This window comes from Pedobacter kyonggii (assembly GCF_004310665.1).
GTDB lineage: Bacteria > Bacteroidota > Bacteroidia > Sphingobacteriales > Sphingobacteriaceae > Pedobacter > Pedobacter kyonggii.
Genome location: NZ_SIXF01000002.1, coordinates 173,015 through 230,685, shown reverse-complemented (window position 1 = coordinate 230,685; position 57,671 = coordinate 173,015). Strand labels below are relative to the sequence as shown.

Annotated in this window: 47 protein-coding genes (2 of these 47 running past the window's edge); 25 read left to right on the top strand and 22 right to left on the bottom strand. The window is 38.8% G+C overall.

Going from position 1 to position 57,671, the window contains the following annotated elements:
* Window positions 1–29, top strand: partial view of a transposase family protein gene (locus EYS08_RS26575; protein ID WP_131028618.1) — the final stretch only. Its footprint begins 118 nt before the window's first position; the window shows 29 of its 147 coding nt (coding positions 119–147); its start codon lies beyond the left edge, outside the window; the stop codon is at window positions 27–29.
* 291 nt (window positions 30–320) lie between these two features.
* Here the strand turns inward: EYS08_RS26575 and EYS08_RS03535 are convergent, their stop codons facing one another.
* Window positions 321–1,514 carry a family 16 glycoside hydrolase gene (locus EYS08_RS03535; protein ID WP_208745778.1) on the bottom strand — a complete coding sequence of 398 codons (1,194 nt, stop codon included), beginning with the start codon at window positions 1,512–1,514 and terminating at the stop codon, window positions 321–323.
* 273 nt (window positions 1,515–1,787) lie between these two features.
* Entirely contained in the window at window positions 1,788–2,135 is a 348-nt protein-coding gene (locus EYS08_RS03530) for an NADPH-dependent FMN reductase (protein ID WP_131028470.1), read from the bottom strand.
* Between the two features lie 86 nt (window positions 2,136–2,221).
* Here EYS08_RS03530 and EYS08_RS03525 point away from each other — a divergent pair, with 86 nt between their 5' ends.
* Window positions 2,222–2,662 carry a hypothetical protein gene (locus tag EYS08_RS03525; RefSeq protein WP_394343102.1) on the top strand — a complete coding sequence of 147 codons (441 nt, stop codon included), beginning with the start codon at window positions 2,222–2,224 and terminating at the stop codon, window positions 2,660–2,662.
* Window positions 2,663–3,377: 715 nt separating this feature from the next.
* On the opposite strand, the gene EYS08_RS03520 is transcribed toward EYS08_RS03525, so the two are convergent.
* Window positions 3,378–5,243 (bottom strand): LuxR C-terminal-related transcriptional regulator, encoded by a 1,866-nt coding sequence (locus EYS08_RS03520; RefSeq protein ID WP_131028468.1) that lies wholly within the window; start codon window positions 5,241–5,243, stop codon window positions 3,378–3,380.
* Between the two features lie 201 nt (window positions 5,244–5,444).
* Between EYS08_RS03520 and EYS08_RS03515 the strand changes: the two genes are divergently transcribed.
* The 6 genes from EYS08_RS03515 to EYS08_RS03490 all read left to right on the top strand — a co-directional run bounded on the left by EYS08_RS03515 (window position 5,445) and on the right by EYS08_RS03490 (window position 8,584).
* On the top strand, window positions 5,445–5,777 hold the full coding sequence (locus EYS08_RS03515; RefSeq protein ID WP_131028467.1) for a DUF4870 domain-containing protein: 333 nt from the start codon (window positions 5,445–5,447) through the stop codon (window positions 5,775–5,777).
* A gap of 19 nt (window positions 5,778–5,796) precedes the next feature.
* Window positions 5,797–6,297 (top strand): type VI secretion system tube protein TssD, encoded by a 501-nt coding sequence (gene tssD, locus EYS08_RS03510; protein WP_131028466.1) that lies wholly within the window; start codon window positions 5,797–5,799, stop codon window positions 6,295–6,297.
* 86 nt (window positions 6,298–6,383) lie between these two features.
* A complete protein-coding gene (locus tag EYS08_RS03505; RefSeq protein WP_131028465.1) occupies window positions 6,384–6,827 on the top strand; it encodes a hypothetical protein in 444 nt (147 codons plus the stop codon).
* A gap of 18 nt (window positions 6,828–6,845) precedes the next feature.
* Window positions 6,846–7,274, top strand: coding sequence for a hypothetical protein (locus tag EYS08_RS03500; RefSeq protein WP_131028464.1), 429 nt, complete (start codon window positions 6,846–6,848; stop codon window positions 7,272–7,274).
* A gap of 101 nt (window positions 7,275–7,375) precedes the next feature.
* Entirely contained in the window at window positions 7,376–8,032 is a 657-nt protein-coding gene (locus EYS08_RS03495; RefSeq protein ID WP_131028463.1) for a suppressor of fused domain protein, read from the top strand.
* A 24-nt stretch (window positions 8,033–8,056) separates the two neighbouring features.
* The gene (locus tag EYS08_RS03490) at window positions 8,057–8,584 is read left to right on the top strand and encodes a hypothetical protein (protein WP_131028462.1); all 528 of its coding nucleotides are present in this window, start codon (window positions 8,057–8,059) and stop codon (window positions 8,582–8,584) included.
* A 33-nt stretch (window positions 8,585–8,617) separates the two neighbouring features.
* On the opposite strand, the gene EYS08_RS03485 is transcribed toward EYS08_RS03490, so the two are convergent.
* Complete coding sequence (locus EYS08_RS03485) at window positions 8,618–10,462, bottom strand: helix-turn-helix transcriptional regulator (protein WP_131028461.1); 1,845 nt, start codon at window positions 10,460–10,462, stop codon at window positions 8,618–8,620.
* A 229-nt stretch (window positions 10,463–10,691) separates the two neighbouring features.
* Here EYS08_RS03485 and EYS08_RS03480 point away from each other — a divergent pair, with 229 nt between their 5' ends.
* The 7 genes from EYS08_RS03480 to EYS08_RS03450 all read left to right on the top strand — a co-directional run bounded on the left by EYS08_RS03480 (window position 10,692) and on the right by EYS08_RS03450 (window position 15,784).
* Window positions 10,692–11,021, top strand: a complete 330-nt coding sequence (locus EYS08_RS03480; RefSeq protein ID WP_131028460.1) for a DUF4870 domain-containing protein — start codon at window positions 10,692–10,694, stop codon at window positions 11,019–11,021.
* Between the two features lie 10 nt (window positions 11,022–11,031).
* Window positions 11,032–11,559, top strand: a complete 528-nt coding sequence (locus EYS08_RS03475; RefSeq protein ID WP_131028459.1) for a hypothetical protein — start codon at window positions 11,032–11,034, stop codon at window positions 11,557–11,559.
* A 37-nt stretch (window positions 11,560–11,596) separates the two neighbouring features.
* Window positions 11,597–12,163, top strand: a complete 567-nt coding sequence (locus EYS08_RS03470; RefSeq protein WP_131028458.1) for a hypothetical protein — start codon at window positions 11,597–11,599, stop codon at window positions 12,161–12,163.
* Window positions 12,164–12,183: 20 nt separating this feature from the next.
* Window positions 12,184–12,528, top strand: coding sequence for a hypothetical protein (locus EYS08_RS03465; RefSeq protein ID WP_131028457.1), 345 nt, complete (start codon window positions 12,184–12,186; stop codon window positions 12,526–12,528).
* Between the two features lie 404 nt (window positions 12,529–12,932).
* Window positions 12,933–13,853, top strand: a complete 921-nt coding sequence (locus EYS08_RS03460) for a hypothetical protein (protein ID WP_131028456.1) — start codon at window positions 12,933–12,935, stop codon at window positions 13,851–13,853.
* Window positions 13,854–13,907: 54 nt separating this feature from the next.
* Entirely contained in the window at window positions 13,908–14,897 is a 990-nt protein-coding gene (locus tag EYS08_RS03455) for a hypothetical protein (RefSeq protein WP_131028455.1), read from the top strand.
* Window positions 14,897–15,784 carry a hypothetical protein gene (locus EYS08_RS03450; RefSeq protein ID WP_131028454.1) on the top strand — a complete coding sequence of 296 codons (888 nt, stop codon included), beginning with the start codon at window positions 14,897–14,899 and terminating at the stop codon, window positions 15,782–15,784. Before EYS08_RS03455 ends, EYS08_RS03450 begins: the two co-directional genes overlap by 1 nt.
* A 383-nt stretch (window positions 15,785–16,167) precedes the next feature.
* Here EYS08_RS03450 and EYS08_RS03445 read toward each other — a convergent pair whose 3' ends face one another.
* Entirely contained in the window at window positions 16,168–16,851 is a 684-nt protein-coding gene (locus EYS08_RS03445) for an arylesterase (protein ID WP_131028453.1), read from the bottom strand.
* Window positions 16,852–16,954: 103 nt separating this feature from the next.
* Here EYS08_RS03445 and EYS08_RS03440 point away from each other — a divergent pair, with 103 nt between their 5' ends.
* The 4 genes from EYS08_RS03440 to EYS08_RS03425 all read left to right on the top strand — a co-directional run bounded on the left by EYS08_RS03440 (window position 16,955) and on the right by EYS08_RS03425 (window position 22,217).
* Window positions 16,955–17,644, top strand: coding sequence for an ABC transporter ATP-binding protein (locus tag EYS08_RS03440; protein ID WP_131028452.1), 690 nt, complete (start codon window positions 16,955–16,957; stop codon window positions 17,642–17,644).
* On the top strand, window positions 17,637–20,171 hold the full coding sequence (locus tag EYS08_RS03435; protein ID WP_131028451.1) for an ABC transporter permease: 2,535 nt from the start codon (window positions 17,637–17,639) through the stop codon (window positions 20,169–20,171). Before EYS08_RS03440 ends, EYS08_RS03435 begins: the two co-directional genes overlap by 8 nt.
* Before the next feature lie 441 nt (window positions 20,172–20,612).
* Window positions 20,613–20,795: a hypothetical protein gene (locus EYS08_RS03430; RefSeq protein ID WP_121282208.1), complete on the top strand. Its 183-nt coding sequence runs from the start codon at window positions 20,613–20,615 to the stop codon at window positions 20,793–20,795.
* Between the two features lie 132 nt (window positions 20,796–20,927).
* On the top strand, window positions 20,928–22,217 hold the full coding sequence (locus tag EYS08_RS03425; RefSeq protein ID WP_131028450.1) for a gluconate:H+ symporter: 1,290 nt from the start codon (window positions 20,928–20,930) through the stop codon (window positions 22,215–22,217).
* A 425-nt stretch (window positions 22,218–22,642) separates the two neighbouring features.
* Here EYS08_RS03425 and EYS08_RS03420 read toward each other — a convergent pair whose 3' ends face one another.
* Genes EYS08_RS03420 through EYS08_RS03410 form a run of 3 tightly spaced genes read right to left on the bottom strand, consistent with a single transcriptional unit; the run spans window position 22,643 to window position 27,482 of the window.
* Complete coding sequence (locus EYS08_RS03420) at window positions 22,643–25,090, bottom strand: TonB-dependent receptor (RefSeq protein ID WP_131028449.1); 2,448 nt, start codon at window positions 25,088–25,090, stop codon at window positions 22,643–22,645.
* Between the two features lie 29 nt (window positions 25,091–25,119).
* Window positions 25,120–27,063, bottom strand: coding sequence for a M56 family metallopeptidase (locus EYS08_RS03415; RefSeq protein ID WP_131028448.1), 1,944 nt, complete (start codon window positions 27,061–27,063; stop codon window positions 25,120–25,122).
* Window positions 27,064–27,092: 29 nt separating this feature from the next.
* Window positions 27,093–27,482, bottom strand: a complete 390-nt coding sequence (locus tag EYS08_RS03410; RefSeq protein ID WP_029275844.1) for a BlaI/MecI/CopY family transcriptional regulator — start codon at window positions 27,480–27,482, stop codon at window positions 27,093–27,095.
* 340 nt (window positions 27,483–27,822) lie between these two features.
* Here EYS08_RS03410 and EYS08_RS03405 point away from each other — a divergent pair, with 340 nt between their 5' ends.
* The 3 genes from EYS08_RS03405 to EYS08_RS03395 all read left to right on the top strand — a co-directional run bounded on the left by EYS08_RS03405 (window position 27,823) and on the right by EYS08_RS03395 (window position 31,354).
* On the top strand, window positions 27,823–28,500 hold the full coding sequence (locus EYS08_RS03405; RefSeq protein ID WP_131028447.1) for a hypothetical protein: 678 nt from the start codon (window positions 27,823–27,825) through the stop codon (window positions 28,498–28,500).
* Window positions 28,501–29,197: 697 nt separating this feature from the next.
* Entirely contained in the window at window positions 29,198–30,259 is a 1,062-nt protein-coding gene (locus EYS08_RS03400; RefSeq protein ID WP_131028446.1) for a response regulator, read from the top strand.
* Between the two features lie 468 nt (window positions 30,260–30,727).
* Complete coding sequence (locus EYS08_RS03395) at window positions 30,728–31,354, top strand: hypothetical protein (RefSeq protein ID WP_131028445.1); 627 nt, start codon at window positions 30,728–30,730, stop codon at window positions 31,352–31,354.
* A 283-nt stretch (window positions 31,355–31,637) separates the two neighbouring features.
* Here EYS08_RS03395 and EYS08_RS03390 read toward each other — a convergent pair whose 3' ends face one another.
* Complete coding sequence (locus EYS08_RS03390; RefSeq protein ID WP_131028444.1) at window positions 31,638–32,492, bottom strand: NAD(P)-dependent oxidoreductase; 855 nt, start codon at window positions 32,490–32,492, stop codon at window positions 31,638–31,640.
* Between the two features lie 170 nt (window positions 32,493–32,662).
* Here EYS08_RS03390 and EYS08_RS03385 point away from each other — a divergent pair, with 170 nt between their 5' ends.
* The gene (locus EYS08_RS03385; protein ID WP_131028443.1) at window positions 32,663–33,766 is read left to right on the top strand and encodes a DNA alkylation repair protein; all 1,104 of its coding nucleotides are present in this window, start codon (window positions 32,663–32,665) and stop codon (window positions 33,764–33,766) included.
* Here the strand turns inward: EYS08_RS03385 and EYS08_RS03380 are convergent.
* The 7 genes from EYS08_RS03380 to EYS08_RS03350 form a co-directional block, all read right to left on the bottom strand.
* Window positions 33,755–34,213, bottom strand: coding sequence for an NUDIX domain-containing protein (locus EYS08_RS03380; RefSeq protein ID WP_131028442.1), 459 nt, complete (start codon window positions 34,211–34,213; stop codon window positions 33,755–33,757). The genes EYS08_RS03385 and EYS08_RS03380 overlap by 12 nt on opposite strands.
* 230 nt (window positions 34,214–34,443) lie before the next feature.
* Window positions 34,444–34,635 (bottom strand): hypothetical protein, encoded by a 192-nt coding sequence (locus EYS08_RS03375; RefSeq protein ID WP_029275841.1) that lies wholly within the window; start codon window positions 34,633–34,635, stop codon window positions 34,444–34,446.
* Between the two features lie 72 nt (window positions 34,636–34,707).
* Window positions 34,708–36,792: a glycoside hydrolase domain-containing protein gene (locus tag EYS08_RS03370; RefSeq protein ID WP_131028441.1), complete on the bottom strand. Its 2,085-nt coding sequence runs from the start codon at window positions 36,790–36,792 to the stop codon at window positions 34,708–34,710.
* Window positions 36,793–37,232: 440 nt separating this feature from the next.
* Window positions 37,233–37,751 (bottom strand): DUF2911 domain-containing protein, encoded by a 519-nt coding sequence (locus EYS08_RS03365; protein WP_131028440.1) that lies wholly within the window; start codon window positions 37,749–37,751, stop codon window positions 37,233–37,235.
* Between the two features lie 145 nt (window positions 37,752–37,896).
* The gene (locus EYS08_RS03360) at window positions 37,897–38,520 is read right to left on the bottom strand and encodes a class I SAM-dependent methyltransferase (protein ID WP_131028439.1); all 624 of its coding nucleotides are present in this window, start codon (window positions 38,518–38,520) and stop codon (window positions 37,897–37,899) included.
* Between the two features lie 90 nt (window positions 38,521–38,610).
* Window positions 38,611–40,305 (bottom strand): sodium:solute symporter, encoded by a 1,695-nt coding sequence (locus tag EYS08_RS03355; RefSeq protein ID WP_131028438.1) that lies wholly within the window; start codon window positions 40,303–40,305, stop codon window positions 38,611–38,613.
* A 100-nt stretch (window positions 40,306–40,405) separates the two neighbouring features.
* Entirely contained in the window at window positions 40,406–42,874 is a 2,469-nt protein-coding gene (locus tag EYS08_RS03350) for a PIG-L family deacetylase (protein ID WP_131028437.1), read from the bottom strand.
* Between the two features lie 383 nt (window positions 42,875–43,257).
* Between EYS08_RS03350 and EYS08_RS03345 the strand changes: the two genes are divergently transcribed.
* A complete protein-coding gene (locus EYS08_RS03345; protein WP_131028436.1) occupies window positions 43,258–44,595 on the top strand; it encodes a sigma-54-dependent transcriptional regulator in 1,338 nt (445 codons plus the stop codon).
* A 186-nt stretch (window positions 44,596–44,781) separates the two neighbouring features.
* Here EYS08_RS03345 and EYS08_RS03340 read toward each other — a convergent pair whose 3' ends face one another.
* The gene (locus EYS08_RS03340) at window positions 44,782–45,234 is read right to left on the bottom strand and encodes a substrate-binding domain-containing protein (protein ID WP_131028435.1); all 453 of its coding nucleotides are present in this window, start codon (window positions 45,232–45,234) and stop codon (window positions 44,782–44,784) included.
* A 46-nt stretch (window positions 45,235–45,280) separates the two neighbouring features.
* Here EYS08_RS03340 and EYS08_RS03335 point away from each other — a divergent pair, with 46 nt between their 5' ends.
* Window positions 45,281–46,915, top strand: coding sequence for an ABC transporter substrate-binding protein (locus EYS08_RS03335; RefSeq protein ID WP_131028434.1), 1,635 nt, complete (start codon window positions 45,281–45,283; stop codon window positions 46,913–46,915).
* A 302-nt stretch (window positions 46,916–47,217) separates the two neighbouring features.
* On the opposite strand, the gene EYS08_RS03330 is transcribed toward EYS08_RS03335, so the two are convergent.
* The 5 genes from EYS08_RS03330 to EYS08_RS03310 all read right to left on the bottom strand — a co-directional run.
* Entirely contained in the window at window positions 47,218–49,302 is a 2,085-nt protein-coding gene (locus EYS08_RS03330) for a S9 family peptidase (RefSeq protein WP_131028433.1), read from the bottom strand.
* A gap of 85 nt (window positions 49,303–49,387) precedes the next feature.
* The gene (locus tag EYS08_RS03325; RefSeq protein WP_131028432.1) at window positions 49,388–50,821 is read right to left on the bottom strand and encodes a SusD/RagB family nutrient-binding outer membrane lipoprotein; all 1,434 of its coding nucleotides are present in this window, start codon (window positions 50,819–50,821) and stop codon (window positions 49,388–49,390) included.
* Window positions 50,822–50,832: 11 nt separating this feature from the next.
* Window positions 50,833–53,967: a SusC/RagA family TonB-linked outer membrane protein gene (locus tag EYS08_RS03320; RefSeq protein WP_165456357.1), complete on the bottom strand. Its 3,135-nt coding sequence runs from the start codon at window positions 53,965–53,967 to the stop codon at window positions 50,833–50,835.
* Between the two features lie 319 nt (window positions 53,968–54,286).
* Window positions 54,287–56,737 (bottom strand): TonB-dependent receptor domain-containing protein, encoded by a 2,451-nt coding sequence (locus EYS08_RS03315; protein ID WP_131028431.1) that lies wholly within the window; start codon window positions 56,735–56,737, stop codon window positions 54,287–54,289.
* A gap of 617 nt (window positions 56,738–57,354) precedes the next feature.
* Window positions 57,355–57,671, bottom strand: partial view of an acyl-CoA desaturase gene (locus tag EYS08_RS03310; protein ID WP_131028430.1) — the 3' portion only. Its footprint extends 412 nt past the window's final position; only the last 317 of its 729 coding nucleotides appear in the window; its start codon lies off the right edge, out of view; it ends in the stop codon at window positions 57,355–57,357.

Sequence of the window (57,671 nt, the reverse complement as noted above, 5' to 3'; positions counted from 1 at the left end):
TCGTTTTGAGGGCACGAAAGTTTTATTGATATAAGCTGGCTTTCAATAAAACCTTCGCTGTCGAGCTCATAACCTTTAGCCATGATTCTTTGCAGCAACCTGAGGCGCGCATTGACGGCAAAAGGCAGAAACAGCTCAGTATATACAGCTACAATCGCCAAGTGCTGATCTGATCAACGTTCTGGTCAAAGAAAGCACTTTTGGCGAAATACCCACTTTGATAGGCTAATCGGATTTTATCTGGTTAGCCTTTCGCGAACGAGGTGGACACATATGGAATAATCCCCAAGCATCTTTGTGGTCTGGTAGCGTCTAGATTTTTAGCGCTTGATGCCGTCAGTATCACCCAACCTTGCAATAATTCCCCAGCCATAGAAATAATTTGCAAGTGCTATCATTATTTCGTTTTTGCCTTTACGTAGAGGAAGTTTAATGATGGCGTTTTCTATGGTGCATCTTCCTTCTGGACTTTTTTGCACTGGCGTACCAAAGTAATTTTTATCAACGTATATAATTTGACCGTTCAAGAAGAGCCATACTTCGTCATTAAAACCAAAATTTAGAATTTTTTCCTGATCCTTATCGGATTCGATTGTAGTTTTAAGCCATGTAAGTCGCCGGGCATCATTTTCTTTCAGTCCATATATTCTGGTAAGGTTAACAATTCCACGCGCTTCAGCTTTTATCGGTGACCATTTTGTGTTACTATCTGGCAACTCCGAAGTAGTTAGCTTTCCATACATACTTGGCAAAGAGAATTTTATTTCACGTCCAAAAGGAAAATCTTTCACGGGCGCTACCATCCAATCTCTCAAGTATCTAGTATCGCCAGTCGTTACAATATAACCAGATTCGGGACTTAAACCCTCAGTAGCATTTGGCTTGACTGTAAAATTGGCATATATAACATTTCCTGAAAGTGAAATGCCGCCAGAGTTACGTCCACCTTCCAATTCGGGAACGATGAGCGCAGGTTTGGTCATATCATTTATATAGACCCTCATCTGTTTGCCGGATATAACCAATTTTACATGATTCCATTTATTTTGATATATCGTGGCACCTGCCTGATACTCGTCGGTTAAGTCCCAGATGCTCATGCCGTCCATTAAGGCAGCATACTGCAATGTTGTTCTGGTTTCCGGTTTTACAGCTCCAAAAGAACGGATATAAAAGTTCTCGCCATTTTTATGGTCTTCGGACATGCGGAAATTAATTCCCGGAAATCCCATGCCGCTAAGTTCTACATCAAATTCAATTGTACCATTACTGAAATTGTGATTTTTTAAAAACACCTGAAATGCACTTCCATTTTTTCCTTTTATAACCTTCGTATTTTTGTAGGTTGTAAATTCAGTTGTAGCGGTGTCACTTTTCCAATATTCAGCCTTCATTGGTATTTGAATTTCACTACTTGATTCTGATTTTGCAGCCTTTATTGATTGGGCATAAATTTGGAATGAACACAAGATTCCGGATAAAAATAGAATTGATAATTTCATATTACTCTTCATGATAAAAAGGTCGGGGTTAAAAGCTAACCAATTCAATGCCAGTATTCAAATACTCGATTCTTACTAATAAGTCCACTTTCTAATGCTAGAATGTGTTCATTTTCGGGCACTGATGTGCGATTTCGTACGGCGATTCACGGATTGGATGTATATTTCAGTTGTATCTAGACATTCTGGCACTACACAAAACATGCATGAATTCGCATAGTTCTGGTGAGTGATTCGGTGAGTAAGAAGATGAATAATTATCTAAAACTATTAAAGCAACTGAGATCAGTACGGATTTGCTAGGTGGATTTTGAAGTTTTCGATTTTTGTATTCAATTCAGTCAATGATTCCTGATTTATAACGCCATTATGGACATCAAAATTCTCATAAAACTTCGGCAATGAAAAGACTTCTTTAATACCAGCTCCAAATTGTGAAAAAAACTTCGACGCTTCTGCCATTACATTTCCACCGCCAAACCCACCCGGAGAAGTAGTCATCAGAAACATCAGTTTGTTTTGAAAAACTTTCACATTAATCCGGGAAGCCCAGTCGAAAGTATTTTTGAATGCTACACTATAAGAGCGATTGTTTTCTGCTAGTGAACATATGATAATATCACAATCCTCAATATTTAGATATTATTGAAAAAATTTTGCTGGTTACAAGAGTGCGAACGATCCAGAACGAAGTTGTTTCCATTCCAAACTCTACTGTAATGAACAACCATACCATAAATTTTAGTATTGAAGCGCAGGAAAAGGGACTCATTATCCATACCACAGTAACTATTGGTTATGATGTGCCCTGGAGGCAAGTGCACGAACTGCTCATTAATGCTGCACTTGCTACTGAGCTTGTTGATGCCGAACCAAAGCCATATGTGCTCCAAACCAGCCTTGACGATTATTATGTAAGCTATAAATTAAATGCCTTTACTAAATCGCCAAACCGGCAGGCCGTAATCTATTCTGCTTTGCATGCAAACATACAGGATCAGTTTAACCAGGCAGGAGTAGAAATTATGTCGCCACATTATAAAGCGCTCAGAGATGGAAATGCCACGACCATTCCGGCAGATTACTTGCCTAAAGATTATCAGGCACCATTATTTAGGACAGAAAATATCAATAACCCCAACGCACTACCAAAGAAATAAATTTTAAGTGCCTCCGAGTATAGCGGAAATATATTATCGCAAAAAAAAGCCCTATTATTAGTGGCTTTTTTTTGTTTACACAGTAGCCAAAGCCCTCCTCATTTCCGAAAAGCAGACTCGTAACTTTGTTCTTAAAAAATTAAGAAATCAATAAAAAAGAAGAAGAAAAACAATTATTGGAGTCGATATCGGCGTATCGGCATTTTTTTTGTAGCGAAACAAGTATGAAAAGGAATGATATAATCAGTGCGCTCTTAGGTATGTTGATTATGGCCATCACTTATTGGCTGCTGTTTTACAGGCTCTCCTCTCCTAAAGAGCATAAAAAAGTTATAATATCCTCCTCAACACCACGATTAAAAATTTAGATTAATTACTCCTTACTGATTTTTATTTGGTGAAGTCTTAAATTTTATTGTAGGCATGAATGGCTTTTGGCAAAAACTATAAATACCCGCTGATCACACAGAAATGATGGTACTTTTGAAGAAGAAGAACTCTGCTTTTTAGCCACAGATGCACACAGATAAACACAGATTTTTATATCTGTATACCTCCTGTTTATCTCCTGAAGATTGGAACCATCGGTGGTTAAATTATATCTATCTATGCCAGGAACTTAAATAATGACATTGCACATGCTGCTTTAAGGATTATTTATATACCATATATTTCCGATTCTCAGGGCGAAACAGCTATATTGCCTAAAGCACCATTAATGACCTAACTGTTGCAGAAACATATTAAGATCGTCGTCTTTTCCCAATCCCAGTTTTTGTTTAATCCGGTAGCGGCTCATGCGCACGCTCTTGGGTTCGATGCCCAAACGGATGGAAATCTCTTTATTGGTCAAACCCATCAACATATATGAACAGTATTTTAAATCGAGCCGGCTTAGTGTATGGTTTGCCTTCTCTTGCAGGCGTTCAAAAAAAGCAGGATTGGCGTCAAAAAAATCTGTTTTATATTCTTCAAACTCTTTATCCATCTTTTTCTGTTGATTCACAATCCGTTTAATCTGTTCATCAAGCGAAAGATGGCTCTCACTGTTTACCTTGTCTGATATGAGTTCCAGCAGCTCATTTTTTTCCTCAATCTGCAAATTACCGGCTAAAACCTCTTTTTCCAACCGTTCCTGCCGTTCTTTAAGTAAAGCTTGCTCGGCATTTAACTGCAAAGCTTCGGCTTCTTTTAATTGTGCTTTTAGTTCTGCAGCATCCTTTTGCTGATCGATCAATTCCTGTTTCCTGACCGAGGCTTTGAGTTTGTAGTTATAGGAGATTAACAGGAAAAGTAAGGCTACTATCCCCGTAAGCCCCGAAATGATATAGAAAACATTTAATTTTTTCGTGTAAGCACTTTGTTGATGGAGATATGCGATTTCCTGTTCTTTTTTTTCATACTGATATTGTGCCTCAATCCTAACGGTGTTATTTATCTTCTCTTCGTCGAAAGCTTTTTTATAATTTGCCACATATTCTTTGAGATAATTTAGCGCTGCTGCCTTATCTCCTTTTTTCTCGGCGATATTAGACAGTCCCTGAAATATCCTGGACTTTGTGAGCGGCATTTTAACCACTCCATCTTCTATTTTGCCCAAACCGGTTAATAATATTTTTTCAGCCTGGTCATAATTGCCATCCCGCAAGTAATATTCACTTTTTAACCCATAACAATTTAATAAAATCTCCTGTAAATTCGTTTTTGTGGCAATTTCAATCGCCGCATCCACATATTTTTCGGCGCTATCGCGATAGCTTACCGGAAAGTACTGGAAATAGGTATTGGCAGTATTTAGCGCTACTGCGGCAGTATTGCTGTATACGAGCAAACGTCCTTCTTGTTTTTTAGAGAGCCAAAGCGATTTTTTGTAAACCTTTAAAGTCGAATCCAGCAGGTTACGTTTTGTGGTATCCAGCTTAAAGCGGTCAAAAAAGGTTTGTCCTATGGTAAAATAAGCGTTATTCAACAGATCCACTTGCTGGCTTTTTACTGCCGTTAGATAGCATAGATCGGCATATTTTTGTTGTTTAGATGGGTTGTTCCCATATCCATAAAAGCTGGCCAGGTAATGGTATATGGTACTCTCATATTCGTAAGCATTTTCTCCCTTAAAAAAATCGAGCGCTTTTAAGAGTTTGGTAGTAGATTTATCATTCTCATCATTAACAAGGTCTAACCAGCCATTTCTAAACCATACAAAACCTAAGGTAACCCTATCTTTTGTTTTCTTTGCATAGTACATCGCACTATCAAGGCTTTGATAAGCGTTTTTCATGTCTTTTTTCCAAACATATAAATGTACCAGGGTGGCATAGGTTATCGCTTTACTTTTCCCATCCTTTAGCCCCGCACTAACCTGAAGGGCCTGATCGACCAATTGGAAAGATAATGGAAGGTTTTTTTCAAAATTGGCTTTCGCCAGCTTGCACAATATATTTACACGCAGCTCCTTGGTTGTACCCTTTTGTGCAAGTAAATGGTTTAACGAATCGATATAGATTTTTTGGGCCCCTGCACTTTTAAAAAAAAGGAAAAGACAGATAAAGAGACTAGATAAAGTTTTCAGTGGTAGCTGCATATTCAAAAATAGAAAAGAAACACTTTTATAAAAGCAGAAGTACAACAAATAAATGGGATATAGCTGTTTAAACGGCTTTTGTAGTCTCCTTGTAGACGCTATTTTAAAAACTGGTAGTCGCTGTGTAGCCTGCAATTTCTTGGCTAACGGTTTAAACGCCCATAACTTTGAGTTATTCACTTCACCAAAAAATTTAATCACATGAAACAAAAAACAATGGCTATTGTGGCCTACATTACACTAATCGGTTGGATCATTTCTTATTTGGAGTTTAAAAAATCAACAGAAAAAAGTAAACTGGTTAACTATCACCTTGGGCAATCCCTCGGACTGATCATCACGTCTATTCTTTTAAGCATTCTGAGCAGTGTTATTTTAGCGATTATTCCATCTTTAGGTGCTATTTTTTATCTCATTTTATTAATCCCATTTGTATTGTTATTGCTTGGCATCATAGCGGCCAACAACGAGCTGGAAAAACCTGTTCCACTCATCGGAAAAATATTCGAAGGAAAATTCAATTTCGCTTCTTAAGCACTACAAATCAAAACCTATGAAAACGAAATGTTATCACCAGACTATACTCTTATTATTATTGGTGCTATTCTGCTTTAATGTTAAAGCCCAGGATGAGCCACAGGTACAGCTAGAATTAAAACTAACGGATAAAACTGCTAACACGAGCCACAATTATAAGCTTTATGGCATAAACTATTCCTTGAGCAATCCATTTTACCTTCAGGATGAAAGCAAACTAATTAATAACGGCAGCTGCAGCCTCATGATGGAACTGGCACAGGATGCAGATAGTTTCTTACTGAAGTGGGTTGGAGGAAGTATAAAAAATGTATCAGGAGAAATTTCGGTCATCCCGATTGATGGCATAAAAAAACCGCGCAAAATTACTTTTACGGATGGACAGATTGCGGGCTCGTCTGAAAGTTTTTATACTACAGTTGGTGCCAATTCGCCAGTACAGCTAAGCATTTATGTAAAAACACTTGTTGTTGATGGCACTACCATATTTACACTGCCTAAACCTGCTAACCAATAACTAAGTCTTGTTACGATTATTTATTCTAAAGTACCGATAACAGCTTTGACTTTTTAGCTGAAAGAAAACAATCATTCTCAACCAACATGAAAATAACATCAATCACAACAATGGCTTTGATCAGCTTATTCTTTTTTGCAGGTTGCAAAAAGGGCCAGGTAGTTGATCCGAACGATGCCACAGTAACCAAACTGAAGGGCAAATGGGCGGCCACCTCAGAAGTAGAAAAAGTTTACGAAAAAGAGAGCAACAAGCTCGTTTCCGAAAAAACAACTCCTTATAAGGCCAACCAAAGAGAAATTGAATATAAAGGAAATGAAGTCGTTTATTATTTCAACGGAACTCCTGAAGTTACTTATACCTATGCAATTATAGGTGCCGAAATACGATTAAGAGACGGCAATAACGGTGTCTATTATCAATTAAAGTTTTATTCAGATACCCAGCATGCCCACAGCGAAGAAAGTTTTTTCACCAGCAAAAACGTTAAAATGAGAAGTACTTACGAAACCATTTACGTCAAAAAATAAATTCCAAAACTTAAAATCATGAAAAATTATATATTGGTTTTCTTAGTGGCCATAACTGCGCTCACGGGATGCAAAAAAGATAAAATAGGCGACAACGACTTAAATAATCAAAAAATACAGGGCAAATGGGATGTAATAAGCTCCAGGTCTGTTACTTTTAACAATGGCAAAAAAGTTGAAGACGAGGAGAAGTTTGCGAGTGGCACAACTGTTTTTGAATTTGCAGGCAACACCCTAAATTATATCCAGAAAAACGGTTCTAAAGAAAGTTATTCGTTTACTATAGAAGGTGATGAAGTGATCATAAGAGAAGATGGCAACAGTGCTATTTTCTTCAAGTTAAAATTCAATTCCGATACGCAATTGGAATTATCGCAGAGCGAAACGGAAACCGACAACAATGTTACCTACGAAGAATCTTTTACCTATGTAATGAACAAACTGTAAAATCAGCATTGAATAAATACGACAGCTATTGATTAATTGCGCTAAATAAATGGCAAAATCTTTGAGCTGGCTTAACAAAATAACATTCAATAAAAACGATAATGAACCCGGAAATCTACAAACGGCAATTTACCACAGAAGATACACCTGGATGGCAGGCAATAGATGATCAATTGGAGAAGATATATGGCAGTATGGAAGCACGCCATTACCCACCGTTGTGCGGAATCCATTATGCAGCCGGAGGAACAGACCCAATAGATGGTGCCAGTATTTATGATAGCAACCACCAAACTTTTCATCGGCACATGATAAGTTATGGCATGAGCGAGCTGTATTATAACGAGGAGAAAGCTGGTGGCGAATTTAGCAAATGGGGCTTTGAGTTTACATTTAGACTGGCGCCCTTCAAAGATGATGAGAATGATCCTATCTGGGCCATACAGGTAATGAACAATCTGGCACGGTACGTATTTTCGAGCGGCAAATGGTTTGAAGAAAATCATTTTATCCCAGCTAATGGGCCAATAAGACTAAATACAGAAACAGAAATAACAGGCTTTGTTTTTGCCTTAGATCCCGAACTTGGAAAAATAGAAACCCCTCATGGCGAAGTAAGCTTTTTACAGTTGGTGGGCATTACCAATGCAGAAGTAGAAGATTTGAAAAAAAGCCCTACAATAGGTGCTGTACAAGAAATGATCGAAAAACTAAAAAAAGATAATCCACTGTTAATTACAGATTTGAACCGAAAGTAATTTATAAATCCTGTGTAAACCGTTATGATACTAAGAAACATCTTTTTACTTGTACTGATTTTGATTGTTTCCTCTTGCCACTCTGAAAAAGCAGCTCATTTAAAAACAGTCCTGGAACAAAAGGGACGGGTCGTTTTCAATATAATGCTGGGCAAAAACGGCCCCAATGAGCAAAAACTGAAGTGCCTGATTAATAGCGATTTTAAATGCGCCCGGCAGGCAATAACCGAAGAGGAACGGGCATTCGATAAAATCATCAGTGAAATAAATGCACTGGAAACGGGAGGGATTAAATACGGCAACGAACTAAAACTGGCAACAAGCAACTATTATAAGGCTGTTAAAGAATTCGAAATTTTTGACCGCTTAATTATTGACCAGCAACAGATCAGTCAAAATAAAACAAATACTGAAAAAATACGGGATGCTGCAATACGTCAACAAGGGCAATTATCAAGAGACAAGCTGGAAATGCGCAAAATAATCAATAAAAAAGAACAGGTTTTAGCCGAAGTACAAAAACAGTTCAATTTGCTTAACCATTTGCACTAACCTGTTTTTCGTCCTAATAAACACTTAGAAAGCTTAAGCCATTTTCTGCAAAAATAAATTTAAATCCTCTTCTTTGTCAAGCCCCAGTTTTTGTTTAACGCGGTAGCGGCTCATGCGCACACTTTTGGCTTCAATATGCATCAGCTGAGCAATTTTTTTGGTATCCATTTTCAAATGGAGGTAAGCACAAAGCTTTAAGTCAAGTGAGGTGAGTTTTTGTTGTGCCCGTTGATTTAACAGAGCGAAAAATTCTGGATGTACCTGTTGGATTTGAAATTTTGCTTCCTCAAAATCGTTATCCAAAAGCAGTTCTTCATTCCAGATCTTATTGATATTGAGCTGATGGTTGTCGCTGAGCTTTTCTTTGATCTGAAAAAGCATTTCTTTTTTATGTTCCAATTGTAATTGATTGGCCATTACTTCTTTCTGCAATTGCTGCTGCTGGCTTTCCAATAACAATTGCTCTACCTTTAACCTTGCCTGCTCTTCTTTTTCGAGTTTCATCTGCAATTCAGCATCCTGTTTTTCCAGATGCAACTGTTTTTCGCGCTGCAGTGAATACCTAAGCCTGAAATGATAGGAACGGAACATAAATATCAGGCCAAGCAAAGAAGCGATTGCAATACCAATGTACAGGTACTTTTGCTGCTGCGCATATTTTTCACTTTGCTTCAATAGCTGAACTTCATTGTTTTTTTTTTCAGCTTCGTACTGTACTTCTAGTTTTTGAGCATTTAAAGTTCGTTTTTCATCAAAAAGTTTGCTATTGTATTCTGTTGCTTTTTTCTGAAACTCAAGTGCTTTTTCATAGTTTCCCCGCTGCTCGTAAAAATTCGACAGGGAGGATACAACATTGATTAATGTATAATAGTAAGGTACCTTCTTGGCTTTCAATACGTTGTAAGCCTCCTGCAAATAACCTTCTGCCATCACAAAATTTTTGTCCCTTTTGGCATATTCGCTTAAAATACCCAAACTGCTTGCCCTTATTTCCTCTCCGTTTATTGCTCCTTTCATTACTTCATTGGCCATACTGGCATAGCGGATGGCATTGGCTTTTGCCTCGCGGTCGGTATCAGAGAAATACCTCAGATAATAATCGGCACTATTAATACAGGAAATACCATAGGTTTTTCGGGCAACATATTTAGGGTACTGCTGATAAAGGCTTTGTACTTTGTTTAAATAATAGATAATACTATCACGCAACATTTCATTTTTAGTGCCTGTATAGTTATAGTCGGCAGCAACCGATAAAGCAATATAACAATTGCTCAACAGGTTATAATCATTGGTTTTTAAGGCATTTTCGGTAGCCGCTTGCGCGTATTTGTTCACATTTTTCACGTCATCCCAACGTGAGTTCAGCATATATAACTGATAATATATTTTAGCACTGAGGTAGGGATCATATTTTTGCCCTAAGGATTTGAGCGCCAATTGGCAGTATTTGGTAATCTGCTCTGTATTATCAATGGCATTATAAAACAAAGCTTGCGCATAATAGGCATAGGCAAGTGCAATGGGCTGACGCGACTGTTGCGCAAGAATTAAAGTGGTATCGCTTATTTTTTTTGATAATGCAAATTGTTTGGTGGTCGAATACACATTAACCATTGCAGTATAGGCCTTTGCAGCCTCGGTAAGATTCTTAAACCTTAAAGCCAAATCTGCACTTTGCTGCGCTTTAGCAATGGCACCTTTATAATCGCCATTAATCCGACTTCTTTCTGCCAGCTGCGTAAGCAAAGCTGGTTTATCCTTTTCGCCTAAATTATCGAGTGCGGTACTATCCAATAAGCTTTGCGCCTTAGCTGTATAACAACCTATAACAATCCAAATTAAGAGTGATATGTTTTTAAAAACCAGGTACTTCATATCGTAAAATTAACATAAAGATTGGAGCTTGGGTAAAATTGTAGACAAAAGCTAAAAACAATAAAAAACATAAAACACTAATTATCAATAATTTAAAAATACCTGTAGATGTATTGTAGACGTTTTTGAAAAACACAGTAGATGTTCTGTAGGCGGCAAACTCTTTTAAGGAACGATGATTAACCCCAAATTTGACCTAAATAATTTTTCAATCTAAAAATCAGACATCATGAACAACAAAACTCTTTCAATCATTTCCTATATCACCATTATCGGATGGCTTGTAGCTTATTTCAGTGGAAAAGACAAAGCTGATGCTTTACTTAAATACCACTTAAGGCAGTCGCTTGGATTGGCCATTGTGAATATTATTTTTAGCGTGGTTCTTACCATTATTGCCAGTATGGTACCCAGTTTATCATTTTTAGGCTTAATCGGATATGTATTTATCGTTTTATGGATTATGGGTATTATCAATGCGGCCAATGGTGCATTAAAACCTGTTCCACTTATTGGTAAAATGTTCGAAGACAAGTCTTCATTTGTTGGTAAATACTAAAAAGAAGTTTATGCGCCTCAACATCAAAAATGTCATGCTAATGGTGATGGTCTCGGCCATCACTGCATGCAACCTTAGGGTAAATACCCCGGAAGAGTATTTTGATCAGGCGGCCTTAAATGCCAATGATATATCGCGTTTTGGCACTTACTATTTTGAAGGCTATCAAGAATATCTTAAAAACGTATCTGGTCCGGGTAAAGTTACCAATTGCGAAGAATATCTGAAAAATTCGATTGCCAGGGCCGAAAAGAATTTGGAAAAAGTAAAAAAACTGCAGCCAACTCCAGAAACAAAACCTATGCTAGGTGCTTCAATAATACTGCACAACTATGTTTTAACGAGTTACAAAGAAGAGCATCTCAAAATAGCTAAAATGATAGATAAACATCAGGCCGAGGAAGACATTAACAATGCCTTAACTGAACTCGACACCAAACCCTATGATGCATTTATTGAGAAGTACAATAAGCTATGGAAACTTGCAGACATATACGCTAAGGACAATAACATTGCAGTAGAAAAGATGCCTTTTTAGCAATTCATCTACTCTGTGACCTAATCATTTAAATACAATGGTAAACATAATAGAATTTAAAGAAAATTTAGCTCTAGCAGAGGTCCCGAGCGAATTGGAAAAACTGATTTATTTCCAAAATAACATCTCATCCTTCGAAAATTATGCTCAAGGCTTTGGTGTTTTAATCGATGATAAATCGGGATTAAAAAGCTGGAGCGAAGATGAAAACTTTTTAAACCGGTTACTGCCCTTTGCCCAGGCAAACGGTTCTGGTTCGTTTTATGCGATTTGGAACGATGGAACAAATAAAGCTTTAAACCAAATGCCTATTGTGGTTTTTGGAGATGAAGGTGGTGTTCATATTGTTGCAGAAAATATTTTGCAATTGCTACAGCTACTCACCTACGGTACCGAAATCTGGGTGGATTTTGATCAAACTTATTTCTATAAAGATGATAACAGCTATGAAGAGCCTGAAGATTTAGGCGAATATTTAAAATGGATGAAGGGCGATTACAGCCTGGATCGGATTGAGGCGCCCGATGAGTTGATTAAAACTGCCCAGGAAAAATACAAGGAAAACTTTGATCAATGGTTTGGAGGTTTTTTTAAGGAAGAATAAATTTCGCAATAAAGTAAACAATGTGGAGCGATAGATACAATTATTATAACATACAAAGTGATCCGGAACATACCCAAGAGCTAGCAACAAATAGTGTAATGGATGCGCTGTTGCAAACTGGAAATTTTGCACAGAAAACCCATCAGACTTTGAGCAATGCGAGTCATTTCCCCTGGGTTGACATTACTTTGGTTAAGGCAAAAGATGGAAATTTTGCTTCTTCAACAAAGAAAACAGATTTTATTAATTTGATTGCCATTGTTTGCGCCAAAGGAAAAAACATAGATCAGCAGCTATACATTAAAATATTTTTAAAAGTAGCCGAAAAATTAAACTGGAGGCTATATCTGGAAGCAGATGATTAGGGAAATGAAAATATAGTAATTAACCATATTCTTTAACATCAATTATAATAGAATAACAAAATGCAAACATTCCAACATTTTGAACAACAAGGAAATACCTATACTTTAAAGGTACAGAAAGGCCTTTTTTATACCATTACCTTTTTTTCTCTTGTGGCTATAATTATACCCGTAAAATTATGGCTTTTGAAGATATCCAAATACTTCATGTACAGGAAGATGGCCTGCTGCATTATGCACTCTCGCACAAGTAGAATAAATATGGCAAGAGTTTCGCCATCAGTCAGCCATTTGGCAGTAGCCGCAAAAGCCAGGCACGGCAAGAAACATTTGAAACAGAAGTTTTACTGAAATTGAAAAACTGATTCAAAACAGTGAAAGATAAATAAGGAAGAGTTAAACGCATGATACAAAAAGATTTACTAGCGTTACTGGGATTACCCGTATCTGATCCAAAGATCATTAACTTCTTTGCACAGCGAAATCTTACGCCTCCACAATCTATTCCCATTGTAAAGCCCAATAGCACTTCGCCGCTTGGTTTAAAAAACAATAGTAGCTTAAAAGACCATGATTGGGGATTTTCATACTATTTCAGCTCAGAAGTATTAAATGAAGATTTCCCGCTTTTAAAAGAAGGAAAGAACTACCTTCCATATCTAACCCAAATTGTTTTTGATGGTAAGCTTTACCAAAAGCGGCAACGAAAAGAGCCCGATAGCTTTTGGAATGTTAGTCCGCCCCCTGATAGCAGTATGGAAAGTATCGAAAACCATTTCGGTAAATTTGATCAGACCAAAAAATACCCAAGCATATACCTCCCATTTAATAAACATGTAGATATCATTGTGAGTCTGATATCTGCAGAAAATAGGCTGAGCGGCTATTTTGCTACTGTAAAAGAAACGTATGAATTGTACCACGCCACAGAATTTGACCGTAAATGGAACTTTCAGTTAAATTTAATTTTGATGGTAATCAAGTGGTTAAACGATCATCATTATCTGACTGCAGATCAACAGCCATTAACAAATAACGTTGAAAGTGTATGGTCCTTTGTGCAAGCTACACTAAAAAGTCATTTATGGAAAAGCCAATTAATACAAAACGAACAGTTACACAAATTCATGCTCAGCCCTTTTGAGGCAAAAAAGGGTTTAGAAAATAAATTTTATGCATTGTTGGGACAACTGGAGCATTATGAAAGCCTTGAATGGGCCGAACAAAAACAATGGGTGGCTGCTATTCCTTTTAATGATGAAACCTATGCCGCATTTTCTAACGCGATGGACCAAAGTTTTGGGCAATACAAAGCAAACAATTGAATAAAAACACATTTTAGCAGTTAAATAACTGGCAACCTAATTAACCTAACAATTATGGGAAAAGGACTTTCGATATTCTGGATACTTTACATGTTGTTTTTTGCCATTCCCTTCCCGATGTTGTTATATTACAACATTAAGAGCGACAACATGCCGAACCTGATGGAAAGAGACCCATGGCTATCGTTAAGTTTGGTAGCGGTTTCTGTGTTATTGTGGGTTATTCTCTTAATAGGCTATTACCGCAAATGGGTAATCCGTACTTTTTTGATAAAGCACAATATAGAAAAACTCAAAAATGCCGGCGAGCTGCGTGAGGCCAAAATTATAGCGGCTGTAAAAGTGTCAAAACCTAATGTGGCTTATGACACCTATGAACTCACACTCCAGTTTAAAAATCTGGCAGGTAGTGAAATCAGGCAAAAAACCACAATAAATGATTCAAAACCTTACGAACGCCGCTATGAGGTTGGTAAAACCGTGGGCATACTGTTGGATAAGGAAGCAAACAAAGTCCCTTATCTCATTATCGCCAGTACAGAAGTGAGCATAAACAAAACCATAGTAGCGCTGGTTAACTTGGGTTGGCTCGCTTTTACCTGTATTGTTGCTGGCTATTTTGTTTATTCATATTCCTCAGAAAGCGAAGGTATGGGCTGGTGTTTTATGAGCTTAGGCCATCCATTGTTGGTTTGCCCTGCTGAACTTCTTTTTTACCGGATTATAGGCACTTTTATCCACAGCAAATTTTGGGGTAAGCCAAATGAATTGTTCCTGATCAAATTTAAAGGTATCCGGACAACTGCCAGGTTAATTAAGGCCAGCCAGACCGGAACCTTTATTAACGAACAGCCAATGATTAACTTTGAGGTGGAATTTACCGATCAACATAATCAAAAACATAAGGCAAACCTAAAAAAGATTGTCGACCTGCTCGATCTGGATGTAACCAAACAGGAAGATGTATCCATTTTTTACCTCAAAGAAAATCCACAGAAAATTGCCCTTGAAAAAGACCTGAACGAAATTAAAGGAGAATTCTGATGAAAAACTTAACTGATATTTCCTGGCTGATGATATTGTCTTGCTTCCTGTGTTTGAGTTGCAAACAGGTCACAAAAAGTGTTGATGAAACTTTTCATCCAAATGATTCTTTGGCTAAAAAATATAACGAAGAAAACCGTTTTGGATCAGATGGCGAATACACCGGAACTACTAAAACAACTACCACTACTTCGACAACGCATCATCAGGAGAAATTTATAGTCATCAATGGCGATACGGTTAACACACCTGAACTTCAGGAAAAAGCAAAAGATCTTTTTCATGATATTGAATTGCTGAAACAAAAGCAAACACCAGCTAACAGCAAGGAAATCCAAAAAAGAGTAAATGAATTTTTAAAGGAAATGAACCTGCCACAAACCGGGACAAAAAATATCACTACAGAAAAACCAGTAGCAAAAGCCAGAAAAGGGATGTTAAGCGCTTCACAATTAGCACAGGCAGAAGGGAAATTAAGGCAGCTACCACAATACCGTGATAGAGAAATTGTGATATATGAATCTGTACACTTTTATGAAGATGGCTCCATTAAACTGGCCTTACAGCATCCCGAAAACCCTAAATATGTAGATGAATATTCATACAAAGATGGTTATTGGTCTGAACCAAAACCTGTACAGGCCAGGAATATTGAGCGTAGAACCCTTCCTTTAAGTAAACTAAATTTTGCAGATGCGCAAAAAGTGATACAAATCTATAATGAAAAGGCGGCTGAGGTTGAAGGTGCAAAGCCCACCAACTCGGCCTATATTTCCATTTGGGATGATGGTATGCGTTGGTTCCCTTCCACAATAAATGGCAGCCGCGAACGCTACGACCTGCAATTCAATAACGATGGTACACTAAAGAGTTTCAGACAGGAATAAAAAATGATTAGTTTGGTTAATTATGCTAACAGTGATAAATAAGGATGGTTACTTACCAGAATCCTTTAAGAACATAATCAGATCAAACTTAATGAGTTCCCAATGTTTCCCCTTCAAACAGACTGGATCAGGGTCCTGATCGGCAGAATCAAAAACCTTTCAGGTACATAGTTCAAAGATCTCTCCTCCAAAGGAGTTCCTTTGGAACACTCCGCGTTGCTTCGGTCGAGATGACGATTTTTCTATCGGAGTCTGTCAATGACAGCTCAACCCAAGATCTTAAAAGCATGCAATTCCCTCTGTGCCTTTCTCTTTGTGGCCTCTGCGGTTAAAGATGGAGATGGAATTAATTCTGCAGACTAAATGTTGTTAAAACTGTTTAACTACAACAAATCCTTCAACACTACCCATACGTTTTCGGCAAGGATCTTATCACCTTCGGCAGTTGGGTGTATGCCATCCGCCTGATTTAATTCAGGAACACCACCAACTTTATCCAACAAAAACGGGATCAGGTCCATTTGGTTTTTCTTTGCCAGATCAGGAAACATGTTTTTAAAGTCGGTAGCATATTTTGCACCCATATTGGGAGGAACCTGCATACCAGCCAACACCATTTTAGCATTAGGGTATTTAGCTTTTACACGATCAATAATTGCCTGAAGATTTTTAACCGTTTGCGATATAGGCAACCCACGCAATCCATCATTGGCGCCAAGTTCGAGCACGAAAATATCAACACGCTGTTTAAGTAACCAATCAATCCGCCCTTTTCCGCCAGCAGAAGTTTCGCCACTTAAGCCACCATTAATTACTTTGTAAGGCATTTGTAAAGAATCTATCCGATTTTGGATCAATGCCGGATAAGCTTCTGTTGGATCGAGCCCATAGCCTGCGGTTAAACTGGTACCAAAAAAAAGGATATTTTTCTGCTCAACAGCCATGGCAGCCGTTTTTTGGTCAGTCGAATCTAAAGTTTTATCGGTATTGCTTTTATTTTCGCGGTTTCCGCAGCTCAGCAGTACAAGGCTCAAAACAAATAGCCCCATTAATCGTTTTCGTAACATATCTAATTAATCTATATCTAATTATTGTTTAAACCATTATCTTACAGGCAGTGCCTGGTTATGTTTGGCCACAATCTATACGCAAACCCTAAAAATTCAGCTATTGGAAAGCATATTGAACATCCGAAATGTAAGCAAAATTTACCAAAGTGCCGGACGGGAACTCACCGTTTTGGATAACATTAATTTTTCGATAGCAGCAGGCTCAACTGTGGCAATAACTGGTCCTTCGGGAAGCGGAAAAACAACCTTACTTGGTTTATGTGCCGGGTTGGACAGGGCCAGCAGCGGAACGGTTGAACTGAATGGTATTGCTTTAGAGCAACTGAATGAAGATGAAAGGGCGGCGATCAGAAATCAATATGTGGGTTTCATTTTTCAGAACTTTCAGCTGTTGCCCACTTTAACTGCACTCGAAAATGTAATGGTACCTTTAGAATTAAGGGGAGCAAAAAACATCCGCGCTCATGCACTAGAACTGCTGGATAAAGTTGGCCTGGCCGACCGTTCACATCACTATCCCGTACAATTATCAGGTGGTGAGCAACAGCGCGTTTCGCTGGCAAGGGCATTTTCGAACCAACCTGCTATTCTTTTTGCAGATGAACCTACCGGAAACCTTGATGCAGAAACCAGCGAAAAAGTGATCAAATTGCTTTTTGATTTAAATAAAGATGCCGGAACCACATTGATCATTGTAACACATGATCTTGAACTGGCTGCCAGAACGACAAGGAGTATTAAAATTAAAGGTGGCGTAATCATTTCAGACGAAAACCCTACTTATGCCTAATACCATCCCAAAACAATCTATTAAGTTTTCGTGGCTGTTTAAAATGGCCTGGCGTGATAGCAGGAAAAACCGTGCACGTTTATTGCTCTTTATCTCATCCATCGTTTTGGGCATTGCCGCACTTGTTGCAGTTTATTCGTTTAAAGATAACCTGCAAAAGGATATCGATGCACAGGCAAAGGAACTTACAGGAGCCGATCTGGTTTTAGATAGCCGGAAGGGTGTAAGCAAAGCGATGCAAAAAATGCTCGATACACTTGGCGATGAGCGATCGCAAGAGAAAACCTTTGCTTCGATGATCTATTTCCAGAGAGGCGGGGGCAGCCGTTTGGTACAGATGAAAGCACTAGAGGGAAATTACCCCTATTATGGTACAATAGAAACCATTCCTTTAGCCGCAGCAAAACATTTTCAATCGGGAAGAAATGCATTGGTAGATCAAACCCTAATGCTACAGTTTAATGCAAAAGTTGGCGATTCGGTAAAAATAGGCGATCTCAATTTCAACATATTGGGCACTTTAACCAAAGCTCCAGGCCAAACCGGTATTGGTGCAAGTATTGCGCCTACCGTTTATATTCCATTACAAATCCTCGATAAAACCAATCTCATTAAAACCGGAAGCCGGATCAACAATAAATTTTATTTCAGGTACAACGATCCGTCCAAGATAGATGAATGGGTAAAAAAGCAGGACAGCAAATTAGAAAAAGAAGGTTTTGATGCCGATACAGTTGAATCGAGAAAAGAACAGACCGGAAGATCGTTTAAAGATGTAAACCGTTTTCTAGCTTTATCTGGTTTTATCGCTTTGCTGCTGGGTTGCGTTGGCGTAGGTAGTGCTACCCATGTATACATCCAGGAAAAGTTAAGTGCTATTGCCACGCTTAGGTGTTTAGGGTTAAAATCACGTCATGCCTTTTTAATCTACCTTATCCAGGTCTTTTTCATTGGCTTAATCGCCTCTGTTTTAGGGGCCGTTCTGGGTACGGGAATACAGTTCTTGCTCCCTTTGGTACTAAAAGATTTTTTACCTGTGGAGATCACCATACAGGTTTCATGGCCTGCTGTTGGTCAAGGGCTGTTACTGGGTCTGATCATCTCGGTCCTCTTCGCCCTTCCCTCACTCCTATCCGTTAGAAGAATTTCGCCATTAAATGCCATCCGCATATCTTTCGAAAAAGCAACTGGAAAAAGAGATCCGCTAACCTGGTTGGTGTATCTGCTTATGGCGGTTTTTATTACGGCTTTTACGCACTTGCAGATGAAAACATGGATACAAACGCTGGCTTTTACTGCAAGTATTGCCATTGCTTTTGTTCTGTTGATTATACTTTCTAAACTATTGATGTTCCTGGTAAGAAAACTCTTACCCAATTCATCCAGTTATTTATGGCGACAGGGCTTTGCTAACCTCTACCGTCCGAATAACCAAACCTTGATGCTTACCGTTTCTATAGGTTTATCAACTGCATTTATCTGCACCCTGTTTTTTGTTCAGGGGATATTAATGAGTCGCGTTACACTTTCATCAGGCGCCAACCAGCCCAATATGGTGATGTTCGATATCCAGAATACACAAAAGGAGAGATTAGACAGTTTAACCAAAGCTTTCAAATTGCCGCTAATGAACCAGGTGCCTGTAATTACCATGCGGATTGAAGAAATTAACGGAAAGAAAGCCAGTGCAGATACCAATAACAGAAGGGCTTACCGCAACGAAATCAGGGCTACCTATCAGGATACTTTAACCGCAGCAGAGAAAATTACAGCAGGCAAATGGACAGGGAAAATAAAACCTAATGAAACGGTTTATATTTCTTTAGATCAGCGTTATGCCCAGCAGATTCATGTTGAGCTGAATGATAAAATTCTTTTTAATGTGCAGGGTATGATGATTCCAACAGTTGTTGGAAGTTTGAGGGAAGTAAACTGGAGCAGGATGCAGACCAATTTCAGGGTTGTTTTTCCGGCAGGGGTATTAGAAGAAGCACCACAGTTTCATGTGTTGATGACCCGGGTACCATCGGGCGAAGTTTCAGCTCGTTTTCAGGGAGAAGTTGTGCAAAAATTTCCAAATGTTTCAGTCATCGATTTAGATCTGGTATTAAAACTTTTAGATGAGCTATTAAGCAAAATCGGTTTTGTAATTCAGTTTATGGCTGGCTTTAGCATGGTTACCGGTTGGATTGTTTTAATATCTTCGGTATTAACCAGTAAAAACCAGCGGATAAAAGAAAGTATTTTATTGCGGACCATGGGTGCAAGCAGAAAGCAGATTTTAGCAATAAACGCGATTGAATATTTCTTTTTAGGGGCTTTTGCCGCAGGTGCCGGATTAGTTTTAGCCATCGGCGGAAGCTGGGCATTAGCTAAATTCACTTTTGATGCAACCTTCTTACCTCCATTTATACCAACTGTATTGTTATTTGGTTCAATTGTATTGCTCGTGGTAATTACAGGGGTATTAAGCACCAGGAGTATACTGAATCAACCACCATTAAAGATTTTAAGGACGGAAAGTTAAGCGGTGAGCGGTAGGTATTAACCACCGAGCAAACAGAGAAAGGCACAGAGCACACAGAACAGTAAATTGATCCGTGGTTCGTGTCTTCACGAACCATTGCGTTGCATCATCACCAGCTTTCTCTTTTGATGATTGTCTCTGCGCTTTTTGGAACTCAAGAATGATTTATTCATAAAAGTAAATAACAAGGAATCGTAATGCCATAAGCTTTAAGATTCCCACCTGCGCGGGCATAACGACCGTTCTTTGGAACCGAACCACTGCGTTGCATCATTACCAAGCTTTCTCTTTTGATGATTGGAGCCACAAAGCAAGTTGATCTTTAACATAACACCAAGTATGAGGCTTAAATATTATCTCATTACTATTCAAGTTGCACACGCTCAACAACGGATTAAAACAATCCTACAAGTTTTACTAATAATTGATACTTTTACGATTATGATTAGATTAAACAACGATACACCTAACGATATTCTACAAGATGTAAAAATTGGCGATATGGTAACCGATACTTTTAGCAAAACCGGCCTGGTAGAAAATATAGAGATTAGCGACGATGGCCTATACCGGGTTTACGAGTTTCATCTCGTTACCGGCAGAACCATTACTGTTAAAAAGTAAAAAGCGCTAAAAAAAAAATGAAAATTAACCACAGATAAAAAGGATAGAGACAGATAATATTAAAATCAGTGTTTATCTGTGTGCATCCGTGTTAAAAGCTACATCTAATCACATTACCTAAGCCCTAACCAAATGTCATTACTTATCCTACTCTTCGGCATCCTGTTGCTTTTCGTGCTGATCTTGAAAAAGATCAACCCAATGATTGCCCTAATTGCTGTGGCGATTATTACAGGTCTTTTATTGGGCATGCCCGCCACAAAGGTAATGAGCTCTATCAGCAATGGTATAGGCAGTACGCTGGGCAGCATGGTAATGGTTTTGGCACTCGGTGCGATGATGGGCAAATTGATTGAAGATAGTGGATCGGCAAAAAAGATCGTTTTCATATTGATCGGGGCCTTTGGCAAAAAGAACATTCAATGGGCTGTGCTGTTAACCGGTTTATTGGTGGGGATTCCTTTGTTTTACAATGCAGGTTTTGTGGTGTTAATCCCTTTGGTTTTTGCCATTTCTGCCACAACAGGACTATCAAAATTATACATCGGCATACCAATGGCCACAGCCCTTTCGGTAACACATGGTTTTTTACCGCCCCACCCTGGCCCGGTTGCTTTAGCTGGTATTTTCCATGCCGATATTGGTAAAACATTAATTTACGGTTTAACTTTAAGTGTACCTATTGCAGTTATTGCCGGAATCTATTTCCCACGGTTGATTCTCAAACGCGATCAATCGGTAACTCTTCAGCACTTCAGTATCAACGAAGAAGAAAACCTTCCTTCCGCTTCAAGGAGTTTCACTACCGCATTGTTGCCAGTATTTTTAATTATCGCGGGGACCATAGGGAGTAGTTTTAAATTCGATTATATCGGTAAACCGCTGTTTATATTTTTAGCCGATCCTACCGCTGCCTTATTAATTTCGGTTATTATTGCTTTAGCGGTTCAAAAAACTTCCATTACAAAAGCAATGGAATCGTGCGCTGAGGGTGTTAAGAGTGTTGCCATGATTATCCTCATTATTGCAGCAGGTGGCGCCTTTAAACAGATTTTGATCGATAGTGGTATGGGCGAAACCGTAAAACAGCTTACTGGCGGTCTAAATTTATCGCCATTATTACTCGCCTGGTTGATCACCGCATCACTGAGGATAACCCTGGGTTCAGCAACAGTGGCCGCACTAACCGCTTCGGGTATGGTATTGCCGCTAATTGGCCCCGGTACACCGCCAGAGTTAATGGTTTTATCGGTCGGCGCAGGGAGTTTAATGTTTTCTCACGTAAACGATACAGGTTTCTGGATGTTTAAAGAATACTTTAACCTAAGCCTGAAAGAAACTTTCAGCACCTGGACCATGATGGAAAGCCTGGTTTCTGTTTTAGGGCTTATTGGGGTTTTAGTATTAAACCAGTTTGTGTAAGGGAAAGATAGCGTTGTAAACTTTTAATCGCCATGTCGCTAGTAAGTTGACAACGCTTATCAAGCGCTTATCCTCCATTACACTTTGCTCTAGTCGGGATGACGACCTATCACTTGTATTTTTTTTTGGAAAGCAATTGAGGGAGCTTTTAGGTTAAACCAGCCCCGCTCCCGCTTCTGCCAATTAGAAGGAATCGGCATCCCGCTCAGATCGGGTTTAAAAAACTTAAACAGTGCTACTATGCAGGGTAAATAAACCCGACCAGCAGCGTTGTTCCTCCCGATTTTACATCGGGATTCAAAGGGATTAAGCCAAGGGCGGGATTATCGGAACCGAAGCACCACAGACACTGCTGTTCAAAAAAATGATCAATTCTATAGATCCCTCCATTCGCTGTGCGCCAGTCGGGATGACGAATTGTTCCATTAATTCTTCACCCTGTTCTTTTCTGCATCCGCACCAGAAGACTCGTGTTTAGCCGGCGAAGAAAAAGCTTTACCAAAACGGTAATTATAACTCACTACAACCGATCTCGAATCCTGACGGTTAACCCAGTTTGCTTCTGTGTTTGCCAGATTATTGATTATACCATTATAAATCCGGGTTCTGAAAATGTCATTAGCGGTTAATTTCAACGTACTTTTTGCTGAAAGTTTTTTCTGCACCGCTGCACCGAACTCATGTACTTCACCCAATAAAAACTGTACATTAGATAGTTTACTCTGGTAACTCATATTTACCTCAGCATTCCAGCTCGGGCTAATTTTAAATTGCAGATTAGGATTTGCCCTAAAGTAACTACCATTGGTAACCAAAAACCCCGTATAAAAATCAGTCTTCGAAACTATTTTCGCGAATTCCATGTAGCTATTTAGTTTAACCCATTTCGTGAGGTTGATCTCCGCATTTACCGAAACATTGGCCACTCTCGTTTTGCCCACATTTGCTGGTCTGCTGTAATAGGTGCCATTTAAAATTTCGATGGTTTCGTTCACCTCATCTCTCACCCAGCTGTAACCAAATGTTGTGGTAATCTTATTTTTATAAGTATGAGAAAGTTCGATACTTTGTGTAAATGAAGGCTTTAAAAAAGGATTGCCAACGTAATAAGTAAACTTATCCAAGGGAGAAAAGAATGGATTAAGGTCCTGATAATACGGCCGATCGATCCTTCTTCCATAATTCAGTCCCAGTTGATTGTTTCCTGCAGTATCGAGTTTATAGGAGAAATAAAGTGTTGGAAATAAACTGTTATAGGTTCTTTTAAAACTCGAATCGGGTTTGATCAAATTGCCTAATTGGTGCCCATTAGAAAGCGTATTTTCATACCTCAAGCCAGCCTGGAGCGAAAACCGCTTCCCTTCTCTGCTCATATTCAGATAAACCGCATTGATATTCTCCTCATATAAAAAGTGATTGCTCTTTTCATAATCGGCACTGGTTTTCCCGTTTGCGGTATTAAAGTAATCGGCAATATTATCGGTTTTGGTATAAGCGGTTTTAACACCCGCATCAAGCTTCCACTTATTTTCCAGTGGATGTGAATAATCGGCTTTAGCGGTATAGATATCAATATTTGAAGGGAGGTTACCTGTTAAAATATCCTGGTATTTTAAGGCTCCGCTGGGCAGGTAACTGAAGTTGTAGTAAGTTTGATCGGTTTGATTTCTGTAAAGCAGATAATCGGCATCAAAGGTCAATTCTCGTCCTGCCTGCTTAAATTTGTGCCTGTAATTTAAATTTACACCCGCATTCTGGTATTTGATCTGATCGATATTTTCAGCCCTGATGACCGAATCTAACTGCATTGACGCATTAGACAAATTACTGGTATTGTTGTTTACCTGTTTGGAAATCCGGTTCATTCCGGTAAGTACAACGCCCCAGGTTGTGCGGTCTGATGCATAATAATCAAGCCCTGTTTTCAAATTAAAAGTATTGCCATGCCTGCGGAAATAAGAGTTTTGATTAAAGTAGGATTTGGCACTACCATCATCATTTTTATACTTACGGTTCAGATCAAGATCAGTAAAACTGTTATTTAAATTATAACTCAGGTTACCAAAAATGTTAAGCTTATCCTTGCGGTAATTAAAGTTAAAACTATTGTTCGAGCGACTTAACTCCCCCTGGTTCAAACTCAGGTTAATGCCTCCATTAAACCCAGCGATTTTGGTTTTCTTGGTTTTGATATTGATTACGCCTCCATTGCCAGCAGCATCGTACTTGGCAGGTGGATTGGTCATCAGTTCAATCTGATCAAGTGAAGAGGAAGGCAACGAACGCAGGTAATTATCAAGGTCGGCACCCGATAAATAAGTTGGTTTATCATCAATAAAAATGGCCACCCCACTCTTGCCTTTGAGCGAGATTACCCCATTCTGATCTACATTTACCCCAGGCGATTTGCTCAGCACATCCATTGCGGTTGTGCCTGCATTGGAGATCAAAGCATCAACATTGACAACAGTACGGTCTATTTTCCGCTCTACAAAAGCTTTCTGACCCGAAATATTCACATCTTTTAAATTGGTTGCTCCAGCTTTGATCTTGATGTCGGCCAAATTGATCACAGCGCGATTGGCAGTTAAAACCAAGGTATCGGTTTGATAAATAGGCGAACCTACAACCGATACCTTGATGAGGTATTTTCCATAACTGAGCTTATTGAAACTAAACAGTCCATCCTTTTCGGTGAAGGTCGTTTTAACCAATACCGAATCTTTAAGCAGTGCAGCTGTGGCAAATTCTATATTTTTTCCATCGGCATCCAATACACGGCCGTAAATTTTCGATGGAGGAGTTTGGGCTTGAGCAAAGGTAAGGGCAATATTCATCCATACGGCTAAAAAAGCCATGAGCTTAAATTTCATGATGTGAATTGGGTTAGCGCTTTTAGAACTTAGTTTTTATTGTTTTCTATCAGGAAATTATACATCAGCGAATGCTTATCGTTTTTCAAAAACCTTTGCTTGTATTTTTTCTGTACATCAGCATTTTGTTTTACGCCATTTACAATTAAATCGTCTTTACTGAGTTTGTACGACAATTTATTGGTACTGGTAATAATGCCATCTTTCATCAATTGCTGATTGATTTCGTTGGTATAATCGTGTCCATCTCCGTTGGTTACGGTTTTCGAGGTAACCGTACGCTGTACACCTGTTCTGGTACTTGTTTTTTGGTTATATAGAGGTGGGGTTGGAGGCGTAGGTGGAGCTGGTGGATTAGTTGGAGTTGATGGAACCGAAGGCAACGGCGGTGCCGGCGGTACAGCATATGCAGCACGGGGTGCCTTTGGTGCTCTAGGTGGGCGCGGCGGACGTGGTGCTCTTGGTACACGGTTTCCTCTACCCTCTTTATCATCCTGGGTCCATTTAGCGTCTTCCTTTGCCCATTTATCAACCTCTTTTGCCCACTTGGCATCTTCCTTGGCCCATTTTGCATCCTCTTTAGCAAATCTAGCATCTTCTTTAGCAAATTTCTCGTCGGCGATACGGCGTTTTTCATCTGCAATTCTGGCTTTGGCGTCTTCTTTCCGCATTTGCTCATCCGCTACTGCCTTTCTAGCATCGTCTTTTCTGGCTTGCTGATCAGCAATTCTTGCTTTCACATCTTCTGCTGTTTCATTGCGTTTAATTTTCTCATTTTCTGCCAACTGTTTTAATTGACGATCCACTTTCGAATTGATTTCCCTTTCCAATTGATCGTCAGATTTCCCTTCAACAGGCTTAGCTTTTTTCGCTGTATCCTGTAAAATTTGTATTGAAGTGGATATTTTTTTTCTGGTAACTGTTTTTGCATTGCCCACGCTCTTGAACGCAGCACAGCAAACCACAACCGATACCAGGGCGATGGTTAATATTGTTTTTTCCATTTTGTTTAAAGTTGAATTGGTATTGAATAACATCCTGCTTGCTCTATGCAGCAGGCTACCTTTCTTACCCGTTATCGCCATGGCATAAGCAGGTGCACGCTGCTTAAACTCCTGACAGAATATGAGGGCCTGAACGTAGTTTTTGCGATCGCTTACACAGGTAATGGCCAAATCATCACAGCAATGTTCGCGTTCTGTTTTTATTAATTGTGATACCCAAAGTACCGCTGGGTTAAAGAAGAAAACGATTTCTATAAAGCTTTGCAATAGGTTTACCAGGTAATCTTTGCGTTTAATGTGGGCCAGTTCGTGAGAAAGAATAGCCTCAACTTCTGCATTTGACAGGCCGGTAAGCAAACCTAATGGAATCAGAATTAAGGGTTTAAAATGCCCCACAACCATTGGCGCCTGCGCAATACCTGATTGCATGATTTTAACCGGTTGACTTAAACCTAATTTTTCGGCTAGCATAGCTAACTTTTCATCCCACTTTTTACCTGCAGCATAGGTTTTATGTTTACGCAAATGATATACACCATTTAAACCTACCATTAACTGAATGCTTTTTCCGCATATAATCAAAAACCAGACCAGTACAATCTGATAAGCATAGGCATTCCATAAAGAAAGAATTTTGTTCAGTCCCGAATACATATCGTGCTGAACGTTTGCAATTACGGGTTGATCGGTAGCCCTGCTAGGAAGATTAATCGCGACCTGATCAGCTATAGAACCTATAGGTTTTTGCAGTTCTTTGTAAAAGGTGAAGAATACGGCCACAACAAACAGGGCCAAACATATGGTGAGGAGGTTATAACGCATCGCCGCGCTCGCTTTTCGGGTAGTAAACATAACCAAACCGGCAAGCAAGGCCAATATTACCCCAAGCCATAGCGAGTGGAATAAAGTAGCACCAAGGGCATGAAGCCAGTTTTCGGGTAAAAGGTTAATTAACTTAAATTCCATCATTATAGCTCTTTAGAATCTGTTATTATTAATTATTCCATGCTATCCAATAGCCGCTTTATCTCTTCTATTTCCTGTTTAGAGGTTTTTTCGTTACCCAGAAGCTGCATCATTAACTGTGAGGCAGATCCTTTATATAAGGTATTAACAAAACGGTCTAACAACTGTACTTTGGTTTTCTCTTCAGCCTCAACAGGAATATAAATGTGCTTCATTTGGCTTTCATCACGTTTTAATATTCCTTTTTCGGTTAAGATCTGCATCTGCTTTAAAGTTGAGGTATAATTCACCTCCCGCTGTTCGTTCAATTTATCGTTTACAAACCGAACTGTAGATGGCCCGAATTCCCATAATACCTGAAGAATTTCTAATTCAGCTTTAGTGGGTTCAGGCAGATTATTTTCAGTTTGATTACTTTTCATATCCCAAAGGTACGATGTTTTTCGTACGATACAAATATTATGTTTATTATTTTTCAAAAAAAACAATTAAATAGCTCATTATTAATGAATTAAATATTATTTATTACTTAAAGCCCGACAAGTAGGTATTGCATCTTTAGAACCAGACAGTTTTATTAATCCAAACAGATCTAGAAAGTATAAACAACGCTCGAATAGAATGATTTGACAACAATCAATAATCGCATTAATTCTTATCAATGGATATAAGGTAAGGCTTAAGCAGATTTGGGAATCGAAATCTATCTTATGTCGCCTATTTCCGTTTACCCTTACCCTACGCAATCTAATTATAATTAAGATGGCAGATAAAACGAACAACATTTCAACCTTGTTTATTACTTACCTGATATTAACAACCGTTTTCCTTGTGCTATTGATCGGCTTTGGAGAAGATTATTTTTTTGCTAGTTTTAATATTGAAATCTTTACCCTTTACGATTTTGGCGACCTGGCGTCCTCGCAGAGGGGATTAAGCTATTTGGAAAAATCAGCTCTTTTAGTCCTTTTGCCTTTAATTATCACAATATCCTTTATTGTGCACTCCTGGATCTGCGATACTTCTACCATAAGGCGTACCAGAAACGCCGCTTTTGTCATCGGTCTATTGCCATTCGCATTTTTACCTGCGCTGATCGGTTTCCAGGAAATGAAAATGTCTATTTTATTAATCTGCATCTCACTTACGCTTTTGCTTTGCCTTTGGATTGTTCTTTTTCACATCAGGATGTTCCAGTTTAGTTACCTATCTTTCCATTTATTCGCAAGCTGCTGTCTTTTAACCACATTCACTTCAATTAACCGGATCGATGCTGATATTCAGCATTGTTTAAACAACACAAAAAACGATAATCCTTTCGAAAAATCAGATTCTGTTACCATAAGCAGTCCGGTTGTTTTTGTAGGCAGTACCTCATCCTTTAATCTTTACTACTCACTTACACAGCACACAAGCATCATTGTGCCAAAGAATAATTAAGAATCGTTTTAAACAATCAAGTTATTTAACTTTATATTTAAATAGATTAAATTTAAACAATTACATATTATACATATGCAGCTGTACACATTCCATATAAATAATAGTACCAGATCGCCTTACCTAAATAGCCCCTAAAAAACACTAAATGTTCCGTTATTGACCACAATCAACAATCAATTTGACAATTATCAATATAGTTATGCATATTTATGCTCATTTTTATTGGATATTTGTCTATTAATACCTATAAAAACCTAAAAAAAATGCTTTTCATAAAAAATTATGTTAAAAAAATGTACAGTTTTTTTAATATGCCGACCTATATAATTTTCAGTATAGTGATTAACTTCTTTCTTACTGATGTTACTCGAAACCGTTCTGTTTTGGAGGATATTCTAAATAAAAAAACATAAATGAAGATTTTCAGTCTATTATACAACGATATACCCATACCCGTCGGTTCTGTCAAAGATTCTCCAATAAATGATGAGTTTAACCAAAGAAAAAAATTAGGCTCTATATTTAAAATCCCCTGAACCGACACCAATTGTCTATCTTCTTTTTTGAGCGGTCCATGGTTAATATCTAAGGGAGGCTTTAATCATGCAAATACCAGGTCCGGAAACAAGGTTCAATACCTTTTTTACTTATCCCAAAGGAACTTATTTTCTTTAGGATTAAATATAAAATTTAAATGGAGGGATCTAAAATCTTGGTTATACTAGAGGATTTTGATTTAAGAATAAAAATCACCGAAATACTTAAAATCGGCAAATATCATGTAAAATCGACGGGTAGCGGTAAACAGGCAATCGACATTATCAGAAAAAACCCGGTAGATGTAATTATTTCAGGAATAAACGTTGCAGAAATAGATGGGTTTGGCATATTACGTGTAGCTAACAAATTTATGGAAACTGCAGGGATCAACTTTATTATGCTATTAAACGATAAAGATTATGATCTTGCGCGAAGGGTGATGGAACTCGGAGCAGATGGCTACTTGATGAACCCTTTTGATGATGGGGAACTTCTTAACCAGGTGGAGGTGAGGCTTAGAAAAAAAAGACTGCAACATGAATTATTTTTAAAGCAGAACTTGCAGTTAAGAAATATCCACAACAGCAGAGATGACATGTCGTGGTTAAGATCCAGGTTTGAAGGAAGTTTACCCAGACACTTTAAGAAAAACCAGATACTTTATTACAGGGGAGAAAGACGGGCGTTGGGATTACATTATATTTTATCTGGAAAAATTAAAACTTATGTGACCGATACGGCAGGTAATGTCCTCATTACCGGCATTTATGGCCCGCATGAATATTTTGGATTGCAGGGAGCATTATTAGGTGCCGAAAACAAAGAAATTGCAGAAGCCATTGATAGTGCCGAAATACTGACCATCCCATTTGCAGAAGTGCAGCATTTAATTTCCAGTTATCCAGAAATATTCAGTGTTTTTGCCAAAGATTTAGCTCAAACCTTAAGCGAACGTGATGAAAGGCTGCTCGATATTGCTTATTACTCTGTACGTAAAAGAATTGCCAAGGCTATTATAGGACTGAGCAGATCTGGACATGATGCTGACAACGGCAGTTTTATGCTTCCAAGATCCGACCTGGCCTGCTTGGTGGGTATTGCAAGCGAAACCCTGAGCCGTGTACTAGGCGATTTTACCAAAGAAAGACTTATTGAAAAAGAAGGCAACAATATCATTGTACTGAATATTAACTCTTTAATGATGATGAAAAATTAGCACATACTTATCTGGAATATCCACTTGGAAACCTATCATTCCGCTCACATTGCTGCCCAGTTTTAGCAATGAGTAAGATCAAGATAAGGCTTGATCAAAATCAGAGGAAAATTAATTTTTAATACAGAATTTAGTTGTAGCCGATCTTAAGTAAGATTAGCACAATACCAAAAAAAACGATCGCCGCACAAAAATTACTAAATCGATTTATTGATGTGCGAAGATGTTCCAAAGCTGTTGTTTCGGGTAGATAAATTAGTTTTCGACTGGTCTTACCCCATAACATGCAGTGGCATTAAAACCTACGAAGGAGAAAGAGCCGATGATTGATAACTGACAAGGAATTATACCCCTGTTAATTCGGGTGAGGATTTGAGCCTTTGAGCATGATCGGTTTGTAGATGCGATTTACCCAGTAAAAAAACAAATCAAATCAATATGTTAATTACAAAACTTAATTAAATCAACATGGAAGTAGGCTACATCAAATATTTTTTAAAGGTATTTCTTCCATTGTTAGATCGGAAGAAAGATAGAGCAGCTATTCGCTTTATGTACAGACATACAGCTTTTCTGAGCATTCGCAAAGGAAAAACGCTTTTTAAGCCAAACAGTTCAGTTGCTAATGATAACATTATAATTGTAGCAGATGGCCTGGTTAATGTCTATTTAGTGAATGAAGAGGCCGAGCAGGCCAATATATGGTTGGGCACGAAAGGTAGCGTATATATCCCGAACGGTTTTGAACAAGCAGACGGTAACTTCAATCTTTTTGCCATAAAGGATACTATCGTTTTTTTGATAGACCAAACTGAACTGGAGGAAGGCTGCGAATGGTACCCTGTTCTTGATTCATTATTTAATACTTATCTTCTCCAAACTGCCATATCTGATGCAAACAATAGAAACATCTTATTTAGACTGCAGAATACTGAAAACAGAATATCGCTATTTAAACGTATTTATCCTGGACTATTTGACCAGATCCCTACTGACCTGCTTCTCTCCTATCTTGATATTGATTTAAGCTTAACACCTAAGCAAAACTTGCAAATAAGTAGTGTATATAGCAAGGATATACTTACTAATTTCTAAGATTAAAAAGAGCAGTTTCTCTGTTAGGCAATCGCAAAAAATGCTGTTGAATAATGCAGGATATAACCGTATCTATTCAACAGTGGGTTTAATTAAAACACCATCATTCATTAATCATCAGGAATATTATCTCCTGATGGTTTAATTATACCGGCAATTATTCTATACAGCACTTTTGACGGTTAAATAAAGTACAACTAATGCAATCTATCAGAATAGCGGAAAATGCCTCTTTAAAATGGTATTTTCAGCTATGATCCTTATTGATTATTACAGTAATTTTTTATCCCTTAAGTTGTTTAATTACTGCGATAATATCCTCTTCTCCATATTTTGCAGCTGCATCTTCGAAAGTATTTAGTGCTGTTTTAGCCAATGGTGATGAAATCCCTTCTGCTTTGGCCAGGTTCAGATCTTTTACAATATGTTTAAGTGCAAAAGCAGCTTTGTAATGATCCGCAATAATGGCATCACCTTTAATTTTGGTAAAAATATTGCCAATGGCTGCATTATTGATCAATTCTAATAAGTCTTCTGTTTTAATCCCCTGTTCATTCGCAAACAAAACGGTTTCAGCCAGGCCTTGTGCATATAAGGCCAAAAGCGAATTGATGGCCAGTTTTGCGCTGTTGCCTGCGCCATTACCGCCGACAAGTTTGGCAAGTTTGCCCATTTTTTCCAAAATCGTTTTTACCTGATTAAAAGCAGCTTCTTCACCGCCAACCATGATAACCAATTGACCGGTTTCTGCCTGCTTTACACTCCCTGAAACCGGCGCATCTAAATAAAAGTTTCCTTTTGCTTTACACTGTTTAGCCACTTCTTTTGAAATTGAAGGAGAAACCGTGCTCATATTGATGATGATCTTACCCGAAGTTTCTATACTAAAAAGACCTTCTTCTCCCTTAAAAATCTGTTCTATTGCGGCATCGTCAGAAACCATAACGATTACCACATCAGTAGCTACAATCAGCTCTTTAGGTGTTTCGGCGATTAATGCGCCCATTTCTTTCAACGAAGCTTCTTTATCCTTGCTCCTGTTATAGACAATAACTGTATAATCTGCTTTTATCAATTGCTCTGCCATTGGGATACCCATATTCCCTAACCCGATCCAACCTATTTTTGTTGTATTCATTTCTTTTTTTTATAAAGCAAATGTGCCAAAGAAAAAGCTGAAATTCTTAAACCCCATGTAAAAATGATACGATGAAGTAAATATTTGAATTAGCCGCCTTAATATGCTAATATTTTTAGTAAATTAGCGCCACATTAAAATAATCTTCCACTTTGTAATTATCAGATCATATGGCCAGCCCGCTTAAAGATTTATATTCTCCAGCCTTTTACGATAGATTAGCCCATGCATTAACGGTTACTGTTCCAGGTTTCGATAAAGGAAAATTTATTAAAAACGTTTTCACTGCTGACTTCGGATCAAAAGAATTAAAAGAGCGGATGAAACATACCTCGAACGTATTACATGATTTTTTACCCGAAGATTACCCTCAAACGATAGCGTTGATTAAAAAAACTATCGCACAATTAAGGCTTCAGGGTATTGGAGAAGATAGCCTGACTTATATGTTTTTACCTGATTATATCGAAACCTATGGTATAGATGATTTTGAAGGTTCGGTTGAGGCACTCGAATATGTTACGCAGTTTGTAAGCTGCGAATTTGCCGTTCGTCCTTTCATTTTAAAATACGGAAATGAGATGATTTTAAAGATGCAGCAATGGTCGCTGCACGAAAGCCATAAAGTAAGAAGGCTCGCCAGTGAAGGAAGTCGTCCGCGTTTACCCTGGGCCATGGGTATCCCCTTTCTAAAAAAAGACCCGACATCCATTTTACCCATACTGGAAAACCTTAAAAAAGATCCATCAGAATATGTAAGGCGGAGCGTAGCCAATAGCTTAAATGATATTGCAAAAGATCACCCTCAGGTTGTTTTAAATGTTGCTAAAAACTGGTCGGGCTTGGGTGCCGAAACCGATGCCATTATTAAACATGGCAGCCGTACATTACTTAAACAAGGCCATGTCGATATCCTTAAACATTATGGCTTAGATGATGCAGGGATTTTATTAAAAGATTTCAAAATCTTAACACCTCAGGTCAAAATTGGCGAAAGTCTGGAGTTTTCATTTTCTATTCTAAACGAAAATCCGACTGAACAAAAAGTGAGGTTGGAATACGCCATTTACTATAAAAAGCAAAACGGCCAGAACACCAAAAAAGTGTATAAAATTTCCGAAAGAATTTATCCTGCAGGAGCCACAATAAACATAATCAGAAAACAAAAATTTGTGTTAATTACCACGCGTAAATTTCATCTAGGCGATCATCAGGTTTCGATGATTATTAACGGTGCTGAGAAGGAAATTTCACACTTTGAATTAACAGCTTAGTTTGGATTTTAATTCATCGAGCAAAGCGACCTGCTTTTCGTTAATGTGTTTAATGGCATTATTGTAGGCAAACCATTCGGCTTTGTCTATTTCAGCAAAACTTTGCTTTTTACCCGATCGCGGCGGCCATTCTATTTCGAAAGTATTACTAACAATTGTAGAAGGATCAAGATCTCCTTCCACAGCCCAGCACAATACTTTTTTACCCCCCTTTTGCACAACTGCAGTTAATTCAATAAAGTCGCCGGTTAAGCTTTGACCTGTTTCTTCTTTAAATTCGCGGATGGCAGCCGTTAAAGCTTCTTCACCTTCATTTAATTCCCCCTTAGGTACTGTCCAAAAGCCAATATCTTTTTTGGCAAAGAACGGTCCACCCGGATGAACCAGAAAAAATTCTACCTGCTGATCTTTTCTTCTGAAGAGCAATATTCCGGCACTCTGTTTCATAAGCGTAAGGTATGCATTTGGAATTGAAAAGGAATTGAGTTTGTCTTAACATCTTTCGGCATCTGTTTTGCAACACGAGCTCTTTTGATTAGGTTCACTAACACAAAACTGTTTAGAACGATGATATGTAAAAAGATCTACAGTTTATGGCTATAAAAAAGCAGCCAGGTTTTTTTTAAGTCCTGGCTGCTTTATATAATCTGGTATGATGAGATTTTATTGGAGGCGTTTTACAACAACCCGTATAAACCATGGGCGTAATTCCTTAATGAAGATGATACCGTCTTCATCTTTTCGGGAGATGGGCCTTTTACTTTATAGGCTTCTGGATGAAGTTCTAAAGGTTGTTCGTTAATTTGTTCTAATGTGTTTCTATTGCTTAATGTAGCATGTTGTTCTTCGCTTAATTTTAAAGGTGCCATGATCTTGAAATTTATACTAGAACAACAGGATTATATGGAATAAGTTTGCAGCTTTTTGTAACTTTTTTAAAATTATTTTCCAAGACCCGAAATCCAGTTTTCGGTATCCGAAATTTTAACCGGAACGGCCGAAGCAATGATTTTCAGCACCCCTCCTGCATTGATATCTTCTTGCGTGATAAAGTTCTTTTTGAAAGGCTTTCCGTTAAGAAAAACGGCCTTGATATATTTGTTTTTCAAGCTAAAATTTTCAGTTTCGATGGTAAATGTTTTTCCTTTTGGCAGGTTATAGCTTAGCGATGGAAATAAAGGCACATTTAAATAATAAATCGGCCACCCTACACAGGCAGGAGAAAAACCACTTGCCGCAAACACATACCAGGCACTCATCGCACCGGCATCATCGTCCATCGTACGCAGATAGGCATGCGGCTGGTTTCTGTAAATTTTACCGATATAACTACCGATTCCGCGGCTGTTATCGTTAAAATAATTTTGGATTACGGTATCAGCTGCCAATTGATGCATCCAATATTGCGATTTATAACCAGACTTGGTAACATTATACATCAATGGTACCTGCAAATCTGGTTCATTGGCATGGTTGTATAAATCACGCACAAAAAATTCGTCGAGTTTTGCCAGATAAGATTCCTCTCCCCCGTCCAATTCAATCAATCCCTTAAAATCATAAGGCACGAACCATCGATATTGCCAGATGGTACCCTGGTATAAACCACGGGCCTGCATACGATCGACATCATTTTTGCTCATATCTTTAAAATCCTTATTCCAATATTTCTTGTATTCAAGCGCTTTATCAAGATAAAAGTCAGATTTTTCTTTATTCTTTAAAATCTTAAAGATTTCTGCCAATGCCCAGTTATCGTAACTCGATTCCAGTGCTTTATCTGGAGATTTGTAATCCAGGCCATTTACCTCTTTCACTAACGAATCGGCAATTTTGTTAAAATCTACCGGATAACCCTTGCGATAGGCATCAAGCAAAACCACAATGGCATGTTCAGAACGCACGGTATTTGATGGCTCATTTTGCCCGGCATAATCTTTTTTGCCCGAGTTATAGAGGTCAGCGATAGAACTGACCATGCCAGCATACCTATCTTGTTCGATTAATGAAAGCAAAGGCAACTGCGTACGGTAATTGTCCCAAATGGCCCAGCCGTTGTAGCGGATTTCTTTATCTTTCTGAATTTCACCCTTCGTATTGCGATATGTCCCATCAGCTTCGGAAATTACATAAGGTGACTGCATGGTACGGTATAAAAGCGAATAGAATAGTTTTGCACTTTCCAGATCACCATTTACAGCAATTTTAGAAAGATTTGTGTTCCAATCGGCTTTGCTTTGTTCTTTTACTGTATTAAAAGCATTTTTATTGATAGAAGCTTTTGCGGCCTCAACGCTTACCGAAGAAAGTGCAATGTTGATTTCTACCGAAGTTACCTCCCCTTTGAGCATGGTAATCATTTTATGATCGCCGATTACTTTCCATGATACATTATCGCCGATTTCCATGTAATAAAACAACTTGTATTTACCCGCGCCACAAGTTGTTTTCGAGGTAATCCATCCGCTTAGGGCATTACCATTTACCTCGTGCGATTCGGATACAAAAGCACCGTTAAAGGCATAACCCAAATCGAGGTAAAAACCTTTTTCTCCTTTCGGGAATTGGTATGCATGTTTTCCCGCTTTGCCCGATACGGTAAAACTGGCTTTAATTTTATTTTCAAAACCTACTTCATAATAACCCGGACTTGCTTTTTCAGAGACCTTAATTAGTTCTGACTTCGCCGGGTCACTGCCTAAAAATGGTTTGATGAAAATATTACCACCCGAGCCCTGACAGCCTACTCCTTCGAAACGGTTGTGGGTAAAGCCTTCAAATTTCTTAGCCAGGTACTCGTAACCGGTGTGTGTTTTAGGATAAGTTTGAGGGCCAATACTCAACATGCTAAAAGGGGCCGATGCAGCTGGCGACATCTGCCCATGATCTGCTGAAGATCCTAAAAAAACGTTCACCTGATCTACAGGCTTTGCTGTTTTAACAGAAAAAAGCTGTGTTTTTTGCTGAGCTAAAACGTTTAATGAAAGAAGCGGCAATATTGCCAGTAGTTTAATGGGAAGCTTCATTATTTGTGTTTGTTTTTAAATCGCCCTAAAATAGTATTTTAACATGAAGTAGGTATTATGTTTTAGGTTCTTTACAAAAGGGGAGAAAAAGCTTTAATAAAATATGTTTTTTTTTATTTTTGGGCGCAAGCCCTGTACAGGATAAGAAGTGCCGTCCCATTTTTCGCTTTTACGCTTTCCTGAAGGTTCGGGATACCTCGTTGCTGCAGGGTAACGCTCCAATCGGAGCCAGGTGGCTGCAGCAGCATTTTATTTGTTGAGTTGCAGGTGTACAAACCTTTGTCCTTAAACGCGAGTGCAATGAATCCCGACGTAAAGTCGGGAGAAATGGAAAGCGCGACTGCAAGCCGCCAAGAATTACAACCCAGTCATTTTCAAAAAAGGCAAAAAAAAGCCGTCCTAATGTAAAACATGGACGGCTCTAAAGTAATCTTAGCTAATTATTTAATATTAACCGGAACAGAAATTTTATCCCATTCTAAAGCGAATCCGCTTTTGGTAATTTTATAAACCAAACGTTCTTGTGTAGCTTTTAAGGCTTTGGTTTTAACATCAACACGCAAAGCATCTTTAGCTTCTTCGTATTTGTAGGCACCCCACTGTTTTGGTTCTTTGTTAAAAATAGCTGTCCAGGTTCCGCTTTCTTTAGGGATTAAAAAGAAACTGTATTTCCCTGCTGCTAAAGGTTTACCTTCAACCAGGATATCTTTATCGGTTTCGAAAGTAGTAGCCTCGTTTGCACCTGCACGCCATACTTTATCAAAGGCTTCTAAACCGCCCCAGATTTTACGTCCTTTTACGGCAGGGCTGCTGTAGGTGATGGTAATGGTTGCACCTTTTACTTTTCCTGTTGCTGTAGCCGCAGGACTTGGTTTAGGCTGCGCATCTTGTGCCATTGCACTTACAGAAATAGTAATTGCTGTAAATAGTAATGCGATTGATTTAATCATCGTTTTCATAGTATTATATTTATCTGTTTTTGTTGTTTTTGATTTTACGAATTTATGGCTTTAGGTTGATAAAAACTATAATCCTAGTGTCTAAAAAATTGTGCAAAACTTCACTGTTTTTTGAACTCTTTTCTCAGTTACAGACCAAACCGCTTTATTTCCTTCTTCCAACAAATCTAATTACTGAGCCCAGGCCGTTATGAAACAAGCCCTCATTCAGTTCAATTTCTTTTTCTTCAAGCGCCAGAATCTCATAATTTTCGAAATCAGTTCTTATTTCCTCGATCGAAAATAGCATATCAATTTCTTTTGGTCCGCCAACTTTTTCGTTTTTGGCAAGATAATCAAGATGTTTCTTGCTAAAAGCTTCAAAAATAAGCAAACCGCCCTTGCGTAAATAATTGCTCAGTGTTTTATGGTAAGTTGATTTAATCGCCGATGGAAAGTGTGCATAAATTAAGGCAATGGCATCAAACTGTTCAGCTTTATAGTCCAGCTCCTGAAGTTCGCCCATCTGGTAATCAATGCTAACGTTATTGTTCTCTGCGAGTTGAAGTGCTTTGTTCTTTCCTTCAATACTGATATCAAAGGCCGAAACTTTCCAACCGAGTTTAGCGGCAAAAACAGCATTTCGGCCTTCGCCTTCTGCCGGAAAAAGTATTGTTCCGGTATCGAGCTGCATCAACTGTTCTTTTAGATAGTTATTCGGCTGTTCGCCATAAGCAAACTCATCGGCACTGTATCGGTCATTCCACCTATCAACCCAAGCTTCGTTCATATTTAGCGTTATCTATTTTGTCGAAAATAAAGGTATTAAATTTTAGGTTTGTGCCCGGGGAGCAAATATCTGCTGCACGTAAAATTAAATCTATTTGTCGACTACGGTTTTCGGATTAGAAAACAAGAGGCCAATTACCGAAAACATAATTACTGCTGCTGCGCCGATTACATTGAGCCAAAGGAATGAAACAATATCGAACTCATATACTGCAACAACGGCAATTTCGGATAAGATGGCTGCAATAAATACGATAGGTCCGTTTATCTTTTTAAAATAAAATGCCACTAAAAAAATACCAAGAATTGGTCCATAGAAAAGCGAGCCCAGTACATTAACGGCTTCGATTAGCGAGCCCATCTGTGTAGCAAACATGGCAACAGCTATTGAAAAAATACCCCAGGCCAAAGTATGTAAACGGCTATATTTCAATTCAGTCTCGTCGTCTACTTCTTTTTTACCAAAAATGAGGTGTACATCTTTTAACGAACAGGCAGCAAGTGAATTCAGCGCTGCAGAAATAGATCCCCAACTGGCCAAAAAAATGACGGCGAAAAGCAGACCGATCATCCCAACGGGAAGGGTGTTCTTTACAAAGTACAAAAAGATATAATTGGTATCGGTTTTCTCTGCGTTATAATTCGATTTGTTTATTGCCTCTTCTACCCTGCCATGCAGTTCTTTTACCTGCTTTTGTGTTGATTTAAAATTTTCTATCGAAGAATTTAGAGACGGTAATTGCTTTTGCTTTTCTACCAGGATATTTTTTGATTGCTGGTTAAATTTATGCGCTAAAGCGTTATGTTCTTTTTCGAAAGCTGCCGCTTGCTGAGGCTGAGTTTCTTTTAAGTACTGATAGGAGCGTTCATTGAAATAAATCGGTGCAGGCTTTAATGAGAAGAAAGCAAACAATAATGCACCGATTAACAGGATAGCAAACTGCATCGGGATTTTAACCAGTCCATTCAACAGTAATCCCATTTTTGCATTGGTATTGTCTTTCGCGGTAATGTATCTTCCCACCTGGCTCTGATCTGTCCCGAAGTAAGAAAGCGCGAGAAAAAAGCCTCCGATTAAACCACTCCAGATATTGTATTTATCCTTCCAATCGAATTCGGTGGTAATTACATTTAATTTACCCGATTTCCCGGCAAGGTAAAGTGCGTCTTTAAATCCGATTCCATTAGGCATATGCTGCACCAAAAGATATCCGGCAAAGGCCATTGTTCCTAAAATGATCAAAAACTGAAGTTTCTGTGTGTGTGCAATTGCTTTTGCACCGCCAACATAGGTATAAATCAACAAAATCCCTCCGGTAAGTACGTTGGTTAAATAAATATTCCAGTTTAAAACGCTCGAGAGGATAATACTTGGTGCATAAATGCTGATCCCTGTCGATAATCCCCGCGAGAACAGAAACAGCAACGAAGTTAAAACCCTTGTTTTTTTATCGAAGCGGTTTTCCAAATATTCGTAGGCGGTATATACATTCAACCTTTGAAAAATCGGGATGAAAGTAATGCAAATAACAATCATCGCCAGCGGCAGACCAAAATAATACTGCACGAAGCGCATGCCATCGGTATAAGCCTGCCCTGGCGCTGATAAAAAAGTAATAGCACTGGCCTGCGTAGCCATAATACCCAATAGCACAATATACCAGGGCATTTTATTATCGGCCTTTAAATAGGAAGCATTGCTTTTTTGCCCACGACCAATAAAAACACCATAGGTTACCACAGCAAGCAAAGTAAATATCAGTACCGCCCAATCGATATTACTCATGCCCAGAATTTAGTAAACAGGTAATAAAATGCAATCTGAAATACCAGCGCCAAAGCGAGTATAATATACCAGGTATTCCAGTTTTTGAATTGATTTTTCATCACTTCCCGGCTGATAAAAAGTTAAAAAACAATCTGGCTGCACCAACATTTCCGGCAGGTAATTGCCTAAAAAAAGCTAAAGGTGTATAAATAAAATTCCCTTTGCCATATTTCGCGTAAAGTGTCGACCCTTGAAGCGGCTCTTCATCGGTATCGTGCATCTCGAACAGCGGTTCGTATTTAGCATCCCATTTATCAGGAAAATAAGCACCACGCTCCTGCACCCATCCTTTAAAATCTTCAGCAGTAATTTTGTTTGGGTAGTTTAACAGTTTATGTTCAGGTTTTAAAAATTTAACCTCTGCATTTTCTTCGGTCACCCTTTTACCACTGATGCTAAACGGATAAACACCAAAATCCTGCAGTGCCATATCTTGTGCGGTATTGTACTGCATCACAATGGTCCCACCGTTTTCTACATAACCGCGCAAAGCAGTTTGCCAGTTTTTAATTCTTTTTTCGGTATTGATTACCCTTACTCCAGTTACCACGGCATCGTAAGTTGCCAGTTTTGTTGAGTTTAGGATGTCAGCTTCCGTTAATACATCAACCTGCAAACCTGCCTGTCTTAAAAACTCAGGGATCAGATCTCCGGCCCCTTCAATATACCCAACTTTTTTGGCCAGTACCTTTACATCTCCCTTAATCAACCACGTTGTGGCCGGAACAAAATACTGTAGGGTGGGCAAATGAGGATACTGAATTAATACCTGGCCTTTTGAATATTCATTCGCTTCTGAAGAGAAAACAGCTTCTAATTTATTCTGGCTGGTTTTAATTCTGGCTAGATCTTCAATTGGAAGAAGGAAATTCATCGTATTGATGGTATTCTCGGCCAGGTTGATTCCCTGAAAGGTTTTCACTACCTGGTTACCGATCTTGAAACTAACCTTACCATAATTAATGTTCTTGTTGGCCTTTAAGCGAAGGCTAACATTTAAAGCTTCTTTGTCCTTAGCAAAATAAACTGGCTCGCTAAAACTTAAATCGAGCGCGGGAATGATCCTGAGGCCTTCTACAACATCACCTTTAACAGGATCTAATTTTTTATAAGATAAGGGCAATCTGATTTCAAATTTTTCCGATCCTATTTTCAGTGACAACAGCACATTAACAGGCGATTGCATTTCTGGCAGCCCGATTAAAGTATCGTTAGCTACGCTGAATGTTGCCGCATCTTTTGCAGGCTTGGCTAACCAATAAGGCTCGGTAGGTTGCACAGCTGCAGGAATCTGGATTTTACGTTCAATAGTAATCAGCGAGTCGTTAGCAAGCTTTCTATTTAAATTATCTGTCTGGTTTAACCAATTCACACTTTCTATGATAACAGGGGTGGCTGATCTTGAAATTAAGTTTAAACGGAAATTATAACTGTTGCCGGCAATTGCTTCGGGTTGATTGGTTACCACCTCACCCATAAAACCTACACTGCTCAAAATGATGTTATCGATCGCCGCAAGTTTATCTTTTCTCAAGGCTACATCCTGCAATTCTGCAATTTTCTTTCTTAACATTAACAGTCCATGTAGGCTCTTATCGGGTTGGTTATAATTGAAAGATAACAAGATAATATCGATCAGTTCATCAATATCCCCTACACCTTTATCTGACCAGTTGACGCTTAAGCCATCAAAAAGAGCGCGCTTAGCAGGATCACCCAGAACATTTGTAAAATATTCGGAGCGCATACCAGCCACAGATTGTGTTCCTGCACCCTGACTTTTGTGTAAACTTCTGCTTAATCCAGCCAGTTCACCATAACCCATTCCCAATTGTGCATCATATTGACCAACGCTTATCTTTAATTGATTTTCGGCTGTGGTATTTATCGAACCAAACCTAAAGGTATTCCACAATAGTCTTTTCGGTTGCCAAACAGCAACATATTTAAGCTGATTTGGAAACATATTTTTATCGGCAGCAGCCTTAAATGCCTTCTCTGCAACAACAGCAGAAGCTGCATGTTGTCCGTGACCCGCAGCGGCAGTAGGCGGAAAGCGGCAGATAATCACATCGGGCCTGAATTTTCTGATCACCCAAACTACATCAGCTGTAATGCTATCGGCATCCCACTGTTTAAATGTATCTTTGGTATTTTTAGAGAAGCCGAAATCAATTGCCCTGGTGAAAAATTGTTGCGCCCCATCTAATCTACGCGCCTCCAAAAGTTCGTGTGTTCTGATCAGGCCTAAGGCTGCACCTTGTTCGGTGCCCAAAAGGTTTTGTCCGCCATCTCCCCTGGTAAGCGACAGATAAGCCGTTTCTACATTTTGATCATTGATTAACCAAGATAATAAACCAGTATTCTCATCATCGGGGTGAGCAGCCAGGTATAAAACTTTCGGAAGATGTTTTAACGTTTTTATATCTCTATAAATTTCTGAAGATTTGGCTGGGCGTATTTGTTGGGCAGCACAAAAAGCTGCTGGAAAGCAAAATATGAATATTGCGGTTAGTCTCTTAAACATAGAATTTGTTTTGCAAAAACCAAATATGCTCAAAAAGCTTTTACTTTAATGCTTCGGAAACGAAAAAGGTACAATTTAGTTTGGAGTTGGGAGTCCAGAGTCGGGAGACAAAAGCTTAAAGACCAAAGATAACCATGCATTTGTCAGTCTGAGCGTAGTCGGAGGTCTTACGCCGTTTTTACGAAAAATCATTTATCTCAACCCGTGGTCTGTGTCCTCACTGACCACTCCTTTCTTTTGCAAAGCCAATTTGTAATATTTATCCTTTCGTTCTGTGAGGACACAGACCGAGGAAGAAGAGTTGGGAGCCTGAGCCGTTTATTTTATCCACCTCATCATCTTTCGATATTTTTATACTTAATATTGCAGCATAAATTTTACCTATGAATGGCATGGTGCTCATCATCGATGATGAAAAGAAAATCTGTAGTTTACTTTCCAGGATTATAGAATTAGAAGGCTTTAAAACCCTGCAGGCCAATACTGGAAAAGAGGGCCTTAAATTGCTTAAAAGCAACGATGTTAGCATTGTCATTAGCGATGTAAAACTACCTGATGTTAATGGGGTTGCGCTGGTTAAGGATATTAAAGCCATAAAACCCTACGTAGAAATTATTAACCTTACTGCTTATGGCACCATTGCCGATGGCGTTTTGGCGATTAAAAACGGGGCATTTGATTATCTGGTAAAAGGCGATGATAACGACAAAATTATTCCGCTTTTGTACAAGGCGATGGATAAATCAAATCTGCAGCGCAGGGTTTCCGACCTGGAAAACAAGATCGCCAAAAAACACAGCTTCGAAACCATAATCGGTCAATCAAAAGCTTTAAAGGAAGCGATTGATCTGGCTAAGAAAGTAAGTACAACCGATACTACTGTTTTGTTATTGGGCGAAACTGGAACTGGCAAGGAAGTTTTCGCTCAATCTATCCATTACGAAAGTCCTAGGGCTGCAAAACCATTTGTGGCCTTAAATTGCAGTGGCTTTAGCCCTGATTTACTGGAAAGCGAACTCTTCGGATACAAAGCCGGGGCGTTTACAGGAGCCAATAAAGACAAAAAAGGGCTATTGGAAGAAGCGAACGGCGGCACATTGTTACTGGATGAAATCGGCGAGATGAACCTCGATTTACAGGCAAAATTATTGCGTGTACTCGAAAGCCAGACTTTTATTAAAGTTGGCGATACCCATACGCAACAGGTAAACGTTCGGATTTTAGCGGCTACCAATAAGGATTTAAAAGCGGATGCGAACTCTGGAAAATTCCGCTCCGATCTTTATTACCGACTTTCGGTCTTTACCATTACCTTACCGCCGTTACGCGACCGGAAAGCCGACATCCCCGCATTGGCAAAACATTACTTAAAAGAATTTGCCGACAAGGTAAACCGATCAGCACCCAAAATGGATGATAAAATTTTATCCATATTGAGCGATCATAGCTGGAAAGGAAATATACGGGAACTTAAGAATGTAATTGAACGGTTGGTAATCCTGTCAGATGGCAGTACTTTAAGCGCTACCGCCCTACCTCCTGAATTTTTTGAATTTGCACCGATAGAAAACAATTACAATTTACAACAGATAGAAAAGCAGCATATTCAAAAGGTACTCATCCATACCAAAGGGAATAAAACAGAAACCTCGCGATTACTGGGGATCGGCTTAACTACACTTTACCGTAAAATAGAAGAATACCAGATCAGAGAGGCCTGAAGCCTGGAAGGTAGAGGGGTGGGAGGTTTTCTCGTGCTGTCAGATATTCCTATCTGACAGAAAATGTGATATTTTTTTAGCTGAGAAGTTGAAAGGTTGGAATGTTCTAAAGTTGCAAATCCTCCCAGCGGATTAAAATTCAGTAACACCATCTCTAATCCATCTCATATCTAACATCTCACATCCCTAAGCTCCAAACCTGATCCATTTATCACCTTCGTGGCCAAAGATAAAAGAACCCGGGTGTAACATTTCGGCGATATCTTCTATTAGCGAAACGGCATTTTCAGCAGTTCTTTCGCGGTTAACATCGTCATTCAATAAAATGACTCTATTGTTTTGCACTGCTTGCCAATCGGTATTTAATGCCGCAGGTACTTCTCTCATTAAATCGGTTAAAGTTTTACCCGGCTGATAATAAATAATAAATACAGCGCTTAGTATATCAGCCTCTATCATTCCACCTGCCAGCGAAATTTCTTCTGATAAAAAATATTCCGGATTGTTGCTCGTATCTAAGCAGGCTACAGGCATTTTATCCATAAACTTAATCTTGTGCTCCACTAAATCTAAACGTTCCTGTAATTCTTCTTGTTGAGCAGCATCGAGGCCGATAAATAAATCGTTTAAAAAAGACATCTGCATTAAATTTATTAATTTGTGCAAAAATAACATTCCTATTCGCATGCGAGGCTCATTTAATTATATATTTTGGTTTTTCTGTGTAAGCTTGTTCTTTTCATGTAAGGAAAATACTGATCATCAGGACAAAAAAGTCTTTAATATTAATCTCGATCAGGGTTTAACCTCTATTGATCCGGCCTTTGCACGCAACCAGAATGCCATCTGGATGACCAACCAGATTTTTAATGGTTTAGTACAGATCGATTCATCCTTGCAAACACTGCCCTGTATAGCCAAAAGCTGGCAGGTTTCGGAAAATGCCTTAACTTACACTTTTAACCTGCGTAATGATGTTTACTTCCATGATGATCCTATTTTTAAAAATGGGAAAGGCCGCAAAGTAACTGCGAGTGATTTTGTATATAGTTTTTATCGCTTAATCGATCCAAAGGTGGCCTCATCAGGCGGGTGGATTTTTAGTGATAAAGTGAAGGATAAGCATAATTTTATCGCATTAAATGATTCTACTTTCCAAATCAAGCTGGTGCGCCCGTTCCCACCTTTTATGAGTTTACTCACTACACAATACTGCTCTGTTGTGCCTAAAGAAGTTGTAGAACATTATGGTAAAGATTTCAGAAGCCATCCTATTGGCACCGGCCCTTTTAAATTTAAATACTGGAAAGAAGGCGAAATATTGGTGCTTCTAAAAAACGAGCATTATTTTGAGAAAGATACCAAAGGGATGGCACTACCCTATCTTGATGCCGTTAAAGCCAGCTTCATCACCGATAAACAAAGTGGTTTCATGAGTTTTTTGAAAAAGGATCTGGATTTCTATTATAATGTTGATGGCAGTTACCGCGACGATATCCTGACCAAAAGCGGAAAGATGACCTCGAAATACAAAGGAAAATTTATGTTAACCAAAAGCCCATACCTGTGTACCGAATATGTAGGTATATTGGTTGATACCAATCTTTCGATTGTAAAGAAATCGCCATTGCGCTTAAAAAAAATCAGGCAGGCCATTAATTATGCTATAGACCGTGACAAATTGATTAAATACCTAAGAAATGGCATTGGCATAGCGGCAACATCTGGTTTCATTCCTAAGGGCATGCCCGGTTTTGATAGTTTGGCTGTTAAAGGGTATGCGTATAACCCAAAACTTGCTGCTAAACTTTTAGAGGAAGCTGGTTTCCCAGAAGGTAAAGGTATGGGAGAAGTAACCCTAAATACAACGACAACTTACAAAGACCTTATCGAATTTATTCAGGGCGAGCTTACTGCCGTAGGTATTAAAGTTAAAATTGATGTAAGCCCAAGTGCCAGCTTAAGGGATTTAATGTCGAAAAACAGCGTAAACTTTTTCCGTGGTTCATGGCTGGCCGATTATGGTGATGGAGAGAATTTCCTTTCCATGTTTTACTCAAAAAACAAAGTCCCTTATGGACCAAATTACACTGCTTTTTACAATAAAGAATTCGATCAATTGTTCGAGAAAAGTTATTATGAAACCGATAAAGAAAAACGTTTTGAGCTGTACCGCAAAATGGATCAGATGGTAATGGATTATGCGCCTGTTGTCCCGCTTTTTTACGATCAATCCGTAGTGATGCTTCAAAACAATATTAGCGGGTATTCCTTCAATCCGCTGAGTTTGATGATTTTGAAAAGGATCAAAAAGAAATAGAAGAATCGTCAACTAAATCAATAAATTAACAATATAAAATAAATAAATATTGTCCGTCAATAAGCAACCGTTGATAGATTCCAAAAGAAAGGTTGTCATTGCGAGGAGGAACGACGAAGCAATCTTTCATGTTAATGATCCATGCGATAAAGATTGCTTCCTCGGCAGAAAAAGCCTTCTCGCAATGACGATGCCTCGCAGCCTAGAATTCCCTAAAATCTTCTGTCATTTATATTGTTTTATACAAAAAATTAGCCCTCAGAATGACAGTGCGTTTTTGTTTTTGCTTACTAAAAGAATATTTACTTCTTATCTATTAACTTCCTTTTAAGAAAATCGGCAGTTGCTTCACTCACCTTTAAACCATTAGAAAACTTCATCCAGTGGTGGGTATCATCTGGAATAACTAAAAATTCGAACCCAATTTTTTTATCTTCAAACCTTTTGGCCAAATCTACACTCTGGTTAAAAGCAACATTGCGGTCGTCATCGGCATGGATAATCAATGTTGGTGATGTCCAGGTGTTAATGTAACTCACCGGAGATGATGATGTGGCTACCCTGGCAGCCAGTGCAGCATCTGGGGCAGGCTCCTTTCCTTCGGCTCCTGGATTGCTAAACCTATAATTTACGCCATGGATATCTACGCCTGCTGCAAACAATTTAGAATCTTTTCCAAGTGCCAGTGCAGTTAAGTAGCCACCATACGAACCTCCATAAATGCCAATTTTATTTTTATTAATGTTTTTCTGATTCGCTAACCATTCGCCTGCAGCCTTTATATCCTGATATTCTGCGGCTCCCTGTGCCCCGGCATTTAATGGTTTATGAAAATCAAAACCATAGCCAATGCCCAAACGGTAATTAACAGATAAAACCGTAAAACCCATATTAACCAGGTACTGGTTTAAAGCATAATCGATAGAATAATAATCCATCGGGTTCCAACCCAAAAACATTTGCCGCTGAGGGCCACCATGAACATATACAATTGCCGGCTTGTTTTTAGCTGCTTTTTTGGGGGAAAACAATTGTCCATATACAGTATTGCCATCGGGTGCCTTAAAGCTTACATGTTCTGGTATTACCATTTCTTTGATGGGAAAATCGTTAGGAATAAGTGATTCACCTATGAGTTTAACTTCCTTTTTATCATTTAACACAGTTGGTAAAAGCGGCCGTTCTGCTGTGGAACTTAAACAGAAAAAAGTACGGTTATCTCCCGAAATTACAGGATAGGCTTCAATGCCTTTACCAAAACTCAATGCCTCCATATTTGCCTTATTTACTGCTACTTTGTAAATATGCCTTCTATCTAAATCATCGGCTTCTTTGCCTGTGTTTGCTGCAAAAACCAATGTCTTTTTATCGTTGCTCAATTTAACGTTTTCAATAGCAAAATTACCTGGGGTAAGCAATAAACGGCCTGATCCATCGGGATTAACAGCATACAAGTGCGGCCAACCGTCTTCATATGAAGCGAATATTATTTTACCGTCGGCCCATTGCAAATTGGCACCACCATCAATTGAAGGATAAGAACCCCTGATGGTTTCGGGAGCTTTCCAAATCCGTTTTCCTTCTCCAGTATTTACGTTAACCGCCCAGATAGCCCAAGACTGATGTTTTCGCGTTAAAATCGAATCAGTTTCAATACCTGTTCCTGCTGTGCGGATAAAAGCAATCGCATTGCCATCTGGTGACCAAACTGGTGCATTATCTTTAGAAAAAGATGGTACTAACCATTGTATTGCTGTTTGCTGATTGGTATAAATACCTACAAAAGAATGATCTGTGCGGTTGGAAACAAACACAATCTTCTTCCCATCCGGCGACCATTTGTAACCTGAGTTGATACCTTTTGCGTAAAACAGGTTTTTTGCCGGAAACGATCCGTCAATCGAGGCAACCATCACCTGACCCGCTTTGCTAAACAGCACCTGTTCGCTGTTTGGTGAAATAACAGGGTTATCGCCTTCACCTATTGCAATAACTTTTCCACCGCCAAATGGTACAGCAAATACCTGTATCTTTGGTGCAACTGGAGATGAATTTGCGTTAACCGGTCCGCCATCTCTTCCACCATGATCGCCGCCACGTACAAATACAATCCATTTGCCATTTGCAGAAATAGATAAACTGGTTAATTCTTGCCCATCATCATCATTATAATCTGTATTTTTTATTGCCTTATAATCAGGCGCTTCAGCCGTATAAACATTTCTTTTTCCCTGCTCGTTTGCGGCCCAAGCTATTTTAGAGTCAACAGGCGAGGCTACCAATTGTGTGGGAAAAGGGTAACTTAAAACTGATTTCAGTGTAAAGTTCTGTGCAAAAATTTTAGCGGTAGATATTAGTAGGAGCAGTATAAGCAGCGATTTTTTCATTACTTGATATTGAGCAGATAAATTATAAAAAAAAGCCCTAACCGATGTGCAGTTAGGACTCTGATTATTGTTTTTTATAAGAATGTTACTGATCCCACCACAGTTTGGTTGTTCTTGCCACATCTGTCGGAACATTTGCCCCGTTTTTACTGCGTTCGCCCTGTGGATAATCCAGGCGGCGGATAAATGTTGGAAGCGCAGCGTTGGCTGGCATACCGAAATCCTTGTACTTGTAATCGAAACGGCGTGCATCATTCCAGGCCTCAGGATTTAAATACGTTGCAATATATTTCTCTTTAAAAATAAGATCTTTTGTTAAGGCCGCAGCGCCAACATTAACAACAGGATCGGCCAGATAAGCATCTCTTGCAGTTGTCGAAACCAAAAGTTTATCCATATTAGCGCTAATACCGGCCAAATAAGCTGCATAGGCTTTCGTTTTATCGGTATCGAAATTTGCTTCAGCTTCGATAAATTTTAGCTCTGCATAAGTTACAATCAGTATCGGAGCGGTATTGCTGGTCCATGGAGAGTTACTAGAAATATAACACTCATCTTTTGTAGTGTTCGCACCAGGCAATCTGTTACCTGCCCCATTTACGGTTCCAATGTAAATGTTGTTAACGGTTTTATCGGTAATTTTTTCGATGCGTGGATCAAAAACTGTAAAAGTTTTACCATTTAAGGCATCAATAAACTGTTCAGAAAGCCATCCACCCAGCGATTGTTGCGAATTAGACAATGCCACATTGGCCCATGGATTACGCTCTCTAAAAGTAGCCATGCCAGCATCATCTGCATTTGAGGTAAAGGAATTACCCAGCGCTGCCAATACTGCTGTAGGATTATAAGAACTTGTTTTACTTATTTTGTTCAATAATCTGGCTTTTAAACCATAAGCCATTTTTAACCAGTTTGCCCTTTCAGTGGCAGGAGTTTTTCCATAAATTAAATCACTTGTTGGGGCCAGTTTAACTGTTGCATTGGTTTTGGCAAGTTCAACAATGGCTTCATCCAATAGTACTATGGCTTGGTTATATACCTCCTGTTGTTTGTCGTATTTTGGCCTAAGGTTGTTAATATCGAAAGCTTGCGAAAAAGGAGCATCACCCCATAAATCATTTACCAAGGTGAGGTTGTAGGCAATAATTACATCGGCTACACCTTTATACTCGCTTGAGCCTTGTGCAACTGCCAGTTTTTTCATTTCGTTAGCATCGGCCATGGCAAAATAAAGCGCATCCCAGGTAGTACTAAAATCAATTGCTTGGTAGGTATCTCCGGCCGCATTTGCTGAAGGATTGGCGGTATATTGCACATAAGGGGCAACAATATTTCCGATAAGGAAATTGTTATTTCCGATTTTGTAAGTTGACGTAGCCAACAATGCATTAAGTGTTGGCGTGGGAACCTGATTCGGGTTATCAGACAACTTATCAAAATAATCGTCTTTACAACTCTGCAAACCTAGTGTTGCAATTAAAGCTGCGCACCATGTATATTTTATAATCTTTTGCATCGTAATTCTATTTAAAAACCAACATTAAGTGTAAACATAATTGTACGGGCAGATGGATAGGTAAATCCGGCAGAGCCATCATTATTACTACCCGAATCGAAAGAACTCGATTCTGGATCTACACCATAATATTTCGTCCATAACCATAAATTATTTCCGGTAACGGATAGTGAAGCATTCTTGATTGATTTAGCAGGCAACCAGTTCTGAGGCAAATTATACGTTAAACTTGCAGAACGTAAACGTACCCATGAGGCATCACTTACAAACGGTTCAGAAACGTTGCGGTAGTAAATGCGGTAATATCCTTCACCATAATCAACACCGTCTGGCCCTATCCGCTGCCCCATATAAACCGGCTTAGTGTTCGGTTGTCCATTGGCCAAAACTCCATCAAACACCCGAACTGCTCTTCTATCTGCTGTATAATCAGGCAATCCGAAGGCCGAATAAAAATCTTCTAACCAGTTGTATTTCTCAAATCCTAAACGCGCATCAAACAATACATTTAAACTGAAATTTTTGTATTTGAAAGTATTGCCCATACCAATGATATAGTTCGGCTGCGAATTACCCAGTAATTTTTGTTTGCCACCTGAAATGCTCGGGAATCCATTTGCTCCGATCAGTAATGGAAGATTTTTATCCAGTACAATCGGATCTTCTGCCGTGCTTCCGTAATAACGATTAAAATAACTGCCATAAATATTGCCATATGGCTGTCCCTGGATCAGTTTCATCGATACTCCGGCATTGCCGTAACCTCTTGCGGCACCATAAACAATTTCTGATATTCCGTTAGGCATACTCAATACCATGTTTCTGTTGGCCGAAAAATTAACATTTACATCCCACCTGAAATCTTTTGATACAATTGGTTTACCATTCAATACCAGCTCAACTCCCCTGTTCCTGATATCGCCTGCATTGATTGATTTGGTTACATAACCTACTGCCGAAGAAATCTGTGTTTGGATGATCTGATCTTTACTTAATGAATAATAGTAAGTAAAATCGAAACCTAACCGATTTTTAAAGAACGACATCTCTAAACCAGCCTCGTAGGTATTGGTAAACTCGGGACGAAGATCGGGATTACCAAGATTTGGAGCAATGGTTAAACCACCTGTTCCGGTTGGCAGCGAAATATAAGGCGAATATCCGGTAAATGTAGAATACTCGGATGCATCCTTTCCGATCCTTGCATAAGACAAACGCAACTTGGCCTGATTAATGACAGTTGGCAATTTAAATTGATCGGAAAATACATAACTTAAACTTGCTGAAGGATAGAAAAACGATCTGTTCGCTTTTGGCAGCGTAGAAGTGATGTCATTTCTTCCGGTTACGGTTAAGAAAAGGTAATTTTTGTAATCAAAAGTCGCTTCTCCAAAATAACCGATCAGTCTCTTTTGTCTCAGGTTTTGTGTTGGAGTAAGCACGCCTGCATTAGCTAAATTAAAGAAATTGTACACGCCAAGAATACTACCCAATGTACCGATCTCTTTAGATTTACGGTCGTAAAGTTCTTGTCCAAGCCTTAAGGTCCCGGTAATATTATCTGTTAGTTTAGAGGTAAGCGTAGCAACGACAGTGCTGTTGATGGTTCTAAACTTGGTATTATATTCACCATAAAAACCCTGGGCATTATCATACATGGCCTCGGTAGCATACATCGGTCCTCGGGCAGTACGCACACGGTTATCATTATACGTATCTACTCCTAAGCGATAAGAAAAATTAAGCCACTTTGCAGGATCGTAACTTAGGCTTGCCCCACCGATAAACCGATTAACATCACCTTTAAATCTGTTATTTGCTGTACCCCAGATTGGGTTATTGGTACCGAAGTATTTTTGCGAACCATCTGCATTCTGATAATCTGCCACATCATAACGCGGCGACCAATAAGCCAAACTTTCGCCAAAACGGTCTGCACTATAAGTATATCCGCCAGAATTGGTGAAATTCATATTTACAGCGGCTTTAAATTTCGGACTGATGGTAAAGTCTGTATTTAAACGTCCCGAGAAATTTTTGTTATCGGTATTTGGCATCATCCCTTTTTGGTATAACTGCGAAACAGAAGAGAAAAATTTAATCGCCTCACTTCCTCCGGTAACTGAAATTGAATTTTTAATTTGCTGACCTGTACCAAAAGCACGGTCGTAGTTATTAAACAATTGATCAGGGTGAGTCGGATCGATCAGTTTCGCTTCAGCAATGGTTGGGCCCCATGCCGGTCCGATTCCGCCTGGAGGGTTAGTATAAACACCCAACACGCCTTGAGTATATTCCGTTTGTACATCTGGCGATTTCAACACTTCATCAAAGCCGTAACTACTGTTGAAATTAATACTAACGCCACCCTGCTTGCCTCTTTTTGTGGTAATTACCACAACACCATTTGCACCTCTTAATCCATACAGCGCGGTAGCGGCACCTCCCTTTAAAATATTGATGGTTTCAATATCCTCTGGATTTATATCTGAAGCCCTGTTGGTTACCCCTCTTGAACCAAATGCGGTTCCATCGGGATTAGCCCCAACTGTAGAAGTAGAGTTATCAATTTGCACCCCATCTATTACATATAAAGGATCGCCAGAAATGTTAGGATCAATAGAGTTAACTCCCCTGATCCGGATACTTGCGCCCTGGCCCGGGCCACCGCCTGTGCTCGAAATTGTAGCACCTGCAATTTTACCTTGTAATGCATTGAGCAAGTTAGGCTGGTGATTATAATTAAGGTCTTCAGATTTTACAGATTGTGCGGCGTAACCTAAAGATTTGGCCTGTCGGGTAATTCCCAAAGCCGTAGAGATGGTTACCTCCTGCAGTTCCTGCGCATCTGAAGCGAGTACCGTATTCACAGTAGTTTTATTACCAACGGTAATCTCTTGTGTTTTATAGCCCAAAAGGCTAATTACAAGCACTGCATTTGGTGATGGCACCTGAATGGTAAAACTACCATTTGCATCGGTAGAGGTACCTGTTGTGGTGCCTTTAATTTTCACACTTGCACCCGGCAAAGGGCCTCCGTCATCAACAGCGGTTATTTTTCCTGTTATTGTTTTTACCTGTGCCATTGTGGATTGACCCATCAGTAAAATAAAAAGAAAAAAAAGTGAGGTAAAGATTTTTCTCATATCACAATTGTTTAGTTTAGGGGATTTAGTTATATGCAATATAACATTTTTAGAACCAAAAACACGCACAAAACATGATCAATAAGGCCATATTTCGTGCAAAATTTTACACAAACCCCCTTCATCCTGCAAAATAGCGCAAAAAACATCAACAAAAAACGCATAAACAACCGTATAAGCTTACTTTATGCAAAAATATTACTGCCAAAAATTGGTTAGCGTAGTTTTAACGCTTTACAGAAAAGAAATAGTGATATAAAAGAAAAAAGCCCTTCCAAAATAAATCGGAAAAGGCTTAAATGTATATTAAATTGGGTTTTTATTGTTGAACGCCCCCCATACCTCCTTGTTGCTGATCCTGTTTCACATCATCGTTTTTGATTTTTTTCTTCTCCGTAAATTTAAGTTTACCGAACGAATAACTAAAGTTAACACCAAAAGAACGCAATGGGTAATAAATGTTGGTACTTTGATAAAGGGTACTTGTTTTATTTCCAAGTGTAGTAACAGAATTATTTACAGTTTTAATATGCAAATCGCGGGTAAATGGATTTAAAGTATTAATACCTATAGATCCTTTTTTGTTCAGGATATCTTTCTTGAACGATGCACCATAAAATACCATGGCATCTGTTTTACCCTGATATGTTCTCCTTGGCGAATTTACCACCCCAAATAATTCGAAATTGTAACCTTTACCAAAACCATAAGCAGAACGGCCAAATATATTGTAGTTTAAAAAGGTGCCCGTACTTAAACCTGTTTGTGTATTACTTACCTCATAAGTATTCACCCCAAGGTTAGTCATCAAAGTCCATTTTGGCTTTGGATTATAGGAGGCAAAAACGTTAGCACCATAAGTTTGTGCTACCCCCACATTAATATAGGTAGATAATGTTTTTTCAAATCCGTTTTCTTTTAATGGAATTATAGAACTTTCGATTACACCACCTGTACGGCGATAAAATACTGATGCATTAATGACAGATCCTTTAATAAAAGTTGAATAACCCAATTCAAAGTTGTCGCTTAACTCAGGGCTTAATGTTGGCTCTCCTTGTCGGATATTAAACTGATCGCTCTCATTACGGAAAGGATTTAAATAAGCTAAACTTGGTCTTTGTACCCTACGGTTATAACTCAATTTTAAAGTTGCATTCCCTTTAAGTGTCTGAGAAATGATTGCACTTGGAAATAAGTTAAAGTAATCGTTTTTTTGGATGCCCTCTTTAACAGTATTAAAATTGATACTGGTATATTCTGACCTCAAACCACCTTTAAAGTTTATTTTTTTACTCAATTTAAAGCTGATTACACCGTAGGCCGATGCTACATCTTGTTTGTATTCAAAATCTTGGTTCGCATCATTAGAAAACTCACTATTGATGTTCCTGAAAATCCCTTTTGCACCAACCTCCAAAGTGGTGGATTTGTTAAATGGATAGGTATAATCTGTTTGTATAGTGTATTCTTTATTTTTACCTGTATTATTATTATTTACAGCAGGGAATGAACTACCAATAATCTCGTTTTGGAATGCTGTTGTATTCCTTCCTGAAGATAACTGACCAGAAATAGTGAACTCTTCCCCTTCTTTTTTGGTAGTGTGTTTATAATCCACATTCCAATCGAAATTATTAAAGCCCATATCCATATCACTTCTATTTTTAAATGGCATACCATTTAAAACATAATCTGCACTTCCAGGGCCTCCGTTCGAAAAGTTATTGTATTTTAAATTGGTACTTACGTTATTGTATGCGTTAAAATCATAATCAGCACCAAAACCACCATTATACCCCTTACGGCTCCATTTAGAAACCCCGTCCTGAACAATATTAGTGACGGTTGTTTGACCAATAGTATCGGTACGTGTATTATTTTCGAATAGAACTCTCGAATCTTGAGCATAAGCCAAATTTGTACCTAAGCTTGTGTTTACGCTTAATCTGCCAGTTTTAGCGGTTAAGTTAAAAGCCCCGTTATTTTGACGGGTACCGGCAGATACATTAACCGTTCCACTTACGCCTTGGGCATTAGATTTTTTAGTAATAATATTGATGATACCTCCAGAACCTTCGGCATCGTACTTAGCAGATGGACTGGTAATTACCTCCACACTTTTAATCTGCTCTGCAGGGATCATTTTCAATGCATCAGCAACGCTGCTGGCCATAGTTCCTGATGGTTTACCATTAATTAATACACGAACGGCACCACCGCGTAACTGAACATTACCATCAACATCTACCGATAACATCGGCACTTTACGCATTACATCGGTCGCATCGCCACCAGCATTTGTTCCATCGGCTTCGGCGTTATAAACCATCCTATCGATTTTATTTTCGATAACTGCTTTTGTTCCCTGAACCTGAACATCTGCCAGCCTATTTTCGGTTGATGAGATATAAATTGTTCCAATGTTATTATCTGGTTTAGACGGGGTTGTGGTAACCAGAACAGATTTTGTTTTGTAGCCCATAAAACCGATCATTAACTTATAAGAATCAGGCGATACGTTCTGCAAGGTAAGTTTCCCTTTTTCATCGGTTACACCACCATTCACCGATTTATTATCTTTTGCATTAACCAACGATACAGTTGCATAATCGATTGGTTTTTTAGTTAATGAATCAAGTATAGTGGCCGTAATACGGCCGGTAACAGTAGATTTTTTTGGTCCTCCACCAAAGCCGCCACCAGTAAACTGGGCATGCGCGGTAAAAAATAATCCAAGGATGAAGGTAAGTAGTAGAAGTTTTTTCATGTTAAAGAGTTAGTCTTTTGTAATTAGTCTACGCAAATTGCGTTTTGTTACAATCATAACCTATACTTTTTACCCCAACTCATTTAAATAGTCGGCAAACACTGCACTTTTATCGGTAAAAGGAGTAATCAATTCCACATTTCTACATTTACCTGCTAAAAACAATTAAATGCATTCGATTTTCTTCTTGATTGGAAAGCAGATTCCTGTTCCTATCGGTTGCGAAAGTCCTGTCATTTGCTTCAATCTTTTTAAGGTGCTGCTATGCTGAAGCACGAAGCACCTGCAGCATATTCAAGGCTGCCGCAAACAAAACGGATTTTCACTGTTGTCAGGTTTAAATAAGATAAAACTGTGCAAGACACAGAAATCTAGGTGAAAAAATTATCAAATAGAACTTGTGCTATCCCTCAACAAGCTCAGGATGAAAAACTTAACAGATTAATTATGAGCGTTCTCCGCTTTCGTGGCAGGAAAAGTTAACACTTATTTGGTGAACCAAAGAGGGCACAAAAAATGGTCTGTGAGGACACAGACCATGTGAGTATTATGAATTTACCGTGGCTGGCGCATGCCCCCGCTTTAGTCTTTGTGCTTTAGTCTCTCAACTTTAGCCCTTAAACCTTTCTTATTTTTATAATACGCATCCAGTGCAATACCTTCATTACCGGATAGGTTGGATCAAATTCCCACCATTTGGTAGCAAAGTTAGGACTGTTTGGTTTTTTGTGGTGATTATTCTGAAAAAGCTCACCCATTAATAAAAAATCCCATGGTAATGAGTTTTTGCTATGATCATCATTATCATGATTAGAATAACCATATTTATGACCGCACCAGTTTACAATTGCCCCATGTAAAGGCCCCATCAAAAAGTGGATAGGCAATAAGATATATAGCCACCAGTGGTTGGCAAAAGCCACATAAAAACCAA

Bases quoted from the DNA above. Each gene is read 5' to 3' on its own strand.
- EYS08_RS03520 (WP_131028468.1), bottom strand. From the start codon at position 5,243: ATGCAGCTACCACTGAAAACTTTATCTAGTCTCTTTATCTGTCTTTTC.
- EYS08_RS03345 (WP_131028436.1), top strand. From the start codon at position 43,258: ATGAATGGCATGGTGCTCATCATCGATGATGAAAAGAAAATCTGTAGT.
- EYS08_RS03390 (WP_131028444.1), bottom strand. From the start codon at position 32,492: ATGAATACAACAAAAATAGGTTGGATCGGGTTAGGGAATATGGGTATC.
- EYS08_RS03370 (WP_131028441.1), bottom strand. From the start codon at position 36,792: ATGAAGCTTCCCATTAAACTACTGGCAATATTGCCGCTTCTTTCATTA.
- EYS08_RS03490 (WP_131028462.1), top strand. From the start codon at position 8,057: ATGATACTAAGAAACATCTTTTTACTTGTACTGATTTTGATTGTTTCC.
- EYS08_RS03525 (WP_394343102.1), top strand. From the start codon at position 2,222: ATGAACAACCATACCATAAATTTTAGTATTGAAGCGCAGGAAAAGGGA.
- EYS08_RS03380 (WP_131028442.1), bottom strand. From the start codon at position 34,213: ATGAAACAGAGTGCCGGAATATTGCTCTTCAGAAGAAAAGATCAGCAG.
- EYS08_RS03315 (WP_131028431.1), bottom strand. From the start codon at position 56,737: ATGAAAAAACTTCTACTACTTACCTTCATCCTTGGATTATTTTTTACC.
- EYS08_RS03385 (WP_131028443.1), top strand. From the start codon at position 32,663: ATGGCCAGCCCGCTTAAAGATTTATATTCTCCAGCCTTTTACGATAGA.
- EYS08_RS03480 (WP_131028460.1), top strand. From the start codon at position 10,692: ATGAACAACAAAACTCTTTCAATCATTTCCTATATCACCATTATCGGA.
- EYS08_RS03445 (WP_131028453.1), bottom strand. From the start codon at position 16,851: ATGTTACGAAAACGATTAATGGGGCTATTTGTTTTGAGCCTTGTACTG.
- EYS08_RS03415 (WP_131028448.1), bottom strand. From the start codon at position 27,063: ATGATGGAATTTAAGTTAATTAACCTTTTACCCGAAAACTGGCTTCAT.
- EYS08_RS03335 (WP_131028434.1), top strand. From the start codon at position 45,281: ATGCGAGGCTCATTTAATTATATATTTTGGTTTTTCTGTGTAAGCTTG.
- EYS08_RS03420 (WP_131028449.1), bottom strand. From the start codon at position 25,090: ATGAAATTTAAGCTCATGGCTTTTTTAGCCGTATGGATGAATATTGCC.
- EYS08_RS03455 (WP_131028455.1), top strand. From the start codon at position 13,908: ATGGGAAAAGGACTTTCGATATTCTGGATACTTTACATGTTGTTTTTT.
- EYS08_RS03470 (WP_131028458.1), top strand. From the start codon at position 11,597: ATGGTAAACATAATAGAATTTAAAGAAAATTTAGCTCTAGCAGAGGTC.
- EYS08_RS03465 (WP_131028457.1), top strand. From the start codon at position 12,184: ATGTGGAGCGATAGATACAATTATTATAACATACAAAGTGATCCGGAA.
- EYS08_RS03485 (WP_131028461.1), bottom strand. From the start codon at position 10,462: ATGAAGTACCTGGTTTTTAAAAACATATCACTCTTAATTTGGATTGTT.
- EYS08_RS03375 (WP_029275841.1), bottom strand. From the start codon at position 34,635: ATGGCACCTTTAAAATTAAGCGAAGAACAACATGCTACATTAAGCAAT.
- EYS08_RS03500 (WP_131028464.1), top strand. From the start codon at position 6,846: ATGAAAAATTATATATTGGTTTTCTTAGTGGCCATAACTGCGCTCACG.
- EYS08_RS03325 (WP_131028432.1), bottom strand. From the start codon at position 50,821: ATGCAAAAGATTATAAAATATACATGGTGCGCAGCTTTAATTGCAACA.
- EYS08_RS03495 (WP_131028463.1), top strand. From the start codon at position 7,376: ATGAACCCGGAAATCTACAAACGGCAATTTACCACAGAAGATACACCT.
- EYS08_RS03505 (WP_131028465.1), top strand. From the start codon at position 6,384: ATGAAAATAACATCAATCACAACAATGGCTTTGATCAGCTTATTCTTT.
- EYS08_RS03340 (WP_131028435.1), bottom strand. From the start codon at position 45,234: ATGTCTTTTTTAAACGATTTATTTATCGGCCTCGATGCTGCTCAACAA.
- EYS08_RS03515 (WP_131028467.1), top strand. From the start codon at position 5,445: ATGAAACAAAAAACAATGGCTATTGTGGCCTACATTACACTAATCGGT.
- EYS08_RS03425 (WP_131028450.1), top strand. From the start codon at position 20,928: ATGTCATTACTTATCCTACTCTTCGGCATCCTGTTGCTTTTCGTGCTG.
- EYS08_RS03360 (WP_131028439.1), bottom strand. From the start codon at position 38,520: ATGAACGAAGCTTGGGTTGATAGGTGGAATGACCGATACAGTGCCGAT.
- EYS08_RS03400 (WP_131028446.1), top strand. From the start codon at position 29,198: ATGGAGGGATCTAAAATCTTGGTTATACTAGAGGATTTTGATTTAAGA.
- EYS08_RS03430 (WP_121282208.1), top strand. From the start codon at position 20,613: ATGATTAGATTAAACAACGATACACCTAACGATATTCTACAAGATGTA.
- EYS08_RS03410 (WP_029275844.1), bottom strand. From the start codon at position 27,482: ATGAAAAGTAATCAAACTGAAAATAATCTGCCTGAACCCACTAAAGCT.
- EYS08_RS03460 (WP_131028456.1), top strand. From the start codon at position 12,933: ATGATACAAAAAGATTTACTAGCGTTACTGGGATTACCCGTATCTGAT.
- EYS08_RS03330 (WP_131028433.1), bottom strand. From the start codon at position 49,302: ATGAAAAAATCGCTGCTTATACTGCTCCTACTAATATCTACCGCTAAA.
- EYS08_RS03475 (WP_131028459.1), top strand. From the start codon at position 11,032: ATGCGCCTCAACATCAAAAATGTCATGCTAATGGTGATGGTCTCGGCC.
- tssD (WP_131028466.1), top strand. From the start codon at position 5,797: ATGAAAACGAAATGTTATCACCAGACTATACTCTTATTATTATTGGTG.
- EYS08_RS03405 (WP_131028447.1), top strand. From the start codon at position 27,823: ATGGCAGATAAAACGAACAACATTTCAACCTTGTTTATTACTTACCTG.
- EYS08_RS03435 (WP_131028451.1), top strand. From the start codon at position 17,637: ATGCCTAATACCATCCCAAAACAATCTATTAAGTTTTCGTGGCTGTTT.
- EYS08_RS03395 (WP_131028445.1), top strand. From the start codon at position 30,728: ATGGAAGTAGGCTACATCAAATATTTTTTAAAGGTATTTCTTCCATTG.
- EYS08_RS03355 (WP_131028438.1), bottom strand. From the start codon at position 40,305: ATGAGTAATATCGATTGGGCGGTACTGATATTTACTTTGCTTGCTGTG.
- EYS08_RS03365 (WP_131028440.1), bottom strand. From the start codon at position 37,751: ATGAAAACGATGATTAAATCAATCGCATTACTATTTACAGCAATTACT.
- EYS08_RS03350 (WP_131028437.1), bottom strand. From the start codon at position 42,874: ATGTTTAAGAGACTAACCGCAATATTCATATTTTGCTTTCCAGCAGCT.
- EYS08_RS03535 (WP_208745778.1), bottom strand. From the start codon at position 1,514: ATGAAGAGTAATATGAAATTATCAATTCTATTTTTATCCGGAATCTTG.
- EYS08_RS03320 (WP_165456357.1), bottom strand. From the start codon at position 53,967: ATGAGAAAAATCTTTACCTCACTTTTTTTTCTTTTTATTTTACTGATG.
- EYS08_RS03450 (WP_131028454.1), top strand. From the start codon at position 14,897: ATGAAAAACTTAACTGATATTTCCTGGCTGATGATATTGTCTTGCTTC.